Here is a 57671-nt window from a genome sequence, read left to right as displayed (position 1 = left end):
ATTAGGAACTAATATTCTTCCCTGTCTGTCAACTAAACATTCACTGGCGCCACCAAAGAAAAAACGAACAAAGGCCCGGACATCCGCACTGGTAAAGGGCATGAGACGCATTTTCTCTTCAAGTATTGTCCACTCCTGGGGGGGGTAGGCAAATAAACAACTATCCAGGCCTTTGGTTAAAACAAACTTAATACCCAGGCTGTCGCGAAAGCGGGCAGGGATAAAAAGCCTCCCCTTATCGTCTATGGTATGCTGGTATTCACCCATAAACATATTCCGCTAACCCACTTTCCACCACTCTACACCACTCTAATTTCTAGATCAATCAAAAAACTCCTGCTTTTTTAATTAAATTTTTTTAAAAAAAAAGCCGCCTGTGCCGGCGGCTATGACGATAATTAATTATTAAATCTCATCATGTGGTATGTTTTCCTTGAAAGAATAAGGTCGTATGATCCTGCCAGGTTATCCGGTGAGGTTGCCAGAGCAAAATCCTCTACCGTATGGGAACCCCAAATTCCTTCAATTCGAAGACCTTTTTCCCTAATTACATCCAGATGCCAGGCACGGCCGAGAATGGTAACCTGATGGCCGGCCTTTCTTAAAAAACCGCCGAAAACAGACCCTAACGCGCCCGCTCCGGCTATAAGAATACGCATTAGGAACCCACCTGTCTGCCGATCACTTTAGCCCGTGCGTAAGTCCTGTACACCTTACTGACTTCTACGGGTACTGTTTTGCCGATCATCGAACCGGCTCCCTCGATATCAAGCACGAAGCCGTTTACCCGGGCAATTCCGTCATTCGCGTTGGAAACATGCGCTTCCTCGACTTTTACCTCGAGCATCTGTCCGGATCTGACCGGCAGTATTTGGGCCTTGGCTTCCGCCTGATCGTGCAGCGGCCTCATGATTACCGACTCTATATGCTGGGCTTGCGAACCGCGTATGTACATATTCTTACCCGTCTTTTGCTCAAGCTCACGCAGGTTTACGCCCCCGGCGCCGATCAGGCGGGCTGCGACCAGGGGATGCGCTTCCACAAGGATTGTATCCACACCGGTCTGCCGGGCCAATTCAAAAATGTGATTTTTAAAATGTATTCCTACTGTTTCTTCAGAGAGTACCTTGCCCCGTCCTTCACAGTACGGACAAGATTTTTGCAGTATCTCGGAAAGACTTGGACGCGTCTTCTTCCTTGTCATCTCTACGAGGCCTAACTGGGTGATACCAAGGATATTTGTTTTAGTTTTATCTTTTTTAATTTCATCTTCAAGAACCTGCAATACTTTTCTCCGGTGTTCATCCTTTTGCATATCTATAAAATCAACGATAATGATCCCGCCTATGTTGCGCAGTCGCAGGTGCCGGGCAATTTCGACAGCTGCGTCGAGGTTGGTTTTTAAAACAGTGTCTTCCAGATCGACCGAACCTACAAATTTGCCCGTATTGACATCGATTACAGTTAAAGCTTCCACCTGGTCGATGACTATGTAACCCCCACATTTAAGCCAGACCTTTCTTTTAAGGGCTTTTTCAAGCTCCTGCTCGAGATCGTAATCACGAAAGATATTATCGCGAAGTTCGAGCAGCACCTTGTGTTTCAAGTGCGGTCCGGTTATATCCAGAAGATCCATGATCTTTTCATATTCCAACCGTGAATCTACCAGCAGCCGGTCAACATCCTCACTGAACAAATCTCTTAAAATTCTATGGCTTAGCTCCAAATCGCGGTGAACCAGGACAGGGGCCGGGCCGCGTGCTATCCGGGAATTTATTTTTTGCCAGAGTTGAAGCAGCATGTTCACATCGCCGCGCAGTTCAGCTTCATCAACACCTTCAGCTACAGTGCGCACGATCAAGCCCATATTTTCGGGTTTGATGCGGGAAGCTAATTCTTTTAGCCTGTCTCTTTCTTTGTCGGAATCAATCCTTCGGGAAATCCCTATATAATCGGTTGTCGGCATCAGGACCAGGTACCTGCCGGGCAGGGTAATATGTGTGGTAACTCTGGCTCCCTTGCTTCCCAGAGGAGCCTTAATAATTTGAACAACTACTTCCTGGCCTCTTTTCAAGACCGAAGAAATATTGTTGGATATAGCATCGGCCGAGTGCCCGTTAGTACGGGGAGGCAGGGCATCCTCTATATACAAGAAGGCATTTTTTTCCAATCCGATGTCAACAAAAGCAGCCTGCATTCCCGGCAGGACATTTTCTACCCGCCCTTTAAAAATGTTGCCGACCAATCTTTGATTAAAAGATCTCTCTATATACATTTCAACCAATACGCGGTCTTCCAAAACTGCCACTCTTGTTTCTTCTTCCCCGGCATTGATTACTATTTCTTTAAACATTTTTTCACCTCTTCAAATACATCCCCTCATGTTTAACGAAGGAATACCCCGGTACGTACTATGTCAATCTCCACAGGCCTTACTGCCAAGGAATTGTGCTCCAAAAAAGCATCCAGCGTCTCCCCCGGACGCACACTTCCGTTGCTGCCTGTTTTTAATTTCATCTGCAATATTAAAGTATTATCCTTGATAAAACCCCCCAAATCGTATATACCCGGACGGATGTCAATACTTTTTACACGCCCCTTTTTAGCCTTTCTTCCGACAATAATCTCGGGCTGCTTAAGAAAAGAATCAATATACCCTTCCAGGGCGCCGGCGCTTAATTGTTCTTCAAGCCCTACTTTTACTTTGTATTCCGCCCATTCCACGACAGACATCAGAGCCGGGGAATCATCGGGCGCCTGCCAGATCCCTTTCAGACAAATGCCTTCCGAAAGGACACTTCCTATGGAAGCATACAGTTCTTCAGGGGGAACTTCATTTTTAAGAAGAATATCCAGGTACTCACTTTCACCCCCTATACCAACCTGTAAAGGCGCTGCAAAACTAAAAATTAAATGGGGGTTAAAACCCATTGAAAAAGCCGCCGGAATATCAGCCCTCCTGATTACACGTTCAAATGTCCGCACAAGATCAAGATGTGATATAAAACGGGCAGGACCATCCTTGCTATACAACATCCTGTATCTCGGCAATCTTTCTACCCCCATACAATTCAGGTTCCGTAAGAAATTCTGCGCATAAACCACAACCGGGGCAATTTCCCGCCCGGCAGTCAGGAGTAACTTCTGCAGACATAGCTCTTTGATGTTCCCTGATCAGATATTTTTTGCTTACTCCTGTATGAATGTGGTCCCAGGGCAACAAATCTTCATAAGCGTATTTTTTATAGGCGTAAGATTCGGGTTCTATGCCTGTCAATTCAAACGCCTTTTGCCAGAGATGATTATTAAAACACTCAGACCATCCGTCAAAACGGCAGCCCAGGGACCAGGCCTTTTCAAGCGCTTTGCCCAGGCGCCTGTCTCCCCGGGCAACTACCGCCTCAATAAAACTTACCCTGGGGTCGTGCCAGTGAAAAACCAGCGATTTCTCTTTAAGCGATTTTTTGAGCGTTTTTTGCATATCAATTAAATAATCCTGCGCTGCCTGCGGCTCCCACTGAAAAGGGGTATGCGCTTTGGGAACAAATGAGGAAACGCTGACCGTAACCTTTGCTCTGCCGGGAGAGACTCCCATACTGAGCCCCTTTTCCAACACCCGGCGTGACAGAAGAGTTATTCCCTCTATGTCCTCCATTTTTTCTGTTGGCAGGCCGATCATAAAATAAAGTTTCAAAGCAGACCAGCCGGCGTCAAAAGCAGCGGAAACCGCAGTCAATAAATCTTCTTCAGTAACTCCTTTATTGATTGTATCTCTCAAACGCTGTGTCCCGGCCTCCGGGGCAAATGTCAATCCCGCCCGGCGCGTTCGTTGAATTTCCTTGGCGAGCTCAATGGAAAAAGCGTCAACGCGCAGGGAAGGTAAAGATATGCTTGTTTTCCTACCCTGCAGTTCGTCAAGAAGCTGACGCACAACGTCGGTAATACATGAATAATCGGATGCGCTTAAGGAAGTCAGGGAAATTTCTCCATAACCCGTGTTGGCAACTAATTTTCTGGCTTGTGAAACTAGTGTTACAGGGGATTTTTCCCGCACCGGACGGTAAATCATGCCGGCCTGGCAAAAACGGCAGCCCCTTGTGCAGCCTCTTGCAATTTCAAGCATTATCCTGTCGTGTATTATTTCCGTCGTAGGCACGATTGGTCTGTCAGGAAAAGCAACCTTGTCAAAGTTCCTGACGACTCTTTTTGTAACTGCAACGGGGATTTCCCCGAGAATCGGTTTAGTCGACTGGATTTTTCCATCTTTATAGCTTACTTCATATAGGGAAGGAACGTAAATACCAGGTATCCTGGATGCTTCAACCAGGAAGCGCTCCCGGTTTGCTTTTCCTTCCAGGTCAATCCAGAGATCCAATAACTCTGATAAAACTTCTTCCCCTTCTCCAATCACAAAGAGATCAATAAAATCGGAAAGCGGCTCCGGATTGAAGGCACAGGGCCCACCCGCAATAACCAGCGGGTGTTTATCGGTACGTTGGTCTGCATGAAGGGGAAGACCGGCAAGATCCAGCATATTTATAACATTTGTAAAAGTCATTTCGTACTGCAAGGTAAAAGCAAGAATATCAAAATCACTGACCGGCTTTTGTGATTCCAGGCTGAATAAAGGAATCCTCCGCTCACGCATTTCCTTCTCCATATCTATCCAGGGTGCAAAGACGCGCTCCATCAAGGCGTCACGTCTGCTGTTCACCACATAATAAAGTATCTGCAGGCCGAGGTAAGACATCCCCACTTCATATGTATCCGGAAAAGCAAAGGCGACTTTAACAGAAACCGACTCCCAGTTTTTCCTTACGATATTCCATTCTCCACCAACGTACCTGGCGGGTTTTTGAACTCTGTTTAAAATATAATTTGCTCCAGGAATCATCTAATCCTCCAATACCATATTTCCCAGAATGACAGGCAAAATATTCCTGGATAAAATAAAACATTTTTTCGCCAGCTGACTTAACCTTCGTGTGCGGCCAGCCTTGACAAAGAAAGCAATCCATGCTATCGTTATTTTACTTGCGGGATGGTGTAGTGGTAGCACGCATGACTCTGGATCATGCTGCCTAGGTTCGAATCCTAGTCCCGCAGCCAGAGTTTGCGAGGCCTCCGGGAACCACCCGGGGGCCGGTTTTTATATTTCCAAGTATATTTTACAAATTATCTGCAATTTAGATGTGATCCACCTATTTTATAAAATAATCTTAACACAACTTTTATAATCTTTCAACTTAACCAACTCAAGTTTCCTAAAAAGCCCTTTCAAGATAATAATCCATTATCATACTCGTTTTTATTCTCAGTAAGATAAAACTTCTGCTTGTCCGGCTGAAAAAATCGTTGTTGTATACAGATAGTAATTGCCTTAAGATTTCCTTTGTCCGGGTCGATTACTTAATAGTAAAAAAACCTTTATGTTTGAAAAGAGGTATTAATTAGTATGGAAGTCCTTCTGGCCAGGCAGCCAATTTTTGATAAAAATCAAAACGTTTTTGCATATGAACTGCTTTACAGATCAGGCGCAGGGAATTTTTATGACTGCGATGACGGGGATAAGGCAACCCTGGAGGTAATTACATCCAGTTTACTTTTAATAGGTTATGAAAAACTCACCAGGGGCAAAAGAGCTTTTATCAATTTTACAAAAAATTTGTTGGAAGGCGAGGTTGCCACATACCTTCCCAAAGAAACGACTGTGATAGAAATACTTGAAAACGTTGAGCCGGATACTACAACAATTCAGGCTTGCAGAAAGTTGAAAGATATGGGATTCGTCCTTGCCCTGGATGATTTTTTATACAATGAGAAGTATAAACCCTTAATCGACCTGGCTGAATTTATCAAGGTGGATTTTTTAACTACAGATCTCTCATCAAGAAAAAAAATCATCAACACAATTGGCAAACACAAAAAATTCTTGGCCGAAAAAGTTGAGACTTACGATGAATTTACTCAAGCCCGGGAAATGGGTTATACATACTTTCAGGGTTATTTCTTCAGCAAGCCCATGATAGTAAAGAGTAAAGATATCCCTTCCTATAAAATGAACTATTTCCAGCTCATGAGAACTGTCAATAAGCCAGAATTTGATCTTGACAGTGTTGAAAAATTGATTAGAAATGATGTTGCCCTGTCATATAAGCTCTTAACGTTTATAAATTCGGCTGTTTTTTATTTAAAATCAGAGATCCGGTCGATAAAACACGCCCTTACTCTGCTGGGCAGAAAGGGGACTGTTAAATGGATTTCTTTAATTGCCTTAAAAATGATCGGAGAGGACAAGCCTAGCGAACTAATTATTACAGCCCTTTGCCGGGCTACATTCTGCGAATTGCTTTCTGCCAAGATTGGCTTTAAAGACAGAAGCTCAGAGTTTTTCCTGCTGGGCATGTTTTCTTTGATAGATGCCTTTTTAGATCAGCCACTGGAAAACATTTTGCCGGATCTGCCCATCAGTGAAGAATCGAAAGAAGCGCTGTTAGGCCACGACAGTCCATATAGAGATCCCTACGACCTGATGATAGCCTACGAAAAAGGAGATTGGGATTGTTTTCATAACTTGGCCGTCAAATTAAATCTTGACGAAAAAGAAGTTGTGAATTTTTATATTAATTCCATGGATATGGCCAATAAGATATTCTTTTAAAATTGAGGCCAATTTAACCGGCTTTGGACAGGATCATTTTTTTTAGGCTTTCCAGTTTATTAGCAGCTTCCTCGTCACTTTTACCTACTACCGACAGATAAATTTTTATTTTAGGTTCCGTGCCGGAAGGTCTTACACAGAACCAGCTGTTATCGTCAAATTTATAATAAAGAACCCTGGAATTCGGCAGATCCAAGCATACTTCCGAGCCATTAATCAGGTCACAACATATACCACAGGAATAATCCCTTTTTTCCACGGCAGTCATACAGTCTGTCTCAGGAAGTTCATTATTAAAAGCTTCCATCAGTTTTGCTTCCAGCGCCTTGTCTCGCAGATTAAGCGAAAGCAAATCCTCTTTATAATAACCGTGCCGCTTATACAAATCTTCCAGGACTTCGTGCAGGTTCTGCCCTCTTTGCTTATAATATGCCGCCATCTCGGCAATAAGAAAAGCTGCGATATTGGCATCCTTGTCGCGCACAAAAGTTCCGGCCAGAAAACCATAGCTTTCTTCATATCCAAAAAGGAAATGGCTGGATCCGGTTTCTTCAAATTCTTTAATCTTTTCCCCTATATATTTAAATCCCGTTAGTGTTTCCATTGTACGTATACCGTAGGAAGCCGCGATCGCTTTACCCATTTCCCCGGTGACTATTGTCTTGATTACAACACCGTCAGCAGGCAAAGCCCCTTTTTCGGAAAGCCGTCCCAGGATATATTCCAGCAACAGTGCGCCAATCTTATTTCCATTGAGAAAACTGTAACTGCCGTTTCTGTTCCGGGCGGCGCAGCCAACTCTGTCGCAGTCCGGATCTGTAGCCAGAACAAGATCCGCATTCAAGTGTCCAGCCATCTCCAGGCTTATTGTAAAAGCTTCCGGGTCCTCTGGATTAGGAACCCGTATAGTAGGAAATGCCGGGTCCGCAGACATCTGTTCTTTTACTTCATACAGATCGATATAATCCATTTCTCCCAGCAGAGTGGGAATAAAACAGGAACCTGTTCCGTGAAGGGGAGTAAAAACTACTTTTATATTGCTTTCCGGTTCAGTCAGGGAAAGAGAGCGAACTTTTTCTATATAAAGTTCATCCAGCTCAGAACCGACGTATTTGAACAGGCCCTTATCAACCGCTTCCTCCATAGGAATTATATACACATCATCAAATATATCTACCTGCGAGATAGCCTTTGTAAGCTTGTCAGACATTTGAGAGACCAACTGCGCCCCGTCCGGTCCGTAAACCTTGTAACCATTGTAATTGGGCGGGTTATGGCTGGCCGTGATTACCACACCGGCGCAGCATCCAAGTTCCCTGGTTGCAAAGGAAAGTAAGGGAGTTGGATGGACTCCTTTAAAAACCAGCGCCTCAATGCCGTTGGCGGATAGAACCAGAGCAGTCTCTTCAGCAAATTCGCCAGAATAGTACCTTGTATCGTAGGCTATGGCTACCTTGATTTTTTGAGTTTCACTATACTGATCGCGCAGGTAGTCGGCAAGACCCTGTGTTGCTTTCCGTATCACATACCGGTTGATTCTGTTTAATCCCGCTCCGATCATCCCGCGCATTCCTCCGGTACCGAAGCTTAATTCGGTCCCGAACCGGTCAATTATACTATCCGGATCATCCTTAATATCTAAGAGTTCCTGATGTGTATCCGGATCGATTACCCTGGAATTCAGCCACTTTTTATAAGCTTCAGAAGGTTTATCGCCTGCGGAATTGACCTTGTTTTCCAGTAAATTGTTCTTTTTTACTTCTTCCACAATCTTTTTTACCTCCTGTGTCTTTTCTCTGGAACATATTAAAAGAACATCTTCTGTATCAACAATAATAAGATTTTCGACTCCGATAGTACCGATTAACCGCGTCTGTGAATAAATAAGCGAACTGTGCGTGTCCAGGCTGACTACTTTTCCCCTGACATAATTCCCGTGGATATCCTTAGGGAAAATTTTATACAGGGCTTCCCAGTTTCCAACATCACTCCAGCTAAAATCAGCAGGAATAACTGTTACCTGATCGGACTTTTCAAGGATTCCATAGTCTATGGAGATGCTTTCGATTGACCCGTAAATCTTTTCCAGATTGGAGTATTCCCTGTAATCCAGGTTATCCAAACTATCCGACAATCCAGGAAGAAATCTGCGATATTGTGCGATCAAGTCCTCCACTTTAAAAACAAACATACCGCTATTCCATAAGAAGCGCGGATCTTTCAAATAAATGCAGGCCTGATCAAAAACAGGTTTTTCAACAAATTTCCGGACCCTGTATGTCCATTCATCCAGCCTTTCCCCACATTTAATATATCCGTAGCCAGTTTCCGGGTAGGTCGGCCTGATTCCGAAAGTAACCATCCCGTAACGTTTGGCGGATTGCCTGGCCTGGTTAAAAAGAATGGCGAATTCTTCTTTTGAAGTGACCAAATGATCTGCGGGCAGCACCGCCATAAGAGCATCCTGCCCGTCAACCTCTTCAATATACCAGGCCGCCAGGCCGACTGCGGGCGCTGTGTTGCGGGCTGACGGCTCACTCATCAGAACTGCCTTTTCAATCCCCAGACTCTTAAGCTGATTTTCAATGCCGGCTTTTTGATCCTTATGAATGACGATAATAATACGTTCTTCGGGGATGACTTTTAAAACTCTCTCTACTGTTTCCTGTAAAAGGCTCTTTTCGTTATCCAGCAGTTTCAGGTTTTGTTTAGGATTGTTTTCCCTGCTCAACGGCCACAGGCGGGTACCGCTTCCCCCCGCAAGAATTACCGCGTACATTGTGGCGCTCACTCCTGAAGAAATTAACACAGATTAAACCGTTCAATCTAACAAATAATGGCCAATTCTAAATAAGATTGGTTTTTAACACAAATATTATACCGTTAAAAAATGGTAAAGTCAATGAATGACAGCTTTAAAGATCTCTCGAAGAAAACTTGCCTTGTCTGCTAAATTCATTTCAAAATAAGAGCAGGAAGAAACGGTTTCTTGTTGAAAAATCTATACTGTAGTCAGGTTAGTTTTTCCTTGCTTTAAGCTGTTATCAAAACAGATCTTGGAAAGGAGGATAACATAAATGAGGGTTGTCTTCGCTATAACAATGGAAAACCTGCCCTGTCAGGACGAAAAGGAAACTCAGTCGCTTATCCGCGATAAGCTTGCGGAAGGATTATCCCTGTACCCTGATCAGGTAATGATTCTTTCAGTTGAAATGGAACCAGGTGACGATGATGAGTTGGAAAAGCAGGGATACAAATAATTCCTTCGTTGATAGTCTGGATTACTGTATTGCATGAAGCCATCTGCATTACCATGCCCAAACCCGTAACCAGCATTAAAAAGTAGGAAAGCCATAAAGTACGTGACTGTGAAAAGGCAATCAGCCCGGTACCGAAAATACCGGCGGCAACAGGAATTAGTCTTAACAGACCGCGTGTATTTTCTTTTGAGGCTAAAAAACCCGCTCCAAGCAGGGCTCCAAAACCCGCAAAACCCATCAGGAATCCCAGCGTATGAGGGGCCTCCATGAAGAATTTCCCTGGCAAAGATGGGCATAAGAACTGCGTAAGGCATGCCAACCAAACTTATCAAACCGAGGATAAGTATAATCCAGCGAATCAGCGAGAAGTCAAAAGCGTAAAGGAAACCTTCTTTCAGTTCTTGCAGAATCTGAGAACCTCTCCCTCTTTCCTCCTTGGGAATCCCCCGCATGGCAAGTAAGGCGCCGATTACCATCAGGTAGCTAAAACCATTAACAAGAAAACAGGCTCCTACACCTATGGCTGAGATTATTAAACCGGCGATAGACGGACCCAGCAGCCTTGCGCTGTTGAACATGGAAGAATTTAGAGCAATTGCGTTTCCCAAATCTTCCTTATTCTCAATCATGTCAACCACAAATGACTGCCTTGTGGGCATATCCAAAGCGTTTACCAGGCCTAAAAAGATGCTTAAAGGCAATATATACATCACTGAAATTTTCCCTGTTAAAACAAGCAGGGCCAAAGCAAAAGCCTGAATCAGCGATAAAGTTTGGGTGACAATTAAGATTGACTTCCGGTGGTACCTGTCAGCCAATACACCGGCAAAAGGCGTAAAAAGGAAAGTAGGTATCTGTCCTGCGAAACACACGAGTCCCAACATCAGGGCGGACTTTGTCAAGCTGTATACCAACCAGCTCATGGCTATATTCTGCATCCATGTCCCGATTAATGAAATACCTTGGCCGAAAAAGAAAAGGCGGTAATTTCGGTACCGAAATGATCTGAGCAAAAAATTTACTGCATTCTTTCTATCATTATCCGGTAGATCCGTCTTTTCCTTCAAAGCAGCAAACCTTTGAAGGGTTTAAAAATTTTTGGAGCGGGTGACGGGGATCGAACCCGCAACCCCCAGCTTGGGAAGCTGGTGCTCTACCGTTGAGCTACACCCGCAGATAAGGTTATTATACCACCGGAGCTTTTAAAGTCAAGTACAGGGGTCTTTATGTGTCTCTACATGGAATTTTATAGTGTTATGTTTTACAGGTGTGGATTAACCAGGGATCCCCGAAATGGGGCATATATTTAACACTAAAATAAGAATCCTCTTCCGAAAGGGAGAGGATTCTTCAGGTTTCTTAAGGTTTCTTATAGTACCCCGCTTCTTATGCATAGGCCTTCACAAGGCATAAAAGGGGATCGTATGGAATGCCGTTCAAACGAACCTCCAGGTGAAGGTGGGGTCCGGTGGAACGGCCGGTGCTCCCTACACGGGCAATAATCTGGCCTTCCTTTACAGAATCACCTTCCCTGACCAGGATAGCTGAGGTATGGCCGTACAGAGAAGTTAAACCGGAACCATGGTCTATAATTACCGTTAACCCATATGTGCCGCGGGGACCGGCGAAAATTACCCGCCCGGATCTGATCGCTTCGATCGAATCTCCTTCAAAGGCGGCTATATCGATACCCTCGTGAGGACGGCCGTCACGTATTCCAAAGCCGGAACTTACCCAACCGCCGGCGACAGGCCAAGCTAACATATTTACAGGCAGACCGGCAGTATAATTCCATGCAGGCAGAACATTATTCTCAGATAAAGGAACAACTAATTCCTGTCCTGCGATTAACATGTCGTCATCATGAAGGTTATTAGCCAGGACCAGGCTGTTTAATGATACGCCGTAATCATGGGCTATGCCGGTTAACGTTTCTCCCGGCTGGATTAAATGATCCTGTGCTGTTCCGGGTATGAGCAGGACTTTTCCGGCTTCAATAAAGTCCTCGTCTCTTAAGTTATTGGCATCGGCCACTATGTTTGTCTGCAGTCCAAATCTTTTGGCAACAGATATAAGAGTATCTCCCCGCTGAACAATATAAGATGTTGACTTGTCGCTTTCCACCTCTGCTCCCCCGCCTACAGGGGTTAGTTTGAAGTAAGATACATCCTGGCGGATAAATTCATCCAGACCTGCTCTGGCCGGAGTATGGCAACAGCCAAACATACCAATGAAACATATCGTTATGGCAACAAAAACTTTTTTCAAAGTTATAAAGCTATCCTTCAATTTGATCTCCTTCTTGAAGCAAAAAAACAAATAAAATACCAGTTTCAAAGAGTTTTAAAAACTCATGAACAAGTATTACCATAATATTGCTCTTTTATACATTAGAGTTTTTAACTGGAAAGTTCGCGGCGTATATCAGGCGGCCTGTCGGGAGTCACTACAGGCCCTACTTTTCGAACCGCATTTTGAAACTGTTGCAGAATTTCCTCATTTGTCTTGATTTTCTTCATCCGATCAAGCATCATTTCCATGGCTTCCCAGGGGGCCATATTCACTGTGGCTTTGCGGAAGTACCACATCCAATCAAGCTCTTCCTTGGATAAAAGCAGTTCCTCTTTACGCGTGCCGGAACGCTGGACGTCAATCGCGGGAAATATGCGCCTCTCGGCCAGACGGCGGTCCAGAATAAGTTCCATATTGCCTGTACCTTTGAACTCTTCAAAAATCACATCGTCCATGCGGCTTCCCGTTTCAATCAGGGCTGTAGCCATGATCGTCATGCTTCCGCCTTCTTCTATTTTACGGGCCGCTCCAAAAAACCGCTTGGGTTTATGAAGCGCGGCTGGATCCATACCGCCGCTCAAAGTACGCCCGCTTGGCGGAACAACCAGGTTGTGAGCCCGTGCAAGTCGGGTTATGCTGTCTAAAAGAATAACCACGTCTTCATGGTGTTCGACCAGGCGTTTCGCCCTTTCCAGTACCATTTCGGCAACTTTGACGTGGTTTTCCGGAGGTTCATCAAAAGTGGAGCTGACTACTTCGCCTTTTACCGAACGTTCTATGTCGGTTACTTCTTCGGGCCTCTCGTCAACAAGCAGGACCATTAGTTTAATTTCCGGATGGTTCCTGCTGATGCTGTTGGCAATATCCTTCAGCAAAGTCGTTTTCCCGGCCTTCGGAGGGGCTACGATTAATCCTCTTTGCCCTTTGCCGAGGGGAGCAAGCAGGTCAATAATCCTTGCCGAGTAACCCCCCGGATGTGTTTCCAGCTTGATCCGCTCCTGGGGATATAAAGGCGTTAAGCCGTCAAAATGCAGCCTTTCCGAGGCGCTTTCCGCATTATAACTGTTTACCTGTTCAACCCTTAAAAGAGCGAAATAACGCTCGCTGTCTTTGGGGCCGCGTACCTGTCCCGCGACAAGATCTCCGGTCCTTAAGTCGAAGCGCCTGATTTGTGAAGACGAAACGTAGATATCATCCTGGCTCTGAAAATACCAAAACGGCCTTAAAAACCCAAAACCGTCCGGCAGGATCTCCAGCACACCTTGTGCGTAAATCAGCCCGGTTTTCTCAGTTTGCGCTTTGATAATCTCAAAAACCAGCTCTTTTTTCCGGAACCTTGAATAACCCGGAATCTCCAATTCTTTGGCGATTTTGTACAATTCTTGCAGAGTTTTCGACTCCAACTCAGAAAAAGTCAACAATGACCCTCCTTAAATAACCTGCTTAAGCGGGTTGCATTTTATACACTTTATTGAAATTCACATCGACTTTTTACGAAAAAGGAAAATTATATGGCCATAATCTCTTTAAATTGTAAAAAGGGGAAACCAAATAGAAAACCGGATAGGATCATAAAATTTTGCTGGAAGCATAGGAGAATACAGGTATATTTTATGACGATATCTTCCAATTTAGAATTTAGATTTTTGAAATAAATTTTTTATTTCTTAGGAACCTTGGCCCAATCATCCATAAACTTTTTAACGCCGGCATCAGTTAAAGGATGCGCAATCATTTGTTTTAATACCTGATAAGGTATTGTCGCTATGTCAGCTCCTGCTTTTGCGGCCATAATCACATGCATGGGGCGCCGGATGCTTGCCGCAATCACCTGGGCAGGAAAACCGTAGGTTTCGAAAATATCCATTATATCTGCGACAATTTCCATACCGTCATGCCCGACATCATCAAGGCGCCCGACGAAAGGACTGACGAAAGAAGCGCCGGCTAGAGCCGCCAGCAGGGCCTGGTTTGCTGAAAAGACCAGTGTCGCGTTGGTCTTGATTCCTTTTTTAGCCAATTCGGCTATTGCTTTTAAGCCTTCAGCTGTTAAAGGTATTTTCACCACAATATTGGGATGTATACCTGCTAACTCCTGCGCCTCCGCAATCATGGACAGGGCATCGGAACTTGTTGCCTCCGCGCTGATCGGCCCATCCACAATTGAGGTAATTTCCCTGACTACCTGTTCAAATACACGCCCTTCTCTGGCAATCAGCGATGGATTTGTAGTTACGCCGCTGATCACTCCCAAAGCATTGGCAGCTTTTATTTCTTCAATATTTGCAGTATCAAGGAAAAGCTTCATTTTGGAAAATATCCTCCTTCTGTTTACGAGACTATTCTACCGGCTTTACCGGCGCTTTAAAAAGGCTCATTTTTGCTTTTTTGCGTCTCGGCAACGGTCTGCCGCGCGAGCCTAATATCTTGCGGGAATCAATTTCATCAGCGTCTGAGGGAACATTGAAATAATCGTGAAGGGCGAACAATACTTTAACAGGGGTAAAGATTATTACAGCGTTACCTTCTGCCTTAAAAAACAACAATATTTATTATTGATCATGCTGATAACGATTTTTTTTCGAGAGGCTTGTATGTGCAAGGCTATCGAGAAATCCAAGACCTTCTTTGATCAGTTCAAGTTCATCCACCTGTTGGACTATGGACAGATCTTCCTCAGTTTCGGCATAGATTATACTTGTTCCATTGCATTTTTTACACTGCAGCTCCAGCCTGTCGGGAAAAATGTCTATCGATATATTATAATTCCCACACTGACAGGATACTAGTCCCTGCTCGGCTAATTCATTTATGTAAGTCAACACTTGATGCATTATCTCGCTGTTATTAAAATAATCCTCGCTTGTGAGCTCACTGAACAGCAGTTCAACTTCTTTCGGATTTTGGATCAATTGACGTATTTTATCATAAGGGCCCATATACCCCAGTTCGAGACCCGTTTCCTGGCAAGTAAAAGTGATGACCTTCTGCTGCCTTATGGACTGGCTGCTAATTATACGCAAATGCATTGCTTCACATACAACACAGCTTAACTGAAACCATAACTCCCCTCTTTTTCTGAGGGAAATAATCATTTTGGTCGCTCCACAAGTACAGGCAAGTTCGACAGAATTAGATCCGGAAAAAGTAAACCGGGAGAGTTTATGAAATTCCAGTTTGCCGCATTTGGGGCAACGCATTGCCAGCATTGTCTCTGTAGTAATGATCAAGAGTTAAAGCCCCTTTCATTTCAATTGGCAATGCAAACTAAACCGCAACTTCTGTTTCCTTGATTCCTTTTAATATATCACGCACCATTGAGCGAAGGCTTATTATATCAAAAGGTTTGTTAAGGTAATAATTTATTCCCAGATCTTTTGCCTTGGAAATATAAAATGTATCATCAAAGGCAGAGACCATCATTATTATTGTATCTAAGTTAAGTTCCCTGATTTTCGCCGCAGTTTCCAGTCCGCTCATTTCAGGCATATTGCTGTCCAACAAAATTAACCGGGGCTTTTGTGAAACAACCTTACGTATGGCCTCAGCGCCTGAAGCAGCCATATCAACTTCCAGACCTTCTTCAATAAAAACTTCCCAGAGCAACCGCCGGATGCCGGCCTGATCATCTACAATCAGCAGGTCATAACTCATCTGTCTCATTTCACCTTTGCAGCGGATTAAATTTTGTTTTAACAGTTGCAAAGCCTATTTAGCACATACATTCGACGGCAAAAATACAAATCCCTGCATCATTATAAAGTAATTTTTAAAAGGTTTCAGGAGCATATGGAAATTGAAATTACCACAACAGTTATTAGAAGAACGGGGAGTATCAGGAAGACAATGAATGGAAATACCGGAAGAAAAACCGCTGCCAAGGCGCTGCCTGAAGAAAAAGAGTATTCCTGACGAACACCGAGAACCATAAGCGCCAACCACCAGATAAAAATTAAGAAGTTCAGGATCATAACTATAACAACAACAACACTGTTTAAACCCCAGATTAGTAATAACAGCTCAACAGGCGCCAGGAAAAAAAACGGCAGGTAACTCAAACCGACAATTGCCAGCAACCCCCTTACGCTGCCCCTGCCCCCTAAAAGCTCCGCCAATAGATGAAAAACACTTGCAGATAGTAACCAGTTGCATAATTTTATAAGTAAACCAAGAAATATTATCAAAAGTATCATTGATAATGTAAGATTCACCCTGACGTCACTGCCGGCAGGAAGGCTTTTATTCAGCAAATGAAAGAAGGTTAGAAAACTCATAAATATTGTTGTTATGTTAACCAGTGAAAAAATCAGAACAGACAATCCAAGCGGCGGCGCTTCAGCCACTTTTTTAAAAGTATCCGCAGGTTCAAACAGTATCCCGTAAATAAGTTCTAAAACACCCATTTGTTGTATAGTTTCGGGCGGAACTTCCTGACAGGTAACAGCATTTTCTTCCAAGAAGAGATCCCTGCCTTTAAAAATTTTGCGGGTAAAGCATTGAGACCACGGGGAAAGGGCTGGTATTTTGCATTTGTGCTCCGCCGGCCCCGTTACCGCTTAGATTTGATGTGAACTGGTTAATTAACTTGGAAAATAAAGAAGCGCCTATTGAATCACCCAACAATTCATCCCAGATTTTATTGGGACCAAGTTCAACTGTTCTCGGTTCCGATCCCAAACCCGATAGCTTTCCTGCCAAGGCAACAGCATCCTGGAAATTGCCAAGATCATCGATCAGGCCGGCCTGCTTTGCCTGAGCGCCCGTAAAGATACGTCCGTCGGCAAGTGATTTTACTTTTTCTAATTCCATTTTCCTTCCTAAGGCAATGGAATTTACAAAATCACCATAGATTTCATCAACCATAGTCTGAAAAAGAACCTGCTCATCTTTTGTAACCGCCCGGTTGGACGAGCCTATATCTTTATGCGGCCCGCTTTTAAAAGTTTTTGAGGAAATACCTATTTTATCAAAAAGAGCGCTATAATCACTAACCTCCATAATAACTCCAATACTGCCGGTCACGGTTCCGGGATTAGCCAGTATTTTATCCGCCCTGCAGGCTATAAGATAAGCCCCCGAAGCTGCAACATCAGCCATAGATACTATTATGCTTTTACCTGCCCTGCGAAATCTGTCAACTTCCGCTCCAATTTCCTGGGATCCTGCCGCAGTGCCCCCGGGGCTGTTTATTCTCAGCACAACAGCCCTGATTTCCGGGTCATCCTCAGCCGATCTTAACAAAGACACGATATTATCCGAATTAACCTCGGAACTCCAGGCGCTGGGGGTCTCACTTCCGCATACAATAGGGCCTTCGATAGAAATAATCCCTACAACAGCCTTTCCTTTATAGACATCCTTACTATTTTCCCTGTTTCCGCCAGCGCAAAATAAACCTACGACACTGCCGATCAACAAGGAAACAACTACTGCCCCAACAACCGATACGGCAATTACCTTACGGTTCAAAATCCATCTACCCCTCTTTTAAAATAGACACTATCTATCACCTGGTTTTCTTTAAAGCCAGGGAAGCGCCTACAAAATCTCTGAATAGCGGGTGTGGCCTGTTCGGGCGGGATTTGAATTCAGGATGAAATTGGGTGGCGACAAACCATGGATGATCACGAAGTTCGATAATTTCCACAAGATACCCGTCAGGAAGTGTCCCGCTGAAAACCAAACCGGAATCGTTCAAAGCCGCCCTGTAAAAGTTGTTCAGCTCATAACGGTGACGGTGCCGCTCATTAATTATCTCTTCATCATATGCTTTGTATGCAAGCGTGCCCGGTTCAAGTTTGCATGGATAAGAACCAAGCCGCATGGTCCCTCCCATTTTATCAATCTCTTTCTGTTCGGGCAGTAGATCTATAACAGGATAGGAGGTAGCCGCATTAAACTCAGCGCTGTTTGCATCCTTCCAATTAAGTACATTTCTTGCATACTCAACCACGGCCAGCTGCATTCCAAGACAAAGCCCCAGGAAAGGGATTTTCTTTTTCCTGGCATAACCTATTGCCTCAATCTTGCCTTCGATACCTCTGTCACCGAATCCGCCGGGAACAACAATTCCGTCGACCCCTGCCAGAAAATACTCCGCTTCCCGGCGCTCAAGCTCCTCAGAATTAATCCATTTAATATCCACTGCAGCGCCATGGCTCAGTCCGGCGTGGCGGAGAGCTTCGCTGACGCTGTAGTATGCGTCGGGCAGGGAAACATACTTTCCGACAACTGCAATGACCACATTTTTCTCCAGTTTTTTCATTCTGTCTACCATATCGCGCCATTCCTGCAGTGAGGGAGGCTGGCATTTTAAACCCAGGCGCTGGACGACGATTTCACCAAGGCCCTCGTCCTCAAGTATTAATGGAACTTCATAAATAGACGATACATCGACTGCCTGGATAACGGCATCCTTGCCGATGTCACAAAAAAGGGCCAGCTTGTCTTCCAGTTCGGGGCGAAGCGGATTTTCTGTGCGGCAGATGATTACATCAGGCTGGATGCCGATACCGCGTAGTTCTTTAACGCTGTGCTGGGTGGGTTTTGTTTTTAATTCGTTGGCTACCCTTAAGAAAGGCACAAGCGTAAGGTGGATATACATCACATTATCCCTGCCCAGGTCGGTGCGCAGCTGGCGTATCGCTTCCAGAAAAGGCAGGGACTCGATATCTCCCACAGTGCCTCCTATTTCGTTGATCACTACGTCGGGATTGCTTTCAGAAACAATATTAAGTACACGTTCCTTAATTTCATTTGTTATATGAGGAATTACCTGAACAGTCGCTCCCAGATAGTCGCCCCGCCGTTCTTTGGTAATTACCGACCAGTAGACGACACCGGTGGTCACATTGCAGCTCCTGCTCAAATTACTGTCAATAAACCGTTCATAATGCCCGAGATCCAGGTCCGTTTCAGCCCCGTCTTCAGTAACAAATACTTCCCCATGCTGATAGGGGCTCATTGTGCCTGGGTCTACATTGATATAAGGGTCAAGTTTTTGGATGGCAACTTTCAGGCCTCTGCTTTTTAAAAGACAACCTAATGACGCGGCTGTAATCCCTTTGCCAAGCGAAGAAACAACACCGCCGGTAATAAAAACAAATTTAGCTATCTGAAAACCCCTCCTTTATTACATGCGTTCAGGGGCTTGTATACCTAGAAGACGCATTCCGTTTCGTAAAACTATACGTGTTGCCTTGACAAGCAATAATCTGGCGCAGGACAACCGTTCATCCGGGCTAATCACGCGATGGCTGTTGTAAAAACTGTGCAGGAGGCCGGCGACTTCATGCAGATATCTGGTCAGTCTGTGGGGCGCCAGATCCTTGCCGGCCATCGAAACTTCTTCAGGAAAATCGGCAAGCCTTCTGGCAAGGATCAGTTCAGTTTCTTCCTTTAACAAATTCAGATCATCTGATCCGGGTGAAGGCAGTTTTTTTCCTGTTTCATCCAGCTGACGCAAAATGCTGCAAATCCTGGCATGGGCATATTGAATATAATATACCGGGTTTTCGTTTGACTGAGCGCGAGCCAAGTCAAGATCAAAGTCCAAATGGCTGTCTGCGCTGCGCATGACAAAAAAGTAACGCGCCGCATCGCGGCCAACTTCCTCAATTAACTCTTCCAAAGTCACATACTGGCCGGAGCGTTTGCTCATCCGGACGATTTCGCCGCCGCGGTATAAGCGGACTAACTGCATTATTATAACATGCAGGGTGTCGGGGTTGTACCCTAAAGCCGCCACTGCGCCTTTCATTCTGGCAACATGTCCGTGATGGTCCGCTCCCCAGATATTGATTACCCGATCGAAACCGCGTTGGAATTTATTGAAGTGGTAAGCAATATCGGTGGCGAAATACGTTGGCGCCCCATTACTGCGTAGAATTACTTCATCTTTTTCCACTCCAAACTCTCTGGCTTTGAACCAAAGAGCTCCTTCATGCTCATACAGGAAACCCATCGAATTTAAGCGGTCGACAATTTCTTTGACAACGCCGTTATTATGCAGATCCTGTTCAGAAAACCACACATCATAAGATACTCCGAATGAAAGCAGGGCTCCTTTAATTACGGCAAGTTTTTCCTTCAATGTATAATCTACAAGAGCGTTTATACGTTCCGCCTGATCAATGTCCAGAAAACTGTCCCCGTAAAGGTTAATGAAACCCTTTACTGTTTCAATTATATCTTCACCGTGATAACCTTCGGGCGCAATTTCGGCCGGGCGGCCTAAAAGCTGAAAATACCTTGCCTGAAGGGAGTCACCCAGCAGCTCGATCTGGTGGCCGGTGTCATTTATATAAAACTCCCTGCTTACCTGATAACCGCAAAAGCTTAAAATAGAAGCGATGCTGTCCCCAAGGGCAGCGCCGCGTGCATTTCCCATATGCAAAAGTCCTGTAGGATTTGCACTGACAAATTCTACCTGGACCTTCAACCCTCCGCCAAAGTCCGTCCGGCCAAAATTATCTTCAAAGGTGATAATTCCCGGCAGTATCCCCAAAACCCATTTTGGATCAAGATAAAAGTTAATAAAACCAGGGCCTGCTATTTCTACTTTCTCAACAGGCAAACCCTGCAAATCGATGCAGCCCTTTAAAATCCCGGCTATTTCCCGCGGGGGTAAATGGACCTTTTTGGACAACAACATGGCCAAGTTGGCTGCAAAATCACCATGGTCCTTTTCCCTGGGAACCTCGATAATAAAATCGGGCAGTTCCGGCAACTCCTGAAAAAAACCCTGCTTGACAGCTTTTCCGACCGCGCGCTTTAATGCTACGGCTAAGTTCTCTTTAATTTGGTCTACTGCACTGCTCATTTAATGCTCCGGACCTCCTGCAATCCGTTAACCTGCAGCCTCTTTCGGGCCGGGTGAGGCTTGTTCCGTATTCGTGACAGAGCTGAAAATTTTTCTGGGCCGCATACCGCGGGATTTGACAAATTTGGTCATACGCCGGAAAGCCTGGCCTAAATCCTCCATCGAGGCTGCGTAAGAACAGCGTACAAATCCCTCTCCGCAAGGACCGAACGCATTGCCGGGAACTACGGCAACCTTTTCTTCCTGAAGCAGCTGGCCGGCAAATTCCTCAGAAGAAAGGCCTGTTCCGCTTATGTCGGGAAAGGCGTAGAAGGCTCCGCCGGGCTCAAGGCAGGGAAGTCCCATATCCCGAAGGGCATGTATTACCAGCAAACGTCTCCTGTTGTATTCCCGGACCATTTTCTTCATTGCCGGACGGCCGTTCTTAAGAGCCTCAATAGCAGCCATCTGTGCGGTAATTGGGGCGCAAAGCATTGTATACTGGTGAATTTTTGTCATATAACCGATAAAATCCGGATTTCCTGCCGCGTAACCCAGCCTCCACCCGGTCATTGCATAGGATTTTGAAAAACCGTTCAGCAGGATGGTACGTTCCTGCATACCTGGAAGAGTTGCAAAACAGGTATGCTCACCGACATAGGTAAGATTCTCATAAATATCATCAGCTATTACAACCAGGTTGTGTTTTTCAGCAACCTCCGCAATCTCGGCCAAGGTTTTTCTATCCATAACCGCGCCGGTGGGGTTATTCGGGTAGCACAGGAGCAGCACTTTGGTCCTGGGCGTTATAGCAGATTCAACCTGACCTGCGCTGATCCGGAAATTGCCTTCAATTGTTGTCGGCAGGCTTACAACTATGCCGCCGGCAAGAGTAATACACGGGACATAAGAAACATAAGAAGGTTCCGGAACGAGGACTTCATCTCCGGGTGAAATAAGAGCGCGTATTGCCAGATCCAGCGCTTCGCTGACTCCGACAGTCACCAGGATCTCATTTTTGGGATCGAATTTTAAACCGGTACGGAAAATTTCCTGTGCTATCGCCTGCCTCAACTCCAGAAGGCCGTAATTGGAAGTATACATGGTATAACCTTTTTCCAGAGAATAAATGCATGCCTCGCGAATATGCCAGGGTGTGACAAAATCAGGTTCTCCAACTCCCAGGGAAATTACGCCGGGTGTTTCGACTACCAAATCGAAAAACTTTCTTATCCCCGACCAGGGTATTGTTCTTACTACCGGGTTAATAAAATCGTCCCATGAGGTGTTCGTGTTCATGGAGAAACTAATAACCTCCTGTCTTGTTCAACATCTTCCAAAATAACACCGTCTTGTTTATATGTTTTTAGAATAAAATGCGTCATCGTACTCAGAACACCTTCTATTGTCGCCAGTTTGGTAGAAACGAAATGACTGACCTCACGCATATTTCGCCCCTCGACAAACACCGCCAGGTCATAATCACCCGACATAAGGTGAACACTCCTAACCTGAGGAAAACGGTAAATCCGTTCCGCCACAACATCAAAACCCTTATCTCTTTGAGGAGCAACGCGTACTTCGATCATCGCCATCACTTTCTCGTCCCCTGCCTTCTCCCAGTTGACAAGGGCGATGTATTTCAAGATAACCTTTTTATTTTCCAGTTCCTTGATAACCTTTTTTACTTCTGATTTTTCCTTGTTTAACATAACGGCTATATCTGCTGCAGAGAGTCTTGCGTCGGTCTCCAGTATCTCAAGCACTTCTTTCAAGAATTAAAACCTCCTTTACCTGGTTTGACCACAATAAAAAACCTCGTCCCAAAGGGACGAGAGTCCGGTTCTCGCGGTACCACCCTCATTGGCTGCAAATTATGTTGCATCCCTCTCAAATCCATTAACGGAGGCGTCCGGTATGAGCATACTGATTATGCTGTTTAGCATAACTTTCCGCCAACAGCTCAAAGGGGGCTCAGGGTACAATTCAACCGGGCTTTCACCCTCCCCGGTTCGCTAAAATGACTGATAATACCCTTCTTCCTTTTCATCGCTTTTAGATATACAAAAACAAGGTAATTTTACCATACGCTTTTGGATACAGTCAACAACCTGATCGACTAGAACATCTTGACCTGTCCAAGCATTTTCTTAATACTGTCTTTCTCTTGGGGTGTAGCTTCTACAAGAGGCAGCCGCGGCGGTCCGACCTGCCATCCAAGCATGTTTAAAGCCGCTTTAACCGGAACCGGATTCGAGGTAATAAAAAGACCGCTGAACACAGGATAAAGTTCCAGGTGTATCTGGTTGGCCAGGGTTACATTACCGGCCAAAAAGGCATTGATCATTTCTTTTAACCTGGGACCCACTATATGAGAAGCCACGCTGATTACTCCTTTTGATCCCAGTGACAGCATGGGTAATGTCAGAGAATCATCTCCACTGTAAATAGCAAAATGATCAGGAAGGTTCCGGCGCAGTTCGCTGATCTGGTCCATGCTCGAGTGTGCCTCTTTAAGAGCTATTATGTTAGGAATTTCCGCTAATCGCGCTACAGTTGCAGGCGCCAGGCCAATCACCGATCGCCCGGGAATATCATAAAGCATAACCGGCAGGTTAGTAGAGAAGGCGATAGATTTAAAATGCTGGTAAAGCCCTTCCTGCGACGGTTTATTATAATAAGGTGTCACCAGAAGCAGGCCATCAACACCCAGCTTTTCCGCTGACTGGGTCAGGCTGATACTGCCGGCTGTATCATAGCTGCCCGTAGAGGCAATGACAGTGGCCTCACCGCCGATTTCTTCAACTACGATACGGAACAGCTCTAATTTTTCTTCCTTGGTCAAAGTAGGTGATTCTCCGGTGGTTCCGCAAATAACCAAACCGTCAGAACCAGATTGGACCAGGTGACGGGCTAATTTTTTTGCCAGGTCATAATTGACCGAAAAATCTTTATCAAACGGTGTCACCATGGCTGTAATAACCCGCCCAAAATCAGTAGCCAATTTTTTTCACCTCTTTATTTTTTATTGGAAAAAGACTTCTTCAAGTAAACTTAACTGTGTAAAAACCGGCGGTGCAAAGCGCGAACCGCCCTCTCCATATCTTCCCTTTTCACAAGCACCCAAATGGTAGTATTTGAGTCATTCGACTGCAGGATTTGAATATCCTCTTTTGTCAACGCTTCTACAATACCTGACATAACACCGGGAACACCATTCATCCCGCCGCCCACCGCCGCAATTTTAGCGCAGTCCTGTGAAATTTCCGGCGCAAAACCCTCATTTTCCAGGACTTCAGTAGCTTTTCTCCCGAATTGCTCTCTGACTGTGAAAACTACCCTGTCGGGGTACACATTGATAAAATCAAGGCTGATTCCGGCCAAAGCCAGGCTTTTAAAAAGACGGCGCTGATTGGAAAGATTTTTTTCAGTTCCCTGTTCCATCTGCACTTTATATTGTATTATGCCCGGTATCTGTGTAATACCGGTAATTGCACGGTCTCTCGTTATATCTATGGTTCCCTTGTAAACTTCATGGGAAGAAGTCACAAGTGTTCCGGGGGCATTGCTTAAAGTCGACCTTACCCGCATGGGAATGCTTTTTTGCATGCTGATTTCTACAGCCCGCGGATGAATAACTTTGGCTCCCTCGTAGGCCAGTTGGCAGATCTCGTCGTAGGTCACACTTTCCAAAGGAAACGCCTCTTCCACAATCCGGGGATCCGCGGTCATAATTCCTTCAACATCCGTATAGATGTCTATACAGGCTGCGTTCAACGCAACACCAAGGGCAGCCGCCGTAGTATCGCTTCCGCCCCTTCCCAGGGTAGTAATCTGGCCTTCCTCCGTAACACCCTGAAATCCTGCGACAACAGCTATTTTACCTTCCTTTGCGTATTTTAGGATCAGTTCCGGTTTAACCTTGCTGATTCTGGCCTCGCCGTAGTTTTCATCAGTAACTATCCCTGCCTGCGCGCCGGTTAAAAACACCGCGGAATATCCCGCCCCTTGAAGCGTGGCAGTCATGATTACCCCGGAAATTATCTCACCGCAGGACATAAGTAAATCCATTTCGCGGGCGTTAGTATCATTAAAAGCATGCCTGGCAAGGTTAATTAATGTGTCAGTGGCATACGGGGCCCCTGTTCTTCCCATGGCTGAAACAACAACTACCGGGGTATACCCTTCCCCCATAGCAGACAGGATTCTATTAACCACCTCTTCACGCATTTCAGGCGCCGCAACAGAGGTGCCGCCAAATTTTTGTATCAAAAACCTCATTATCTTATCTCCTTTTAAGACAACCATATTTGATAACTAGTTCTGCTATTTGAATGGCGTTGGTAGCGGCGCCTTTTCTGATCTGATCAGAAGAAATCCACAAATTCAGTCCGTTTGGCAATGAATTATCTTCCCTAATGCGCCCGACAAAAACTTCATCACGGTTGGAACTGTACAGGGGCATAGGGTATTCCTTTTTGGAAGGATCGTCTAAAACCATAACCCCGGGGAATTTGGCTAAAATCTCCCGTGCCCGTTCGGCGGTCAGTTTTTTTACTGTTTCAACATTGACTGACTCGGAATGGCTTCTGTAAACAGGAACGCGTATTGTTGTCGCCGTTATTGCAATGCTTGAATCATGCAGGATTTTTTGCGTTTCATAAACCATTTTCCATTCTTCCTTAGTGTAGTCCAGATCCTGAAAAACATCAATGTGCGGAATCAGGTTGAAAGCAATCTGGTAAGGAAAAACAGCAGGCAGGTACTCGTCGCCCTGGATAATAGCCTTTGTCTGCTGGAAAAGCTCCTCCATAGCCTCCGCGCCGGCTCCGGATGCCGCTTGATAGGTGGAAACCACCACACGCTTAATGCCTGCCTCATCGTAAATAGGTTTTAAAGGAAGAACCATAATGATGGTAGAACAATTTGGGTTGGCAATAATGCCTTTGTGCCACTTTACATCTTCAGGATTAATCTCAGGGACAACCAGAGGAACTCCCGGATCCATGCGAAAGTTGCTGCTGTTGTCGACAACCACACAATTACGTTCCACGGCTGCCGGTCCGAATTGCAGACTGGCCGCGCCGCCTGCAAAAAGAGCCAGGTCCATTTTCGTAAATGAATCAAAAGTTGTCTCCTCTACCTGATAGCTGTTCCCGCGGAAAACCATTTCCTTTCCCGCTGATCTCGTGGTAGCGCATAACCTGAGCTGATCAACGGGAAAATTCCGTTCCTCCAGTATTTTTAAAATTTCTTGTCCTACTGCTCCAGGAGCCCCAACTACAACCACATTATACCCTTCCACAATATTCCTCCTAAAACGTAATTAATAATGGTTGAATTTGTTTTCCCTCTAATGCCATAAAAACTGTATCTGCAATCAGGTTCATCTTTGCAATCAGAGAATTCGGTTTGTTTACCGGATTGTCCTGACCAAAAGGAACCAGAAAAATGTTTTTGGTATTCATTAGCGTCCCGAGGTTCTTAGCGTTCATACCCAGGCCGTCATTCGTTGAAATAGCCAGTACCACAGGCCTGCTGTTCCTCAATGTTGCTTTAACAGCCATTAAAACCGGCCCGTCAACAATGCCGTTGGCCAGCTTTGCCAGTGTATTCCCCGTGCAGGGCGCCACAACCATTATATCCAATAAGGATTCGGGTCCGATGGGTTCTGCTTCTGCAATAGTGCTTATAGCAGCGTTCCCAGTAATTTCCTGTATAGCTTCCTTCCATTTAACCGGTGATCCATATCTCGAATATGTCTCGTTAACTGCCTGACTGATCACCGGAAAAACAGCCGCACCTTCGTTTACTAAAGTTCGCATATAAGATACTACTTCTGCCAAAGTACAATGAGAACCAGTCAGAGAAAACCCAACCCGCACACCTTGTAAGCGCATTTTATGCACCCCCGGCAAGCATTAGGTCAGGTTCGAAAAGGCCAGTTTACTGGCTATCAGCCTGGGGAGAACATCAGCAAGTATTTTCCCGGCAGTTTTAGGGGCAACTTTCCCGGGCAGCCCTGGCGCCAGCTCGGCATTTATTCCAAGTCGGCGGGCTGCTTCGAAATCTGTTCCACCGGGAAATGAAGCAAGATCAACGATGAGTGTTCCCTCTTGTACTTTTTTCAATAATTGCTCATCCAGAACCAGATAGGGAACAGTGTTGAAAATCAATTCCGCCTGACCGAGTAATCCGGGCAGTTCATTGAAATTGCAGGCAGTACAATTCATTTCAACAGCCCTTGCTCTCTGGGCGGGATTGCGGGCAACTACCGTCGTCCTGGACCCTAAGACGGTAAGCATACGGGCCAGCGTATTTCCTGTGCGTCCGAAACCCAGAACAAAACTTCTGCTACCATGAATTGTGGTAGGAAGTTTCTCCATGGCTATTTGAACAGCTCCCTCGGCGGAAGGAATAGAATTTAAGATCGCCACTTCGTCGAGGTTTAGCAGTTCAATTAATTGTAAACCATGTCTGGCAGCCATATCTTTTAATATTGGCCTGGCAGTTCCTACAAAAAGCAATACCCCCGGAGTCAAACCGGCAAGAATCTCTTCCGAAAGTATTAACGTCTTAGTTGAACAGGGAGAATAGATCTCCTGGGAGTCGTTGATCCCGGGAACCGGCAGTACAATTACCTGCACACCATCTAAGGCTTCATCCAGTTCTTCGCAAAGGCTGATATTTTCACCCTGCGCCAGAAGCCCTGCTACACTTACTGTGCAACCGGATTGGGCAAGGTCCTTTGCAAGAAAAGCCTCTCTTTGATCACCGCCTAAAACAGCTATCTTTAACCCCTTCAGGCTTGAAGTCATAAAAGGCCACCCTCTTACCTGCCTTTAATAATGCTGCATATTTAACTTCATAATATGTTTTGCCAAAAGGGGAAGTGCTTACTCAAAAATAAGATTTTCAAGGCCGTAGACAACTTCTTCGAGACGCATTACCTTGCGAATCGCAAGCAGTACACCGGGCATAAAAGACTCCCTGGAAATAGTGTCATGCCTGATTGTAAGAGTCTGGCCCAAACCTCCAAAAATAACCTCCTGGTGTGCTACCAGTCCGGGCAGGCGTACGCTGTGAAAACGAATTCCGCCTTCGTAACGGCCTCCGCGTGCCCCGGGTATCTTTTCAACTTCTATGGGCAGCCCTTGTTCAAATTCACCCCTGTTTTTAACAATTTCAGCGGCTGTTAATACGGCGGTTCCGGAAGGAGCGTCTAATTTCTGTTCGTGATGAAGCTCAATAATTTCTACATGCGGAAAGTACCTGGCTGCCTGGGCTGCAAAATTGATCATCAAAATTGCTCCAATGGCAAAGTTAGGCGCAATAATACATCCAATCTTATTGCTTGATGAGATTTGGGTTATCTCAGACAGTTCGTTGCTTTCCAAACCCGTAGTCCCGACCACAGGCCTTACGCCGCAGCGCAGAGCTGTCTTTATGTTGCCGGCTACACTGTTCGGGATAGTAAAGTCAACCATAACATCCGGTCTTGTATTTTGCAGCGCCTGCTCGAGATCACTCTGCAACTGGATCCCTATTTCTCCTATGCCGATAAGTGAACCGGCATCGCGCCCCTTATCCTGGATGTCAACCGCTCCGACTAACTGCATGTCCTCTGAATTCCAGACGCTTTTTAAAACTTCCCGGCCCATACGGCCTGCTGCGCCAGAGATTATAACCCTGATCAAGTACCGGATCTCCTTCTTTCTTGAAAAAACTTCATAAGGGATATTAAAAACTTCTCATAACTTTTTGCTCTATTTTCATATAAGTATACCCCTATGTCAAGAAAAAATAGATTCCAATACTGTATACATAAAATTTTATTTTGGATAAGATTTTGTTATAATTAGGTGTTTTATAATATTCACCTGCCGACATTTTTTTGATCTGGGGGGAAAAAGATTGCTGGTTGATCTCAATCCGGTTGTTGTTCATTTAGGTCCGCTGACTATACGATGGTATGGAGTACTGATGGCCTTGTCATTTGTAATCGGTGGCTGGTACTTATACAATAGAGCGCTGAAAAGGGGCTATGATGAAGATTTTATCCTTAACTTGATCATTATTGTCACAATTGCCAGCATTGTAGGGGCCCGTTTAGTGTTTGTTCTTGCTAACTACCCGCAATGGTTAATAAGCGACCCCATTCAGATTTTAAAGACCTACGAGGGCGGTATTGCCTGGCATGGCGGATTATTCGGGGGAATGGTGGCTGGATGGCTTTATTTAAGGCACAAAGGCATTCAATTCGGACAGCTTGCAGATTTGGCTGTTCCGGGTCTCTGTATAGGATATTTTACCATTCGGATAGCCAATATTCTTAACCAGGAAGTCCTGGGCAGAATGACAGATTTTTGGTTTGGAAATTGGCCTGCTCAGCCTGTAGGTTCGGCTATAGGCCTAGCCCTTTTACTGCGTTATCTATACGTCCAGCGCAAAAACCCGCCTGCGGGTTATCAATTCTGGTCTTTCATTTTTTATCACCAGTTGCTCAGGGGGCTTGTGGAAGAAACCATTCGCGATAATCCCCTTATCCTTGGCGGAATCATTGTCCCCGGATGGGGACTTGGATTTTTTACGCTGATTCAGCTTCTGACACCGCTGATTATGCTCATTGCCTACTTGATGATGCGCCGTACAGAGCACTCAAAATAAGCGCTCATTCCCCCTAATACGTTTATCTATTTCGCTTGAAAATATTAATTAAAAATGGCTGGATAACTGCCACGGTGATTGAAAGGGCTGCCAGTGGCTCTATTTCCATATGACCTAACTGTATTCGTTCAGGTATTTGGAACTTCATAAAATCAAGCAGCATGACCAGGGAAAGATAAATACCGCCTGCAAATCCTACTAAATTTAAAACGGCCTGGGAAAATGGTGAAGATTTTCCTTCCGTCAGTGTCTCCCAAGATCTCTCATGGAATATACTGAGTTTCATCCTCTGCCTTATCGAAAGCCAGATTACAGCCAGGATAATGATTGCAATACATACTGTACTAAAGAACATTGTCCCCACCTCCAATACAATATATGGCAGGTGGGGCAAGCTTTAGGACAAAAATATTTGTCTAATTAATTTTCTTGTCAGGTTAATATCTCGTAAGCCTTTTCCTGAAGAATCTTGCAGTCATCCCAGGGACCCACTGCAGCTATGGCAAGTGATTCCGGCATCAGGATCGCCCGGGCAACATCTCTTACTTCATCCCTGGTCACTTTACTGATTCTATCGGCAACTTCTTCGGGTGTAACGAATCTTTCAAGATAAAGTTTGGATTTGGCCAGCCTGCTCATGTGGGTTGTTACGTTTTCCAGGCTTAAGAATAGATTTCCCTTTACCTGATCTTTGGACCTCTGCAGTTCCGCCTCGGTAATACCGTTTTCGCGAATAGCTTTTATTTCCTTGAAGACCAGCTCTGAAACCGGTAAAACGTTGTTTTTGCTCAAGCCTGCATAAATACAGAAAAGGCCGGCATCGTGGTAAGAAGTATGGTAGGAATAGATAGAGTAAACCAAGCCGCGATTTTCCCTTACCTCCTGAAATAAGCGCGAGCTTATACCTCCGCCGAGAATAGTATTCAGCAGCTGTACCGCATAAATATTTTCATTATCCATGGGTAAACCCGGAACGCCAATACATAAATGAACCTGTTCTGTATCCTTCTTCCGGCAGATCATTTTGCTGTTCGAGACAGGCATATTCCCTTGCCTGGTTAATTTTGCGCCGCTTACACTCCCCAGAACAGCGCCGACTTTTTCTACAACTTCCTGATGCCTTATATTGCCGGCAACTGCCACAATCAGGTTTGCAGGTGAGTAGTAGGTCTGATAGTAGGATAAAATCCTTGACCGGTCCAGGCTTTCAATTATTGACACCTCCCCAATAATAGGCCTTCCCAGGGCATGTTCCTGCCAGATAGCTGATGTAAAAACATCGTGTACCAACTCATCCGGCGTATCTTCATACATTTTTATTTCCTCTGCAATTACGTTCCTTTCCCTGTCGATATCTTCGGTGAGAAAACGCGAACCTAATACCATATCAACCAGCACGTCAAGAGAAAGATCAAAATATTCATCCATGACCCTGGCGTAGTAACAGGTATACTCTTTGGTAGTAAAGGCGTTAAGCTGTCCGCCTACGGCGTCAAGGGCTTCCGCAATATCCCTGGCGGTCCTTTGCTGCGTTCCTTTAAACATGAGGTGCTCTATAAAATGGGAAATTCCCGCCGCATCCGGGGGTTCATCCCTGGATCCTACATCCGCCCAGATCCCAACAACAACAGAGCGCACGTTAGGCATATCCTCGGTTAACACATAAACACCGTTATCCAAAATCGCCTGCCGGTACAAGAATTTACCTCCTTAAATATGTAAAAAACAATAAAACCCCACCCGCATAATGGGGCAGGGATTTTTATCTATCACATAGTACTACTGTCTTTGAGCTTCCTTGGGCCGCCCCGTCCGTTTGGGAAGACTGCCGGAACTGCGCCTGGACTCAGCCGGTAAAGCGTCCTTGCGCGATAATTTTAAGCGCCCCTGGTTATCGTAACCAATCACCTTGACGACGACTGCTTCTCCTTCTTTGACAACATCTTCCACTTTGTTAACCCTGTGGCCGGCTAGCTGGGAAATATGAACCAGCCCTTCTTTCCCCGGCATTCCCAGAACACCGGGAATTATTTCAACAAAACAGCCAAAGTCGGTTACCCTGGTCACCTTCCCCGTATAAATGCCGCCCGCAAGGACTTCCCGGGTCAGGTTTTCGATAATCTCCAAAGCCTTCTGACCGCCAACCGGATCTACAGCGGCGATAAAAACCCTTCCATCGTCTTCGATGTCAATTTCAGCCTTGGTTTCTTCAATAATCTTTTTAATTATTTTTCCACCTGGACCAATGACATCCCTGATTTTTTCCGGATCGATCACGATATGCAGAATCCTTGGCGCATATGGAGACAATTCTTCTCTGGGAGCCGGCAAAACCGCTGTCATTTTACCAAGGATAAAAATCCTGCCCTCACGGGCCTGTTTAAGCGCCTGTTCAAGAATCTCGCCTGTGACTCCGGTTATTTTGATATCCATTTGCAGCGAAGTGACCCCGTTTTCCGTTCCCGCAACTTTAAAATCCATATCTCCCAGGTGATCCTCAAGCCCTTGAATATCTGTAAGCACCACAATCCTGTCGTCTTCCTTGATTAACCCCATAGCCACACCGGCTACCGGCGCTTTGATCGGAACTCCCGCATCCATCAGGCTCATGCAGCTGGCGCAAACGCTGCCCATAGATGAAGATCCGTTTGACTCCAAAACTTCCGAGACAATCCTGATTGCATATGGAAAATTTTCTTCTACTGGGATAACCGGCGCTAAAGACCTTTCCGCCAGCGCCCCGTGCCCTATTTCCCTGCGCCCGGGGGATCTCATGAACCTTACTTCTCCGGTGCTGTACGGTGGGAAATTGTAATGGTGCATAAACCGCTTAGACTCTTCGATACCAAGACCGTCTAAGATCTGTTCGTCGGAAATCGGACCCAGAGTTGTTACCGACAACACCTGAGTCTGCCCCCTTGTAAATAAAGCAGAGCCGTGTGCCCTGGGCAAGATTCCCGCTTCTATGGTAATTGGGCGGATCTCACCGGGAGTCCGTCCGTCAATCCGGATCCCCTGGTTGAGAATAAAGCTCCTGACTATCTTCTTCTCTACATCTTCTATGATATTTTTGATGAAAGATTCCTGTTCGCTGAACGTGGAAGCAAGGTTCTCAAACAATTCTGCCTTAACCTCACTCAGATAACTTTCCCTGTCTTTTTTACTTAGTTTTTCGTTAATGCACCGGTTAACGGCTTCACCGATCTTCCCCGTAGCCATTTCAAATACCGTGGCTTCCATTTCCGTGTTGCTTTCGGGAAGAGACAGTTCAACCTTGGGGTAGGCCAATCCGAGAGCAAGGGCTTCCTCACGGAAAGACTCTATAAAATCTACGATCTCCTTTATCTTTTCATGCCCGGTATTTATACCCGCCAGCAATTCGGCTTCCAAGACCTCTTGAGCGCCGGCTTCAACCATCATTATCGCATCACGCGTTCCTGCAATAGTAAGCTGCATCCTGCTTTTTTGCTTTTCTTCCAGGGTTGGATTAATAACGTAACGATTGTCGACAAGCCCTACGATCAGCCCGCCTATAGGATTGGGGAAAGGTATGCCGCTTATATGTAAAGCGGCCGATGTGCCGATCATAGCTGCGATTTCATGAGGATTATCCTGGTCTACCGATAGTACGGTAGCAACGATCTGTACTTCATTGTGCAGGCCTTTGGGAAAAAGCGGCCTGATCGTCCGGTCGATTAAACGTGCCGAAAGGGTTGCTTTTTCACTGGGCCTGCCTTCTCTTTTTATAAAGCCCCCGGGGATTTTGCCGACAGCGTACAGCCTTTCCTCATAATCAACTGTAAGCGGAAAGAAATCTATTCCCTCCCTGATTGTCTCAGCCATTGTGGCCGTTACCAGAACAACTGTATCTCCGCACCTTACAAGTACGGCGCCGCCGGCTTGCTTGGCAACTTTTCCCGTTTCCAGCCGTATCTTGCCGCTTCCTATATCCAACTCTTTTACCAAACATGCCTGTTCAGCCATAAAAAAAGTAAAACCTCCCGTATTAAACTTTAATCTTAAACATTTAACTGTCTCTTTTATAGTTTTCTTCAAAAAAAGCGGGATTAACCCGCTTTTTTTATACTATCTCCTCAAACCTAACCTTTCAATTACTGTTCGGTAACGGTCAAAATCGGAGTCTTTCAGGTAATTTAAAAGCGCACGGCGCTGACCGACCATTTTTAATAATCCCCTTCGGGAATGGAAATCCTTCTTGTGGATTTTTAAATGCTCGGTTAGATTGTTAATTCTCCTTGACAGTATCGCGATTTGAACTTCAGGAGAACCAGTATCGTTTTCGTGCAACCTGAAATCACCGATAACCGACTGCTTTTCTTCTGCCGTAAAGGCCATGAGTTCACCTCCTCAATTCGGCCTAATCGCTGCAAACTGGGTAAGCCGTCACTTCGTAACCTACTACCCGGTAAGCAGTTCATTAAAACCCCAAATAGCTTATTCTAACTCTTCCCAATCACCGTAATAACCAAACGGCCCTCCGGAATATCCTTGGCTACTATATCAAAAACACGCCGTGAAACCGACATAAAACCTCTGAATCGGGTCGCTGTTGGAATACGTCCTGGAATGCCGCTTGCGGCGTTAATGAGATCAGCTACTGTTATCTTATCCTGACGCAGATCTTTTAACCGCTTGCGGGCATGCTCGGTTACTATGATCAGCATTTAAAAAACCTGTCTAAAATGCTTTCATAACTGCGGAACGGTTTTCTTCTTCCTGGGCAATAAAAGCAAAAAGCGCATCCTGGAATGCTATTATTGCTGGATTTTCCACGTTCGCATGGCGATAGATCTGCTCCAATTCATTTTTTAGTTCCTGGAACTCATCGCTCAAACAAATTAGAGAAATTGAACTAATCCACTTTTTTATTTCTTCCTCAGTAGAATTAGAGTTTGGATCCCCCATATCGTTTTCCCTTTCCGGCCAGAGCGTCGGCCGCCTGAGTTCACTATGTTTCAACGATGATTATATAATCGCTTCTTATCCTTTTGGTAGTGGTTTCATTGTAACATAGCAGAACGTTAAAAGTAAACTTTTTCTATGGGAAGGAAGCAACTACTCTGAAAATTAACTATCCTCAGGAAGGTCAACTGCCTACGTGCTCATGTTCGCCTCAGGGCGTCGTTCATTTTTTAAGGAAAAACTCAGGAATTTTCACGCGCTCTTTGAATATCCTGCCTGATCTGAACAATTAACTCGTCTGAAGAAGAAAATTTCTTTTCATCACGGAGCCGTCTTGTAAAATGAACGCTGACAATTTTCCCGTAAAGGTCTCCGGTAAAATCCAGAAGGTGAACCTCTACTCCCGGTCTTGAGCTGTAATCATAAAAGGTCGGGCGGTTGCCTATGTTGGCAACCCCCAGATAAGTATCCTGTTCAACATCTACTTTCACAACATAAACACCATTGGCTGGAAGAAGAAAATCCATACTGTATTCAAGGTTAATTGTAGATATGCCAAGAGCGGCGCCTCGCCTGTCGCCAACAACGACCACCCCTTCAAAAAAGGGCGGGTAACCCAGGAATCTTGCCGCTTCCGCAACTTCTCCTTCTTTTAAAAGATTCCTGATTAATGTGCTGCTGACTGCCTGATTGTCTACGATTACAGGCGGTAAAACATGGAGCCTGTAATCACACCTGCCGCTGTATTCTTCTAAAAGAGCAGCCGTTCCGCGTCCTTTATAACCAAAAGTATAATTATATCCTATAAATACATCCCGAACATTTAAACCCTCATAAAGTACCTTCTCAATAAAAACCTCCGGCTCCATCCGTGAAAATTCCAGTGTGAAGGGTATCCTGAAGAGAAGATCAACACCCATCTTCGAAATCAATTTTTCTTTTACCTCCTGAGTGAGGAGCAGCGGCGGAGCATTTTTGGAATTTAACACCATTTCCGGGTGAGGATGAAAAGTAAAGACAGCCGATTTTTCTTCCAGCCGCAGGGCAGTATTCACCAGGGCGCCGAGCAGTTTCTGATGACCGAGATGAACTCCGTCAAAATTGCCTAAACCCACGGCAATACTTGCTTGTTTTCCCTTAAAGCCCTGCCACGATTGATAAATCTCCATAACCCTATTCCTCCGATTAAAGGTTCAGCCAGTTGTTCGCTAAAGTATCTAAAAGATTTCGTAACTATCCTGAGTATTAACTTACGCGCTCATGTATTTAAAACAACAATCGGCTTCAAGCAGTAGCCTTCCGTATTAGTTTCCTCCCGAACGTTTGCAATGGCTAACAGGTTCTCACCATTGCACAGCCTTACAGGTTCGTTAAATGAGAGTTTCTGTTGGGGCAGGTCAGTCAATCCTGAAGCATACAGGCAGTTCCCGGCTCTTACTGCCGGCAGCGAACTCGTTTTAACCTGAATTTCAGCAAGGTGACTGAGAGCTTCTTTTGCGCTAATTAGGTTCTCTTCCAACAGATTCTCATCTTTGAGAACCTGTATTTCTTCCAACGTTATTGCTTTATCCAAATTGAACATACCGGCTCTAGTACGTAATAAGAACCTGACATGAGCCCCGCAGTTGAGCTTTTCCCCTATATCCATACACAGCGAACGAATGTAAGTTCCCGCCGAGCAAACCACATCCAATACGGCAAGCGGTGTTTCGGTTTTCCAGTCAACCAGCCTTTTAAGTTGGAGGCTGTATAATTTAACCATTCTTGGACGGCGTTCTACAATACGGCCGGCACGCGCAAGTTCATAAAGCCTTTTACCCTGAAAATGCATAGCCGACGTCATCGGGGGAATTTGTTTGGTTTCACCTGTAAAGTTCTCTAATTCACTTTCCAAACTTGCAGCGGATAAATTGGAACCATCACATTTATTTATAACCTCGCCGGAGATATCACCCGAAGTTGTCGATATCCCAAAAGCAACCTCAACTCTGTATTCCTTGTCGTTTTCGAGAAAACGGATCACCCTCGTCGCGTGCCCCAGACATACAGGCAGGACACCGGCCGCTAAAGGGTCAAGGGTTCCGGTATGGCCAACCTTGCGCACACCAGTTAAGCGCCTGATCAGACTAACCACATCATGAGAGGTCATCCCGGGCGGTTTCAGCACATTGAGAATACCGTTCATCCTGTGCTTGCATACCCCTTTTCGTTTCTTCAATCAGCTTCAACGCTTCAGAAACAATCTTTGCCTGAAGGCTTTTAAGATCCCCATTGATTACGCAGCCAGCGGCGCGGACGTGGCCTCCGCCACCGAAAAGAGATGCCAGCCTGTTAACATCAACAATTTCTTTCGAGCGAAAACCTACTTTATAAAGATTGGGTGAAATCTCACGGAAAAACATCGCCACTTCTACACCGCGTATTGAACGGATATAACCGATTAAGCCATCTGTGTTTTCATCTCTGGCATTGAGGCGATCCAGCATATCCCGCTCTACGCTTACCCAGGCTACACGCCCGCAGGGACTTAATTCTAATGTTTTCAAAGCATTTTCAAGAACGATCAGATTAATTAACGGTTTTTGTTCGTTGATCATCAGGTTGATCCAAACGGACGAGGCGCCCTGCTCTATTAGCAACGCTGCCCGCCGGTGCGTTTCAGGTGTGGTGTTTTCATATTGAAAAGAGCCTGTATCAGTAACAATTCCGGTATATAAACATGTGGCGATCTCGGAGGTAACCTCGATCCCCAAAAAACCGATCAGATCCTGGATTATCTCCGCGGTCGCCGCATGAAAAGAACTAATATAGTTATAATGGCCAAATTCATAGGAGCCGACATGATGGTCAATATTTATCACAGTCAACGGCCTCTCCAACAGAGCCCGAAGAGGTCCCAAACGTTCCGGAACAGAGCAATCTAAAACAACCATAAAATCATACTGCCCTTTAAATACCTCCTGGCCGATTACAAACTCGTTTACACCCGGTAAAAAGCCGAAAATTTCCGGGACTGGATCAGGAAGAGTAATAGTAACATCCTTGCCCATCCGGCTAAGCGCAAGTCCTAACGCCTTTACCGAACCGATACAGTCGCCGTCAGGCATCACATGCCCGGCAATCACCAGTTTATTTGCATTATGAAGCATTCCTGCAATAAGGCGCAGGTCAGTCATTTACTGTGTATTCCTTTCCTTCGTTGATCTCCCTTAACAACTCCATTACGCGTATACTTTGCACAACCGAAGTGTCCAATTTAAACGATATATCCGGTGTATGCCTCATTCTGATCCTTTTTCCAAGCTCGCTTCTTAAATATCCGTGCGCTTTGGAAAGGGCTTCCATTGTTGCATTTTGCTCATCCGCGGATCCATAGATACTGACATGAATTTTAGCACTGCTCAGGTCGGATGAAACTACCACCCTGGTAATGGTGATAAAACCCATCCGCGGGTCTTTAACTTCGTTATGAAGCATTGCCGAAAATTCCTTTTTTATAGTTTCCGCAAGACGCTCAGGCCTGTAGGACATTTTTTTACCCCCAAATCTTGGAGCCAGACTAAAATGCTATAGTTCTCTTTTTATTATTTCGGTAGCAACTGCCTCTATAATATCGCCTTCTTTAACTTCATTAAATTTTTCCAAGGCCAGCCCACATTCATAACCCTGCATAACTTCACGCACATCGTCCTTGAAACGCTTAAGTGAATCAAGTTTTCCTTCAAAGATGACCTTGTCTTCACGGATAATCTTCACTTTGGCATCCCGGGTAATCTTTCCTTCAGTTACATAACAGCCTGCAATAGTACCGATTCTGGAAGCGCTAAATGTTTTCCTCACTTCGGCGCGGCCAATAACCACTTCCTTGTATTCAGGTTCCAATAAGCCGCTCATTGCAGCCTTGACATCATTTATAGCATCATAAATAACCCGGTACATACGCACATCAACCTTTTCAAGCTCGGCGGCGCGCCGGGCGTTAACAGACGGGCGTACGTTAAATCCAACAATTATTGCATTGGAAGCAGAAGCAAGCAATATATCGGCCTCGCTAATCATCCCCACACCGCTGTGGATCGTGTTAACTCTGACCTCCTGGGTGGACAACCCTTCCAGAGACTGCCTCAGGGCTTCCGCTGAACCCTGAACGTCTGCCTTGATAATTATATTGAGATCTTTGATCTGACCTTTTTCAATCTGTTTAAAAAGATCGTCCAGTGAAACTCTGGGTATCGAAGTTTTAATATTTTCTTCCCGCTTGCGTAATATACGTTTAGCCGCGATCTGACGGGCCATTTTTTCCTCTGCCACAGCATAAAGCGTATCTCCCGCTAACGGAACGTCGGAAAAACCCAGCACCTCGGCAGGCGTTGAAGGCCCTGCATTCTTTAACCTGCGGCCCAGGTAATCCATCATCGCCCGCACCCTGCCGGATGCCGTACCGGCAATGATATTATCTCCTATATGGAGTGTGCCTTCCTGAATCAGAACAGTAGCTACAGGCCCGCGCCCCTTATCCAGTTTAGCCTCAACTATCGTACCTCGCGCCGGCCGGTTTGAGTTGGTTCTCAAATCATTTACTTCAGCGACCAGAAGAATCATTTCAAGCAGTTCGTCCAGACCCTGACCGGTTTTTGCGCTTACCGGAACACAAATGGTCTGACCGCCCCATTCTTCTGCAATTAAGCTATGCTCTGTCAGCTGCTGCTTGACTTTATCAATGTTAGCGTCCGGTTTGTCTATTTTATTTATAGCTACAATAATAGGAACTCCCGCTGCCTTGGCATGGTTTATAGCTTCAACGGTCTGTGGCATAATACCGTCTTCCGCGGCGACTACCAAAACAGCTATATCTGTTATCCGGGCGCCTCTAGCCCGCATTGCCGTAAAAGCTTCGTGGCCCGGCGTATCGATAAAAGTTATCTTTTTATTATTCCTTTCCACCTGATAGGCCCCGATATGCTGGGTAATTCCTCCCACTTCACTGGCTATAACATTAGTTTCGCGGATCGCGTCCAGTAATGATGTTTTTCCGTGGTCAACATGCCCCATTACAGTTACAACGCAGGGTCTTGACTGAAGGTTTGCGGTATCCTCTTCACTTTCCTGCTCAAGCATTGCCTCCTGGTCAAGTTCTATCTTTACCTGAACTTCGAAGCCAAGTTCTCCCGCGATTATGATGGCTGTTTCGTTATCTATTTCTTGATTAATTGTGGCCATAACCCCCAAAGCCATCAGTTTTTTTATGACTTCGGCGGGGCTCTTTCTCATTTTTGAAGCCAGTTCCTGTATAGTAACAGTTTCGCCAATGACAACCGGTTTCTTTTCAACCGGATGAGGCGGCAATGATCTCTGGGGTTGACCCTGTACACGCCTTCCCCCGGCAACAGGACGCAGTTTTTGTTCAGCCGTCCTTTGATCACGCCATCCCTTACCCTTGCCAAAGGACCGCCCATCTCCCGCCGGCCGTGCCTTTTCGCCTTTTTGCTTATCCGGCCTTGCTACTACTCTCTCCTGTGCTTTAACCTCATCAGGAACCTTGGGGACTTTGAGCTGTTCCGGTTTTAATTTCGGAGCAGGCAGTCCTTTTGCATCCCGGACGGGACGTCCGGCGCCAGCGGCGGGACCGGGACTTCTTAAGTTCCTTGCCCCACTTTGGGTTTCTCCTCTTGCCGGAGGAAACTGTGGCTTTCCTGGACGCGGTGAATATCCCTGAGAAGGTTTTTCAGCAGCCCGATTACGTAACGGCTCCTGAACCGGCCTGGAAACGGCTCCTGCTGCCGGCGTTTTGGCCTCCACTGCCGGCGGCGCCGGTTGTACTGCCGGCGGCGCCGGCGGAACTGCGGGCTGAGCTGTTTTCGCGTGCTGAATATCGCCCTTTAAAAACGGGCGTTCCTGAAAACGCCGGTCCGGAGGTCTTGAGGGAACCCGGTCTACCAATCCAGGACCGGAAGAATACTTGGAATCCCGCCATTTCCTGTCCGTCCCCGAATCAGTTTTCGCAGTATCCGGGGTTGATGGCTTTGGTTCAATTTGAGCCTTTGCCGCTCTTTCTTTTTCGAACTCCACACGCAGGCGCTCCTCATCTTTCTCATCAACTGTACTTGCGTGTGATTTCACAGTTATTCCGAGAAGCGACAACCTTCTAATCATTTCCTTGCTTTCTATCTTAAATTCTTTGGCTAACTCGTGCACCCGTTTTTTTGCCATGAATCCACCTCCCCAGTCTATAAGGCGACTAACTTTGCAAAACCCCGGCCTTTAAAGCTTCCAGGATTTCTTTGGGAACAGGCTGTCCGAATGTTCTCTCCAGGCGTTTTGCTTTAATTGCTTTCTGGATGCATTCTAATCCGGGACAAACGTAAGCGCCCCGTCCAGCTTTTTTGCCTGTAGAGTCTATTTCAATAATTCCCTCGGGAGTGCGGACAAGACGAACCAGTTCTTTCTTGGGCCGTTTTTCCTGACAGCCAAGGCACACCCGAAAAGGTATTTTTTTAACTTTTGTCATCAACAGGCAAACTCCTTATTCCGCGTAATCCTGTGTATAACCGGCGTACTCGCGCTGGTAGATTTCCTCCATTTGGGATTCACTTTTAATGTCAATCTTCCAGCCAGTGAGCTTTGCAGCCAACCGGGCATTTTGCCCTTCTTTACCAATAGCCAAAGAGAGCTGAAAGTCTGGAACGATAACCCGCGCTACTTTTTCCTCCTCCCAGATCTCTACCGCAACAACCTTAGCAGGGCTTAACGAAGCGGCAACATATTTGGAAGAATCCGGGTCCCATTTGATCACATCGATTTTTTCCCCGTTCAACTCGTTCACAATCGCCTGAACCCGCATTCCTTTAGGACCCACACATGCGCCAACCGGATCAATATTTTCATCTCTTGAAAATACAGCTATTTTTGAACGGTAACCCGCCTCCCGGGCAACCGATTTCAATTCTACAATTCCTTCAAAAAGTTCCGGAACCTCCAGTTCAAAAAGCCTTTTCAACAGCCCCGGGTGTGTTCTGGAAACAAAAACCTGAGGTCCCTTGGTGGTTTTCTTGACTTCTAAAATATATGCTTTAATCCGGTCACCCTGACGGTGTGTTTCCCCGGGGACCCTTTCATTTGCCGCAAGTATTGCTTCTGCTTTTCCAAGCTCTATATATACGTTTTTTTGTTCTACTCTCTGGACGACACCAGTAATGATATCGCCTTCACGGTTAATGTATTCCTTGTAGACGAGATTCCGCTCAGCTTCGCGTATCCTTTGCATAACTACCTGTTTTGCTGTCTGCGCTGCAATTCGTCCAAAATTCCGTGGTGTTACCTCACTCTCAATTACTTCTCCCAAATCGTAACGGGGATCCAATGATTGAGCTTCTTCAATTGATATTTCCAACTTGGGGTCAAGGACTTCCTTTACTGCAACATGTTGGGCAAAGACCTGGTAATCGCCTGTTTCCCTGTTTATCTGCACCCGAGCGTTTTGTGCGGAACCAAAGTTTCTTTTATAAGCGGAAAGCAGGGCTGCCTCGATTGTCTCCAGTAGAATATCAACCGGCACTCCTTTTTCTTTCTCCAAGGCGTAAAGCGCTTCAAGAAACTCACTGTTCACCCTTAGGTACCCCCTTACCTCCAAAAACTTCCGCGACTAAATGGGCCGAAGCTATATTTTGCAAGCTAATCAAAATGTTGTTGTTCTTTTTCTGATCTTTCAGAACAAGAGTTGATTCAGAAAGATCAACCAGATGTCCGATGTGTTCTTTTTTACCTTCCTGAGACTTGAAAGTAATAATTTTTACCATGCTCCCCCGAAAACGCATAAAATCTTCAATTGTTTTTAAAGGTCTCTCAATACCAGGTGAAGAGACCTCTAAAATATAGGTATGCTGTATTGGATCGCGGCTGTCCAAAGCACTGTCCAGTTCTCGTGATAACGCCTGACAATCATCCAATGTTACTCCGCCTTTTTTGTCTATAAACACTCTAAGGTACCAACTACCCCCCTCTTTCTTGTATTCCACATCTACCAGTTCCAAACCGAGTTGGCCGGCTAAAGGCGCCGCCAGATCGCTTACAAACGCGGTGACCTTTTTTTGAAGCATAGGGGGAAAACCCTCCCAATAAATATAATGGCCATTAAACCAAATCCAGTTATAAGACGAAAGAGTGGGCAATTCCCCACTCTTCGATAACTTCTTTCCAATCTGTTGCTAAGTATAGCACAAAAAAACAGTCTTAGCAAGCATTAAATCTTATCTTAACGGAGGCTGATCACCCGTTTTTTGATTTATCCGGAATACCCCCGGTAAAGTAGCCAGCTTGTTTAGTACTGTAATCAGATCTATTCTGTATGGAGTTTTTATGGTAATCTCAACTATACATCTGTTTTCCATTTTACTGAAATTGATATGCTTTATCTGAACACCTGATTCCTCAAGTGTAGGGCTGATTTTATCGATATCCTCCGAGCTGCTGTCCACTTCAACGACAATAACATTGTCACGGCGCCCGCCGCGCATTAAATCTTCAATAGTACCCAGAACGATTAAAGCAAATAATACTAAAAAGGTCCCTGTTGCAGCCACAAGGTAAAAACCCCCTCCAACAGCCAGGCCGACACATGCTACAACCCAGAGGCTTGCGGCAGTCGTCAGGCCCCTGACAACAGATCCCTCGCGTAAGATTGCGCCGGCGCCTAAAAAACCAATCCCACTGATTACCTGGGCGGCAATCCGTCCCGCATCTCCATTATAAAGAAAAAACATCTGCTCGGAAATCAGCATGCATACGGCAGCGCCGATGCAAACAAGAACATGCGTCCGGAAACCGGCGGAATATTTGAGCGCCTTCATATAAATTCGTTCGCGCTCTAAACCTATAGCCCCACCCAGGATAAAAGCAAGCGTAAGCCGGATAACTATTTCCTTTTCGCTGATCATTGTCCTTGCACCTGATATTTACTCTTTCCCGCTAGATTCTAGCCGCTTCCAAGTTTACGGAACCTATATAATCCTCAATTATCCTTACAACAGACTGAGCTGCCAGGGGTTTGCCCAGATGCGAAGCGGAAATAGACATTTTCTTTAAACGGCGGGGTTCATTTAAGTATTCCCCTACTTTATTGGACAGATCCCTGATATTGCCGGCCTGTACGGCTGCTCCCGCCTTGCATAGAAACTCAGCATTGCGGACTTCCTGGCCTGGAATCGGATCAACAATAAAGATCGGCAATCCTTTGGCCAGGGCCTCCGCGCAGGTTAGGCCCCCTGCCTTGCCGATCATTAAATCGGCAACTGACATTAGCTCATGAACATTATCAACAAATCCCAGTACTGTTACCGGATTTCTGAAGCCAGGGATCATACGTTCCAGTTTAGCCCGCAATGTTTCGTTGTAGCCTGTAACTACAATAACCTGGCAGGGAATACCGCCGTCTCCCAAAGCTTTGACTATATCGGAAATCGGCCCCATACCCAGGCCGCCTCCCATAACCAGTATTGTCTTCAAATTCTGCTGCAAAGAAAGTTTGGACTTAACCTCAGACTTGTCAACAGAATTTAAAAAACAACTGTCAATAGGTATTCCACAGGCGTGGACATTATCCATATTGTATTTATAATCTTTAAACGTCTTTTTAATCTCCTCGGCGGCAATTGAATACAAATCAACCTTGGGGAAAACCCAGAAAGGGTGCACGGTAAAATCAGTAAGAACACCAGCCAGCAGACCCGTATATTCACTCCGCTCCTTTAACCTGTTTACAACACCGATCGGAAATGGATGCGTGCAAATTATAACTTGCGGAGAATAAACACTCAGCAACTGGTTAAGTCTCGGGGCGGTTACAACATTTAAAACCCTGTTAAATTCTTCTCTGGCGGTTCCTTGAAGAATACTCTCTTTTTCAGCCAGGCGGTAAAGATAGCCATAAAAAGCGGGAGTAATTTTCAAAATTTCCATGTAGGTATTGCTGACCATTTTATCCCAAATAGGATTTGTAGAACGAAATGTATCAAGAATATTAACTTCTGTATAAGGATTCCTTTTTAAAATTGCCTCTTTGATGGCCGTCGATGCCCGTATATGGCCTTCTCCGATTGAGACTGACAAAATGAGAACCCGTTTCAACATGATTTTCTCCATCCTACTAGATTTGGCTGCAATATTCTTTTACATAGCCAACTACTTGTTCTAAAGGAACGGTAACAACCAGGCCGCTTTTACGTTGAAACACTTCTATATTGCCGCTTTCAACCGCTTGTTTACCAATAATCAGACGCAAAGGATATCCAATTAGATCGGCGTCTTTAAATTTAACACCGGCCCTTTCCGGACGGTCGTCCAGGACCGCTTCCATACCTGCGCTTAAAAGCAATTCGTAAACCCTTTCCGCCAGTTCAAACTGCCCGCTTTCCCTGGTGTTTACGGGAACAACCAGCGCCTGGTAAGGCGCAATGCTGACAGGCCAGATTATTCCATTCTGATCATGGTTTTGCTCGACAGACGCAGCCATGGTACGCGTTACGCCGATACCGTAAGTCCCCATACAAATGGGAATACTATTGCCCTTCTCGTCAAGATAATTGGCTCCAAGGGCTTTACTGTACTTATAGCCCAGTTTGAAAACCTGCCCGACTTCAATCCCTCTTGCTTCTTCCAAAGCAGAACCGCAGATTGGGCAGGGATCGCCTGACTGTACCTGGCGCAGGTCGGCAATCTGATCCGGATTAAAATCGCGCTCCGGATTTACGTTTATAAAATGCGCATCGTCTTTGTTCGCCCCTGAAACAGCGTTGGCCATCCCCACAACTTCTAAATCAGCGACCAGCCTTAAACCTTTTAAGCCCACCGGCCCGGCAAAACCGACTTTCGCTCCGCTTAACCTTTCCACTGCCTCCGCGTCAGCCAGATCACACCTGAGAACACCGAGCGCCTTTTGTATCTTTACCTGATTGATAATTCGGTCGCCTCTTACAAGAGCCGCCACGTACCCGGCCTCTGTTTCATAAAGCAGGGTTTTAATTAGTTTTTGAGGCTCAACACCCAAAAATAAAGTAACTTCCTCGACAGTCCGCTTCCCCGGTGTAGCCACTTCCGCCAGCAGGCCGGGTTCTTCGAAATCAACTCTTTTCTTCACAGGTGATGCCGCTCTTTCTACATTGGCGGCATAGCCACAGTCATTCTGGCTGCAGAAAACCAGCAATGCTTCCCCTGTTTCAGCCAGGACCATAAACTCGTGCGTATCGCTGCCCCCAATTGCGCCTGAATCAGCTTCTACCGGACGAAAATAAAGACCGCAGCGTTCAAATATTCTCGTGTATGCGTTAAACATTTTCTGATAGCTGACCTCCATGCCGGCTTCGTCGCGATCAAAAGAATAAAGGTCTTTCATAATAAACTCACGGCCGCGGATTAATCCAAACCGGGGTCTGCGTTCATCCCGGTACTTATTCTGGATCTGGTAAAGCAGGAGGGGAAGCTGCCTGTATGATTTAACCTCGTTGCGAACTAAGTCCGTGATTATTTCTTCATGGGTGGGTCCAAGGCAAAAAACTCTTCCGTGCCGGTCTTTCAGACGGAATAATTCCGGGCCGTAAACATCCCAACGCCCCGATTCCTGCCAGATCTCAGAAGGCTGAATGATCGGCATGATAATCTCCTGGGCTCCCTCCCTGTTCATCTCTTCCCTGACTATCGCCTCAATTTTCTTAATTACTTTCAAACCCAGCGGCAGCAATGTATATACACCTGCTGCTGACTTGCGTATAAAACCCGCCCTTAATAACAGCTGATGGCTGATTATTTCGGCTTCAGCCGGCGCCTCGCGCAATGTGGGAAGCAGCAGTTGTGAAACTCTCATTTTTAAATCACCCCGGTCAAGATAATTGTATGTCCTGTTTTTATGAAATTAGATTGTGAACAACAACACCCTTTAAACCCTCGGGCCCGGTTAAACTCGGCGCTATGCGTCTCAAACAGTAGCCTCGCTTATCCTCGGGTTCACTCGTTCTTTGAATGAATCGCTGTTTGCGCCGCCAACTGTTCCGCTTCCCGAACAAGCTCACTGACAAGTTCTTTTTCCTGAACGGACTTGATGATCTTCCCCTGTCGAAAAATCAAACCGGTTCCTTTCCCTCCGGCCACACCTAGATCAGCGTTCTTAGCTTCCAGAGGACCGTTTACAACACATCCCATCACCGCTATTTTTAACGGCGCGGTGATCCCTTCCAGCTTTTCTTCAACTTCAACGGCTATTTTGATAATGTCAATTTGAGTCCTCGCACAGGTCGGGCACGAGATGAGCTCAATACCCCTTGAACGCAACCCGAGAGATTTTAAAATATCATAGCCGACCCTTACTTCCTCAAGCGGGCTCCCCGTCAAAGACACTCTGATTGTGTCGCCTATTCCCTTCGACAGGAGAATTCCTATCCCAACGGCGGATTTTACGGCGCCGGAACGCAACGTACCCGCCTCTGTAACTCCCAAGTGAAGCGGGTAGTCCGTTTTTTCAGAAAGCATCTGATAAGCTTCCAACATCATCGGCACATCGGAAGACTTAACAGACACCTTTAGATCAAAAAATCCTACTTCCTCGAGCAGGCGGATTTCCCGTAAAGCGCTTTCCACAAGCGCTGAGGCTGTAGGCTTACCATGTTTATCCAACAGATCCTTGGCCAGTGAACCGGCATTTACTCCGATTCGTATCGGTACTTTTTTTTCTCTGGCCGCCGCGGCAATTTTAACGACTTTCTCCCTGCTGCCGATATTTCCCGGATTGATGCGCAGGCCGTCAACACTTCTTTCCAGAGCGGCAAGGGCAAGGCGATAATCGAAGTGAATGTCTGCAACCAATGGAATATTTATCTGATTTTTGATCAGGAGCAAAGCATCCGCCGCTTCCAGATCAGGTACAGCAACACGGACAATTTCACAACCTGCGAGAGTTAACTTATTAATCTGTTCTACAGTAGCCGCCACATTCCTGGTATCAGTGTTGGTCATAGACTGGACGGATATTGGAGCTCCGCCCCCGACATGAACTGTTCCAATCCGGACAGGCCGGGTTTTTTTGCGTTCCATAATAAAACCCTTTCTTAAACCTGATCGCTTAAAATCACTTTTGAATTAACTGCAGCACATCGTTATAAGTGACAAATACGAAAAACAGCAGCAAAATTCCAAATCCAATCAGGTGAACGAGATTTTCCTTTACTGGATCAACCGGCCGGCCCCGGAGCCATTCTATGACTAAAAACATTATCCTGCTTCCATCTAAAGCGGGAATGGGGAAAAGGTTAAAAAGGCCCAAATTTATACTTAAAAACGCAGCCAACTGCAGCAGATTAGAAACTCCTAATCCGACCGCATTTTTAATTTCATAAATTATTCTGACCGGCCCGCCAAGATCAGCGGGTAATTTGCCTATGATCATCTGGCCGATTAAATCTATTATTAATACGACAAACCGCCCCGTATATTCCGTCCCTTTGGCAAGAGCGCTAAAAGGGTCCAGGCGTTGATTTTGGTAAGCCGGGTAGATGCCCATCTTGCCCTGGCCTTTCTCATCATGGCTGGTCAGGACAAGTATCTTCTGCCGCTTCCCGGAGCGCTCCACGGTTACTGTAACAACCTGATCAGGATGGGAGTTAATAATTGCAGACATCTTCTCCCACTCCCACCTGTTGACCTGTTCCCCGTCAATCGCAATAATTCTGTCACCGTCCTTTAAGCCGGCCAATTCCGCAGGCCCGCCGGGGACGAGTTTTCCCACAACAGTGCTGGGTATTGGGAACCCTGAATAAACAAAAACAGCGGCAAATAAAAGGACAGCAAGCACAAAATTCATCAGCGGGCCGGCCGAAATAACCGCAATCCGCTGAAGCACGGTTTTCTTATTAAAGGACTTTTCATCGTCAATAACAGGAACGTTATCGTCTTGCTCCATACCGGCCATGCGCACAAAACCGCCTATCGGAAACACTCTCAGATTATATGTGGTTTCGCCTTTTATAAAACTGGCCAGTTTAAAACCAAACCCGACACTGAATTCCTGAACCCTTATCCCTACTCTTTTTGCAACAATAAAATGACCGAATTCATGAAAGATAATCATCAACCCGAAGATAACAACGGCAGCCAAAAATGTTTGCATTGCTAACAACCGGCAATCTCCCTCGCTTGTTGCCGCGCCCAGTTATCGGCGGCATAGATATCGTTAATTTCAGTATACTCCCTAACCTGATGCTTATCCATAACCTCGTCAATAATTTCCGGAATACGGGTAAATCCTATTTTTTCGGCTAAAAAACACTCTACTGCGATCTCATTCGCGGCATTCAAAACCACCGGCATTGTGCCTCCCTCCCGGCAGGCCTCGATAGCCAATGAAAGGCAGCGAAAGCGTTTCAGATCCGGGCTTTCGAAAGCTAAGTCTCCCACATTATCCCAGTTTATTCTTGGCAGTTCATTAAACCAGCGTGCAGGATAAGTAAGCGCATATTGAATGGGTATGCGCATATCCGGAGCTCCCAACTGGGCTAGAGTTGAACCGTCAATAAATTCAACCATGGAATGGATGATGCTTTGAGGATGAATTAACACTTTTATACGGTCATAGTTTAAATCAAACAACCATCTGGCTTCAATTATTTCCAAACCCTTGTTCATTAAAGTCGCCGAATCAATAGTTACCTTGCGCCCCATCTTCCAATTCGGATGATTAAGCGCCATCTCTACGGTCACACCCGATAAATCAGCCGGGCCCAAGCGAAATGGACCACCCGAAGCAGTAAGAAGTATCCGGGCGATCTCATCCCTGGGAACTCCGTCCAAACACTGCCAGATTGCCGAGTGCTCACTGTCCAGCGGCAAAATATTTACATTCGCCCGGGCAGCCATCTCTATGACCAATCCGCCTGCAGTTACAAGAGTTTCTTTATTTGCCAGAGCTATGTCCTTACCCGCTTTAATTGCCGCCAGCGTTGGAATAAGGCCGGCAATACCGGGAACAGCTATAATTACAATATCCGCCTGTGTATCCGCCGCCGCGCTGATTAAGCCCTGTTCTCCCCAGCATAATTCCGGGAGAACGTCCTGCTTAAGGTTCCGGGAGATTTCCCGGATTTCCTTTTCCTGAGACATAGATACTATTTCGGGATCGAACTCCCGGATTTGATCCAGCATGACTTTCCAATTGCTTCCTGCGGCCAACCCGACAACCCGAAATTCAGATGGAAACTGGTGAATCACTGACAGAGCCTGCCGGCCGATGGACCCGGTACTCCCGATAATAGAAATTTTTTTCATAGTTTTTGACGACTCCACCTTATTTAGCCCTGCTTGTGAAATATACTTTAACAGCCGCCTGGATTATGATTAACAGGATCGGGCCTAAAATCAGACCGGCCGCGCCGAACGCTTTCAAGCCGGCATATATGGCCAGCAGGACGGCAAGAGGATGAAGCCCCAGACTTTGAGCAACTACCCTTGCTTCCAGCATCTGGCGCACTCCCCAGACAAGAGCGTAAACAAACAGTAGTTTTATCGCAAATGAAGTATGGCCGCTGATAAAGGACCAGATCGCCCAGGGTAGAAAAATGGTAGCAGGACCTAATACAGGTATTAAATCAAAAAAACCAATTAACAAGCCCATCGTCAATGCATAGTCCGCGCCGATTAATTGCAGCCCGACAATACTTTGAATAGTCGTCAGGGAAATTAAGACAAACTGAGCCCTCAGATAACCAAGAAAAGCGTTGATTACTTCCCGGCTCATCGTTATTGCCTGTGTTCCCCAGGGAGCAGGCACATACTTCATCCAGAACTGGACAATAGCCTTTCTATCACGGCTGATGAAAAAAGTAGCTATTAGGGCAACCACTGTAATCATCACTGCGCTGGGCAGTGATGTCACGATATGCAGCAGTGAATTTGCAAGCGAACTGGCCAGATCGGACAGCCAGCCGGTAACATCGCCTACTCTTTCTTGAAAACGGCCGGTAACCGCCGGCGGAAGCTGAAAATAAAATATTTTACCCCGCTCAATCAAATTGCTTATATAATCCTGTACAGGATTAACATATTTCGGAAGTGAAACTGATAAGTCGCTTAATTCCTTGACAAGCCTGAAAATAAGAACTGTCAGCAGGGAACCAGACCCGCCGATCAGCACAATCATTGCCACACCAATAGCCAGCGGCCTGATTAATCTTGCCTTTTCGTTCAGAAACCTGACGAATGGCTCTATTATGACGGCCAGGATTACAGCAAGGATAAAAGGCGTCAACAGGACAAAGACAAACTTGATAATCACCATTATTTCCGGAACAATAAACTTCCAGACCAGGTACAATAATAAAAGTGTTGCTGTCGCTGCCGCCAACTTTAGATATCGGGGCACCCGCTCCACCTCTATCCCAAGATCAACTTATGTACATAATAGTATACTAATGGAGACGTAAATAAAATGCTATCCACTCGATCCAATATACCTCCATGACCCGGGAAAAAAGTTCCCGCGTCTTTAACCCCAACCTGCCTCTTGATGCCTGATTCCACCAAATCGCCTACCTGCGCTACAATACCCAAAAACAGCCCCAAAAAGACAAGCTGAAGCAATGGTAAAAACGGATAAATATATTTAAAAACAAAGACCACCATCATACTGCCCAGGATGCCGCCTATTGAGCCCTCAATAGTTTTTCCTGGACTTAGAGCAAGAAATAACGGGTGCTTTCCAAAATTTTTACCGATCAGAAAGGCCATTGTATCGTTAACCCAGGTGCCGAACAGCATAAGGACTATCCAAATCCAGCCGTCGGGAAGAGTACGCAGAAGATAAACATAAACCAAAAGGCCGATATAAAGAGTGGAAAGCAGGCCTGCGGACACTTCCTGGAGCGAACAGCCGGGATAAGAAAACATAAACCAGCATAAAAATATAAAAACAACCGACACAAGCGCGCCGGCTAGCCCTGTATCGCCATAAAGATAGACACTCCCCAAAAGGAGTACAACCCCTGCCGCCATTAGAAAATAAGGAATATTCAAATCAAGGCGGCTTAACATCCGCTTTGATTCCAGAATTGCCAAAAGCATTGTTAGTGCGCAAAGGGCGATCAGAAACAGCCCGCCCTGCCAAACCAACAGTATTACTAAAGGAACAGCTATTAATGAACTAATAACCCTGGTCATAGACCTTTCCAACAATTCTAAGATAATCCGCCGAAACGCCGTTCCCGCCGCTGGTAATCTATAAGGGCTTGTAAAAGATGGACCCGGCGAAAGTCTGGCCAAAGTACAGGAGTAAACCAAAATTCGGTGTATGCAATCTGCCAGAGCAAAAAATTACTTATCCTGTAGTCTTCGGAAGGCCTGATCAGTAAATCCGGATCAGGCTGTCCTGCCGTAAAAAGATTTGAGGAAACTAAAGCTTCATTAATATCCCCGGGATTAAGCTCGCCTTGACCTATTTTTTGGGTGATTATACGTAAAGCCTCTACTATTTCATTCCGACCGCCATAATTTAAAGCAATATTTAATGTCAAACCCTGGTTATTATTGCTCCGTTCCCAGGCCAAACGAACACATTTTTCAGCTGCTTCAGGAAGATCTTCAATATGTCCGATTGTCATAACACGTATATCATTTTCACAGAGTTCGTCTATTTCCTTTTGAAGGTACTCCACCAATAATTCCATTAATGTGTTAACCTCTCCCTGGGGCCTCTTCCAGTTCTCGGTGGAGAAAGCATAAACGGTAAGAATGCGAACCTTTAGCTCAGCACAAAGTTTAACTATATCGCGCAGTGACTCAACACCTGCCCTGTGACCCATGCTTCTGGGCAAACCGCGCTTTTGCGCCCATCGGCCATTCCCGTCCATAATAATTGCTATGTGTTCGGGCAAGCGGCTCCTGTCCAGAATAGACAGGTAATGCTTTTCATCAGGGGCGGTTCTTCTTTTAAAAAAAATATTTAGAATAGTGATCGCCATGTTTTTCAGCATCAAATACGTGCCTCCCGCCCATGGCCGGTTCTTAAACGAAGGCAAATTCAACCCCCTCTGTAAAAAAGAGGGGGTTTTAAAACTTCTTTTCCTCTTACTCCTCCACAATAGCCTCTGTAGGGCATGATTCCACGCAGGTACCACATTCTGTACACTTCTCTTGATCAATCACATATATTTCACCCTCAGTTATTGCCTCGTTTGGACAAGATTCCAGGCAGGTTCCACAACCCAGGCATTCATCTGTAATTCGATAAGCCACCTGTCTTCACCCCCTTTCTCCAATTCTGGTAAGCTACAGTAAGGATTATTCTATTCTCATCGATTAACTTACTGCGAACAACCCTCAAACACCCGTCCGGGTTTCCTGAAGGCGGCTTTGTTAACAATACTTCAACCTTTAAACCTTCCTCTTCACAGACAGCCCTGGCCTGATCAACTTCCAAAGCCAAAACGTCAGGCTGCTTCATACCTGCATAATCTCCTGCTCTTTGAGCTTGACCAGGGCATCAATTTCCTTGATGTATTTGTCTGTCTGCTTTTGCACCTCGTCCTGAAAGCGGCGCAGATCATCCTCTGAAATATCTCCGTCTTTTTGCTCTTCTTTTAAAAGGTCATTTGTCTCCCGGCGGATATTGCGGACTGCCACTTTGCCTTCCTCAGCTTTCTTTTTGAGCAGTTTTACCAGTTCTAACCTTCTTTGCTGAGTTAGCTGAGGAATGGCCAACCTGATTATGGTTCCGTCGCTGCTTGGATTTATTCCAAGGTCAGATTTCATGATTGCCTTTTCAATATCAGGCAGGGCTGCTTTATCCCAGGGCTGAATGATTAAGAGCCTGGCTTCCGGGGCGGTAATACTGGCAAGCTGATTAATAGGCATCATACTGCCGTAATAGGATACAATGATTTTATCCAGCAGCGCAGGTGTTGCTCTTCCAGCCCGCAGTGAGGCAAATTCCTTTTTAATCACCTCAACGCTTTTTTTCATATTGGATTCGGATTCCTCAATGAATGGATTACCCAATGGAAACACCTCCAACATAGGTGCCTATGTTCTCACCTAAAACAGCTCTTTTTATATTTCCAACTTCATTCAAATTGAAAACTACTACCGGGATATTATTGTCCATACACAGTGAAGTTGCTGTGGCGTCCATTACAGCAAGGCCCTTGTTCAGCACATCAATGTAGGTCAATTGCTCGAACCTCTTGGCCAGCGGGTTTTTTAAAGGATCATCGTCGTAAACTCCGCTTACTCTTTTGGCCATTAAGATAACCTCTGCTTCAATTTCCGCTGCACGCAGGGCGGCAGTGGTATCTGTAGAAAAGTAAGGGTTTCCCGTGCCACCCGCAAAAATAACCACCCGGCCTTTCTCCAGATGCCGGATAGCCCTGCGGCGTATATACGGTTCAGCCACTTCACGCATTTCTATTGCTGACTGGACTCGGCTGACCACTTCCAGTTTTTCAAGAGCATCCTGTAAAGCAAGGGAGTTGATTACGGTAGCGAGCATTCCCATATAATCAGCCGCTGCCCTGTCCATACCTTTTGCGCTTCCGGCGACACCCCTCCAGATATTACCGCCTCCGACGACGACCGCCACCTGTATACCCATCTGAGTTACTTCCTGAATTTGGCCGGCAATCGACTTGACCACATAAGGGTCTATTCCAAAGCCCAGGGAACCTGCCAGGGCTTCTCCGCTTAGCTTCAGAATAACACGCTTATATTTGGGAATACCCGAATCAGTCATTTAAAGGGCTATCCCCCTTTTCTTAATTGATTTCCGCCTAGCCCTCACCAAGTTCAAAACGGGCAAATCTTCTTACGACAATATTTTCACCAAGGCGCATAACTTTTTCGTTCAGCACTTGCTGTACAGTAAGATCGGGATTTTTGATAAAAGCCTGTTCGAGAAGGCAGTTCTCCTTAAAAAACTTTTCTATCCGCCCATCCACAATTTTCTGGATAATCTTTTCAGGTTTTCCCTCATCTTTAACCTGAGCCGCCAAAATATCCCTCTCTTTTTGGACTTTCTCTTCCGGCACGTCCTCCCTTCGGACAAATTCCGGCTTGGCTGCAGCTATCTGCATCGAAAGTTCATGGACAAGGGATCGGAAATCATCAGTTTTCGCTACAAAATCAGTCTCACAGTTCACTTCAATCAAAACACCTATCCGGCCGGCCAGGTGGATGTATGAATCAACCAACCCTTCGCTGGCTACCCGTCCTGCCTTTTTTGAAGCAGCGGCCAGTCCTTTTTCGCGAAGGTAATCGATTGCTTTCTCCATATCGCATCCAACTTCATTTAATGCCCTCTTACAATCCATCATTCCCGAACCTGTGCGCTCGCGCAATTCTTTAACCATTGCTGCAGTTACTTCAGCCATAGTCCCCCTAAATCCTCCCTAAACAGCAAAGTATTGTCATGTTTTTCCTTATTAACTAAGTATTTTAACCATTGCCTTCTGCAAAAAACCCCTTATAGAAAAATGCAGGAGATCCCTCCCGCTTTATAAAACACATTAATATCGGTTAAAGCGCTTCTTCCAGTTGCTCTCCCTGTTTGCCTTCCAAATAGGCGTCTGCCATTTTGCTGGTCAACAACCGGACTGCACGTATAGCGTCATCGTTTCCCGGAATAACATAGTCGACTTCTTCCGGATCACAGTTTGTATCCACAACCGCTACGATAGGTATTTCCAATTTACGTGCTTCTGCCATTGCAATTCTCTCTTTGCGGGGATCAATCACGAAAATTGCATCAGGCGGCTTTTTCATACCTTTAATACCACCGACAGACTTCTGCAGCTTCTCTTTTTCCCGCATCAGGCCTGCAACTTCTTTCTTGGGCAACACTTCAAATGTATTATCATTCTCCATCTGCTCCAATTCCCGCAAACGGTCTATGCGGGCGCGGATTGTCTGAAAGTTAGTCAGCATACCGCCCAACCAGCGCTGATTTACATAAAACATGCCGCACCTGTCGGCCTCTTCTTTAACTGCATCCTGCGCCTGTTTTTTGGTTCCCACAAAAAGAAGAGTTCCCCCGTCTGCGGCAACTTGTTTAACATAATTATAGGCTTCTTCTATTTTTTTTACCGTCTTCTGTAAATCTATAATATAGATGCCGTTCCGATCCGTAAAAATATATGGAGCCATTTTGGGATTCCATCGCCTTGTCTGATGCCCGAAGTGCACCCCTGCCTCCAAGAGCTGCTTCATTGAAATTATAGCCAATAGTCCACCTCCCCCCTATGGTTTTTTAACCTCCGCCACTATCATCTTCACCGGCAAACCCCCTGCAACGGGGCAACCCTGCCGGAAATCCATATGGCGTGTGTATTTAACACCGGAAGTATTCTAACATAAACTTACAGGTAACGCAAGGAAATGGAGCAAAAGAACGCCTTCTTAATTAATTAAAAATGCGTAATCAGCGGCTTACTTTTGTTAGACTATCCCGAAAATAACTACTCTGAAAATTAGTCTTTCATATAGTGAGTCCGATAGGCACGGCATTATCAACGCTCTCTCCGGTGCTCAACGCCGACAGCAGCACGGCTTGCTTCGGACCGGACTAGCGGCGCTGCAAAGGCGGCATATAAATAACTCACATCATTGTCCTTTTAACCTTGGCATTAAGACTGCTTTTCTATCAGCTTTGGAAAGCCGCTGGTTTCGCACCGCTGTCCGGTTACCCTCGCTTCGCTTAGCTGCTGTTACCGGCTCTTCGCAAGTCGTTCGCTGTTGACAACACCGTGCCCTTGGACGGTTTGACTGAATACATACTGTTTCATCCTGCTGCTGGCGCTGCTTTGCAGTATGGGGATCTACTCTGAAAATAATTTGCTTTAGGGAGTTCAACCGCCTAAATGTGTCTGATAAATCCGTCACTTTCAAAAATATTTTCGAAAAAAGAAGGATTTAAGAGGATTCTTCAGAATATTTCTATTTAATAATAGGTTAAACTTAATATAATAAAGAGTGGTGATTATATTTGTCAACTGAATTTAAGGATAAAAAAGAATTTGATACACCAGGAGGGCCGGTATCCATTGAAGGCCCAGTAGAAAGAGAATTTATCGCCTCCTTGACAATTGATGAAAATTTAAACAATTTTCGAAACCCGATACGTCAAAAGGAGGCATTAATGATTGTAGCCGACTTGCCGGAGGGGCTGGTCTATATTGCCAGGCAGGGCCAGTTAATCATCGGATACCTTAATTTCCATTACCCGAGCCGTTATTCAAGATGGAGCAGACACCCCCGCGTTCTCGAACTTGGCGCTATTGAAGTAAGCAAGCAATGGCAGCGCAAAGGTATTGCCACGGCTCTTCTTCAAGAAGCATTTAAAAATGACATTATGGAAGATTATGTTGTAATAATAAATGAGTTTCATCAGCATTGGGATTTAAAAGGAACCAAGCTGAACTTCTGGAATTACAGAAAAATGCTCACTAAAATGTATATCCGCATGGGGTTTAAGCGGAAACACACCGATGATCCGGAAATTCTTGAACACGCTGCTAATATGTTGCTGGTCCGCATCGGGAAAAATCTGAATGACGCTTACATTAAAGCTATAGATGAACTCGCCTACCAGCAGTCCCTTGTAGACTAAAACCTCTTCTAAGTTCGTCGCATTCAAGATTTATTTTTTATGATGCTGCTATCAAGGTAAAAAAGTTCATTAATTTTACTCTCCTTCATTTAATCCCCTCTTCAACAAACCGCATAAAGATCTCTTAGACGGAAAACATATGTGAAAAAAAGGAGATCTTTTATGTCGGGGTTTTTAGTGAAAATTATTGTTTACCCCTTGATAGTTTATATTTCAGGCCTTGTTTTCAGGCAAGTAAGTTTTACAGCGCTTTATCAACCCGTAATAATAGGACTTATTCTTGCGGCGGTTGCACATACGATGGAAATTTATATTTTAAGACCCGGGACATTGTGGATTAGCACAGCAATTGACTTTGTAACAGCCACACTGATTATCTATTATTTCACTGCGAAAAACACATTAAATAAAAAAAAAAAAAATTAACAGACAGGAGAAAAA

At 45.5% G+C, this 57671-nt stretch carries 58 protein-coding genes and 2 tRNA genes (1 of these 60 running past the window's edge); 5 read left to right on the top strand and 55 right to left on the bottom strand.

All coding sequences use genetic code 11. From position 1 onward, the window contains the following. The 5 genes from DEH07_11235 to DEH07_11215 form a co-directional block, all read right to left on the bottom strand. Positions 1-273: the 5' portion of a cell division/cell wall cluster transcriptional repressor MraZ gene (locus DEH07_11235; GenBank protein HBY05061.1), read on the bottom strand. It extends 165 nt beyond the left edge of the window; only the first 273 of its 438 coding nucleotides appear in the window; the start codon lies at positions 271-273; its stop codon lies off the left edge, out of view. A gap of 125 nt (positions 274-398) precedes the next feature. Continuing rightward, entirely contained in the window at positions 399-659 is a 261-nt protein-coding gene (locus DEH07_11230; GenBank protein HBY05060.1) for a hypothetical protein, read from the bottom strand. Continuing rightward, positions 659-2353, bottom strand: a complete 1695-nt coding sequence (locus DEH07_11225) for a ribonuclease G (GenBank protein HBY05059.1) — start codon at positions 2351-2353, stop codon at positions 659-661. The genes DEH07_11230 and DEH07_11225 overlap by 1 nt, the downstream gene beginning before the upstream one ends. Before the next feature lie 32 nt (positions 2354-2385). Continuing rightward, the gene (locus DEH07_11220; GenBank protein HBY05058.1) at positions 2386-3066 is read right to left on the bottom strand and encodes a hypothetical protein; all 681 of its coding nucleotides are present in this window, start codon (positions 3064-3066) and stop codon (positions 2386-2388) included. Continuing rightward, positions 3026-4891: a TIGR03960 family B12-binding radical SAM protein gene (locus DEH07_11215; protein ID HBY05057.1), complete on the bottom strand. Its 1866-nt coding sequence runs from the start codon at positions 4889-4891 to the stop codon at positions 3026-3028. Before DEH07_11215 ends, DEH07_11220 begins: the two co-directional genes overlap by 41 nt. A gap of 144 nt (positions 4892-5035) precedes the next feature. Between DEH07_11215 and DEH07_11210 the strand changes: the two genes are divergently transcribed. Together DEH07_11210 and DEH07_11205 are read left to right on the top strand one after the other, a co-directional pair. Beyond that, a tRNA-Gln gene (locus DEH07_11210) sits at positions 5036-5109 on the top strand. Positions 5110-5455: 346 nt separating this feature from the next. Then, entirely contained in the window at positions 5456-6661 is a 1206-nt protein-coding gene (locus DEH07_11205; protein ID HBY05056.1) for a diguanylate phosphodiesterase, read from the top strand. 13 nt (positions 6662-6674) lie between these two features. Here the strand turns inward: DEH07_11205 and DEH07_11200 are convergent, their stop codons facing one another. The 21 genes from DEH07_11200 to DEH07_11100 all read right to left on the bottom strand — a co-directional run bounded on the left by DEH07_11200 (position 6675) and on the right by DEH07_11100 (position 28710). Beyond that, a complete protein-coding gene (locus DEH07_11200) occupies positions 6675-9440 on the bottom strand; it encodes a hypothetical protein (GenBank protein HBY05055.1) in 2766 nt (921 codons plus the stop codon). A 408-nt stretch (positions 9441-9848) separates the two neighbouring features. Beyond that, on the bottom strand, positions 9849-10988 hold the full coding sequence (locus tag DEH07_11195; protein ID HBY05054.1) for a hypothetical protein: 1140 nt from the start codon (positions 10986-10988) through the stop codon (positions 9849-9851). A gap of 32 nt (positions 10989-11020) precedes the next feature. Then, a tRNA-Gly gene (locus tag DEH07_11190) sits at positions 11021-11095 on the bottom strand. A 212-nt stretch (positions 11096-11307) separates the two neighbouring features. Then, positions 11308-12210 (bottom strand): peptidase M23, encoded by a 903-nt coding sequence (locus DEH07_11185; GenBank protein ID HBY05053.1) that lies wholly within the window; start codon positions 12208-12210, stop codon positions 11308-11310. 110 nt (positions 12211-12320) lie between these two features. Continuing rightward, complete coding sequence (locus DEH07_11180) at positions 12321-13631, bottom strand: transcription termination factor Rho (GenBank protein ID HBY05052.1); 1311 nt, start codon at positions 13629-13631, stop codon at positions 12321-12323. A gap of 242 nt (positions 13632-13873) precedes the next feature. Continuing rightward, positions 13874-14521: a fructose-6-phosphate aldolase gene (fsa, locus tag DEH07_11175; protein ID HBY05051.1), complete on the bottom strand. Its 648-nt coding sequence runs from the start codon at positions 14519-14521 to the stop codon at positions 13874-13876. A 31-nt stretch (positions 14522-14552) separates the two neighbouring features. Then, positions 14553-14759 carry a hypothetical protein gene (locus tag DEH07_11170; protein ID HBY05050.1) on the bottom strand — a complete coding sequence of 69 codons (207 nt, stop codon included), beginning with the start codon at positions 14757-14759 and terminating at the stop codon, positions 14553-14555. A 6-nt stretch (positions 14760-14765) separates the two neighbouring features. Then, a complete protein-coding gene (locus DEH07_11165) occupies positions 14766-15443 on the bottom strand; it encodes a hypothetical protein (protein HBY05049.1) in 678 nt (225 codons plus the stop codon). Positions 15444-15480: 37 nt separating this feature from the next. Next, complete coding sequence (locus DEH07_11160; protein ID HBY05048.1) at positions 15481-15867, bottom strand: two-component system response regulator; 387 nt, start codon at positions 15865-15867, stop codon at positions 15481-15483. A 125-nt stretch (positions 15868-15992) separates the two neighbouring features. Further along, a complete protein-coding gene (locus DEH07_11155; protein HBY05047.1) occupies positions 15993-16670 on the bottom strand; it encodes a hypothetical protein in 678 nt (225 codons plus the stop codon). A gap of 16 nt (positions 16671-16686) precedes the next feature. Beyond that, positions 16687-17685, bottom strand: a complete 999-nt coding sequence (gene sppA, locus DEH07_11150; protein HBY05046.1) for a signal peptide peptidase SppA — start codon at positions 17683-17685, stop codon at positions 16687-16689. A 34-nt stretch (positions 17686-17719) separates the two neighbouring features. Further along, a complete protein-coding gene (locus DEH07_11145) occupies positions 17720-19327 on the bottom strand; it encodes a CTP synthase (protein HBY05045.1) in 1608 nt (535 codons plus the stop codon). Between the two features lie 18 nt (positions 19328-19345). After that, positions 19346-21034, bottom strand: coding sequence for an arginine--tRNA ligase (locus DEH07_11140; GenBank protein ID HBY05044.1), 1689 nt, complete (start codon positions 21032-21034; stop codon positions 19346-19348). Positions 21035-21061: 27 nt separating this feature from the next. Then, on the bottom strand, positions 21062-22312 hold the full coding sequence (locus DEH07_11135; protein ID HBY05043.1) for a pyridoxal phosphate-dependent aminotransferase: 1251 nt from the start codon (positions 22310-22312) through the stop codon (positions 21062-21064). Continuing rightward, entirely contained in the window at positions 22309-22788 is a 480-nt protein-coding gene (locus tag DEH07_11130; protein ID HBY05042.1) for an AsnC family transcriptional regulator, read from the bottom strand. The genes DEH07_11135 and DEH07_11130 overlap by 4 nt, the downstream gene beginning before the upstream one ends. Before the next feature lie 344 nt (positions 22789-23132). Then, complete coding sequence (locus tag DEH07_11125) at positions 23133-24017, bottom strand: 4-hydroxy-tetrahydrodipicolinate synthase (GenBank protein ID HBY05041.1); 885 nt, start codon at positions 24015-24017, stop codon at positions 23133-23135. A 50-nt stretch (positions 24018-24067) separates the two neighbouring features. Next, the gene (locus DEH07_11120) at positions 24068-25294 is read right to left on the bottom strand and encodes an aspartate kinase (protein ID HBY05040.1); all 1227 of its coding nucleotides are present in this window, start codon (positions 25292-25294) and stop codon (positions 24068-24070) included. A gap of 4 nt (positions 25295-25298) precedes the next feature. After that, positions 25299-26318: an aspartate-semialdehyde dehydrogenase gene (locus DEH07_11115; protein ID HBY05039.1), complete on the bottom strand. Its 1020-nt coding sequence runs from the start codon at positions 26316-26318 to the stop codon at positions 25299-25301. 10 nt (positions 26319-26328) lie between these two features. Next, entirely contained in the window at positions 26329-26913 is a 585-nt protein-coding gene (locus DEH07_11110) for a dipicolinate synthase subunit B (protein ID HBY05038.1), read from the bottom strand. A 21-nt stretch (positions 26914-26934) separates the two neighbouring features. Next, positions 26935-27831, bottom strand: a complete 897-nt coding sequence (locus tag DEH07_11105) for a dipicolinate synthase subunit DpsA (GenBank protein ID HBY05037.1) — start codon at positions 27829-27831, stop codon at positions 26935-26937. A gap of 78 nt (positions 27832-27909) precedes the next feature. Next, the gene (locus DEH07_11100; GenBank protein HBY05036.1) at positions 27910-28710 is read right to left on the bottom strand and encodes a 4-hydroxy-tetrahydrodipicolinate reductase; all 801 of its coding nucleotides are present in this window, start codon (positions 28708-28710) and stop codon (positions 27910-27912) included. Between the two features lie 217 nt (positions 28711-28927). Between DEH07_11100 and DEH07_11095 the strand changes: the two genes are divergently transcribed. After that, positions 28928-29680 (top strand): prolipoprotein diacylglyceryl transferase, encoded by a 753-nt coding sequence (locus DEH07_11095; GenBank protein HBY05035.1) that lies wholly within the window; start codon positions 28928-28930, stop codon positions 29678-29680. Positions 29681-29702: 22 nt separating this feature from the next. On the opposite strand, the gene DEH07_11090 is transcribed toward DEH07_11095, so the two are convergent. The 29 genes from DEH07_11090 to rpsB form a co-directional block, all read right to left on the bottom strand. Beyond that, positions 29703-30035 (bottom strand): hypothetical protein, encoded by a 333-nt coding sequence (locus tag DEH07_11090; GenBank protein ID HBY05034.1) that lies wholly within the window; start codon positions 30033-30035, stop codon positions 29703-29705. A 77-nt stretch (positions 30036-30112) separates the two neighbouring features. Continuing rightward, positions 30113-31378, bottom strand: coding sequence for a peptidase M16 (locus tag DEH07_11085; protein HBY05033.1), 1266 nt, complete (start codon positions 31376-31378; stop codon positions 30113-30115). Between the two features lie 81 nt (positions 31379-31459). Beyond that, on the bottom strand, positions 31460-33664 hold the full coding sequence (locus tag DEH07_11080) for a polyribonucleotide nucleotidyltransferase (GenBank protein ID HBY05032.1): 2205 nt from the start codon (positions 33662-33664) through the stop codon (positions 31460-31462). A gap of 102 nt (positions 33665-33766) precedes the next feature. Next, positions 33767-34036 carry a 30S ribosomal protein S15 gene (locus DEH07_11075; protein HBY05031.1) on the bottom strand — a complete coding sequence of 90 codons (270 nt, stop codon included), beginning with the start codon at positions 34034-34036 and terminating at the stop codon, positions 33767-33769. A gap of 104 nt (positions 34037-34140) precedes the next feature. Beyond that, complete coding sequence (locus DEH07_11070) at positions 34141-34365, bottom strand: hypothetical protein (protein HBY05030.1); 225 nt, start codon at positions 34363-34365, stop codon at positions 34141-34143. A gap of 13 nt (positions 34366-34378) precedes the next feature. Further along, positions 34379-34606, bottom strand: coding sequence for a hypothetical protein (locus DEH07_11065; protein HBY05029.1), 228 nt, complete (start codon positions 34604-34606; stop codon positions 34379-34381). Between the two features lie 239 nt (positions 34607-34845). Then, a complete protein-coding gene (locus DEH07_11060; protein ID HBY05028.1) occupies positions 34846-35772 on the bottom strand; it encodes a riboflavin biosynthesis protein RibF in 927 nt (308 codons plus the stop codon). 89 nt (positions 35773-35861) lie between these two features. Next, positions 35862-36788, bottom strand: a complete 927-nt coding sequence (gene truB / locus DEH07_11055; protein HBY05027.1) for a tRNA pseudouridine(55) synthase TruB — start codon at positions 36786-36788, stop codon at positions 35862-35864. After that, on the bottom strand, positions 36739-37779 hold the full coding sequence (locus DEH07_11050; GenBank protein HBY05026.1) for a bifunctional oligoribonuclease/PAP phosphatase NrnA: 1041 nt from the start codon (positions 37777-37779) through the stop codon (positions 36739-36741). The genes truB and DEH07_11050 overlap by 50 nt, the downstream gene beginning before the upstream one ends. After that, entirely contained in the window at positions 37772-38134 is a 363-nt protein-coding gene (locus tag DEH07_11045) for a 30S ribosome-binding factor RbfA (protein ID HBY05025.1), read from the bottom strand. The genes DEH07_11050 and DEH07_11045 overlap by 8 nt, the downstream gene beginning before the upstream one ends. Positions 38135-38170: 36 nt before the next feature. Continuing rightward, complete coding sequence (locus tag DEH07_11040) at positions 38171-40813, bottom strand: translation initiation factor IF-2 (GenBank protein ID HBY05024.1); 2643 nt, start codon at positions 40811-40813, stop codon at positions 38171-38173. Positions 40814-40841: 28 nt separating this feature from the next. Continuing rightward, positions 40842-41111: a DUF448 domain-containing protein gene (locus DEH07_11035; GenBank protein ID HBY05023.1), complete on the bottom strand. Its 270-nt coding sequence runs from the start codon at positions 41109-41111 to the stop codon at positions 40842-40844. A 15-nt stretch (positions 41112-41126) separates the two neighbouring features. Further along, the gene (nusA, locus tag DEH07_11030) at positions 41127-42209 is read right to left on the bottom strand and encodes a transcription termination/antitermination protein NusA (GenBank protein HBY05022.1); all 1083 of its coding nucleotides are present in this window, start codon (positions 42207-42209) and stop codon (positions 41127-41129) included. Beyond that, complete coding sequence (locus DEH07_11025) at positions 42199-42699, bottom strand: ribosome maturation factor RimP (protein HBY05021.1); 501 nt, start codon at positions 42697-42699, stop codon at positions 42199-42201. The genes nusA and DEH07_11025 overlap by 11 nt, the downstream gene beginning before the upstream one ends. 150 nt (positions 42700-42849) lie before the next feature. Continuing rightward, positions 42850-43536 (bottom strand): MgtC/SapB transporter, encoded by a 687-nt coding sequence (locus DEH07_11020; GenBank protein HBY05020.1) that lies wholly within the window; start codon positions 43534-43536, stop codon positions 42850-42852. Positions 43537-43567: 31 nt separating this feature from the next. Then, the gene (locus DEH07_11015) at positions 43568-44731 is read right to left on the bottom strand and encodes a galactosyldiacylglycerol synthase (GenBank protein HBY05019.1); all 1164 of its coding nucleotides are present in this window, start codon (positions 44729-44731) and stop codon (positions 43568-43570) included. Between the two features lie 13 nt (positions 44732-44744). Further along, positions 44745-46457: a proline--tRNA ligase gene (locus tag DEH07_11010; GenBank protein HBY05018.1), complete on the bottom strand. Its 1713-nt coding sequence runs from the start codon at positions 46455-46457 to the stop codon at positions 44745-44747. A 140-nt stretch (positions 46458-46597) separates the two neighbouring features. Beyond that, a complete protein-coding gene (locus tag DEH07_11005) occupies positions 46598-47680 on the bottom strand; it encodes a 4-hydroxy-3-methylbut-2-en-1-yl diphosphate synthase (protein HBY05017.1) in 1083 nt (360 codons plus the stop codon). A gap of 34 nt (positions 47681-47714) precedes the next feature. Further along, positions 47715-48752 (bottom strand): RIP metalloprotease RseP, encoded by a 1038-nt coding sequence (gene rseP / locus DEH07_11000; protein HBY05016.1) that lies wholly within the window; start codon positions 48750-48752, stop codon positions 47715-47717. A gap of 2 nt (positions 48753-48754) precedes the next feature. Beyond that, positions 48755-49906, bottom strand: coding sequence for a 1-deoxy-D-xylulose-5-phosphate reductoisomerase (locus tag DEH07_10995; GenBank protein ID HBY05015.1), 1152 nt, complete (start codon positions 49904-49906; stop codon positions 48755-48757). A gap of 19 nt (positions 49907-49925) precedes the next feature. Beyond that, the gene (gene ytvI, locus DEH07_10990) at positions 49926-50999 is read right to left on the bottom strand and encodes a sporulation integral membrane protein YtvI (GenBank protein ID HBY05014.1); all 1074 of its coding nucleotides are present in this window, start codon (positions 50997-50999) and stop codon (positions 49926-49928) included. Between the two features lie 11 nt (positions 51000-51010). After that, the gene (locus tag DEH07_10985; protein ID HBY05013.1) at positions 51011-51781 is read right to left on the bottom strand and encodes a phosphatidate cytidylyltransferase; all 771 of its coding nucleotides are present in this window, start codon (positions 51779-51781) and stop codon (positions 51011-51013) included. A gap of 29 nt (positions 51782-51810) precedes the next feature. Then, positions 51811-52593 (bottom strand): isoprenyl transferase, encoded by a 783-nt coding sequence (locus tag DEH07_10980; protein ID HBY05012.1) that lies wholly within the window; start codon positions 52591-52593, stop codon positions 51811-51813. Between the two features lie 106 nt (positions 52594-52699). Next, positions 52700-52867, bottom strand: a complete 168-nt coding sequence (locus DEH07_10975; protein HBY05011.1) for a 4Fe-4S ferredoxin — start codon at positions 52865-52867, stop codon at positions 52700-52702. Next, positions 52845-53075 carry a hypothetical protein gene (locus tag DEH07_10970; GenBank protein HBY05010.1) on the bottom strand — a complete coding sequence of 77 codons (231 nt, stop codon included), beginning with the start codon at positions 53073-53075 and terminating at the stop codon, positions 52845-52847. Before DEH07_10970 ends, DEH07_10975 begins: the two co-directional genes overlap by 23 nt. Continuing rightward, positions 53072-53647, bottom strand: coding sequence for a ribosome recycling factor (locus tag DEH07_10965; protein HBY05009.1), 576 nt, complete (start codon positions 53645-53647; stop codon positions 53072-53074). The genes DEH07_10970 and DEH07_10965 overlap by 4 nt, the downstream gene beginning before the upstream one ends. After that, entirely contained in the window at positions 53622-54359 is a 738-nt protein-coding gene (locus DEH07_10960; protein HBY05008.1) for a UMP kinase, read from the bottom strand. Before DEH07_10960 ends, DEH07_10965 begins: the two co-directional genes overlap by 26 nt. A gap of 37 nt (positions 54360-54396) precedes the next feature. After that, positions 54397-54996, bottom strand: coding sequence for an elongation factor Ts (tsf, locus tag DEH07_10955; protein ID HBY05007.1), 600 nt, complete (start codon positions 54994-54996; stop codon positions 54397-54399). A 145-nt stretch (positions 54997-55141) separates the two neighbouring features. Then, complete coding sequence (gene rpsB / locus DEH07_10950; GenBank protein ID HBY05006.1) at positions 55142-55846, bottom strand: 30S ribosomal protein S2; 705 nt, start codon at positions 55844-55846, stop codon at positions 55142-55144. A 760-nt stretch (positions 55847-56606) separates the two neighbouring features. Here rpsB and DEH07_10945 point away from each other — a divergent pair. Further along, positions 56607-57230, top strand: a complete 624-nt coding sequence (locus DEH07_10945) for an N-acetyltransferase (protein HBY05005.1) — start codon at positions 56607-56609, stop codon at positions 57228-57230. Between the two features lie 162 nt (positions 57231-57392). Further along, the gene (locus tag DEH07_10940; protein HBY05004.1) at positions 57393-57656 is read left to right on the top strand and encodes a hypothetical protein; all 264 of its coding nucleotides are present in this window, start codon (positions 57393-57395) and stop codon (positions 57654-57656) included. Positions 57657-57671: the final 15 nt, after the last annotated feature.

This window comes from Desulfotomaculum sp., from assembly GCA_003513005.1.
In the GTDB taxonomy this organism is placed as follows: Bacteria; Bacillota; Desulfotomaculia; order Desulfotomaculales; family Nap2-2B; genus 46-80.
The sequence above is the reverse complement of the archived record's forward strand: the minus strand, read 5'-3'. Positions and strand labels throughout refer to the sequence as shown.

Coding starts and splice junctions, on each gene's coding strand:
- DEH07_11140 (HBY05044.1), bottom strand. CDS start 21,034: ATGAGCAGTGCAGTAGACCAAATTAAAGAGAACTTAGCCGTAGCATTA.
- DEH07_11045 (HBY05025.1), bottom strand. CDS start 38,134: ATGTCCTACAGGCCTGAGCGTCTTGCGGAAACTATAAAAAAGGAATTT.
- DEH07_11110 (HBY05038.1), bottom strand. CDS start 26,913: ATGCGCTTACAAGGTGTGCGGGTTGGGTTTTCTCTGACTGGTTCTCAT.
- DEH07_11080 (HBY05032.1), bottom strand. CDS start 33,664: ATGGCTGAACAGGCATGTTTGGTAAAAGAGTTGGATATAGGAAGCGGC.
- DEH07_11160 (HBY05048.1), bottom strand. CDS start 15,867: ATGAGTTATGACCTGCTGATTGTAGATGATCAGGCCGGCATCCGGCGG.
- DEH07_11220 (HBY05058.1), bottom strand. CDS start 3,066: ATGGGGGTAGAAAGATTGCCGAGATACAGGATGTTGTATAGCAAGGAT.
- DEH07_11205 (HBY05056.1), top strand. CDS start 5,456: ATGGAAGTCCTTCTGGCCAGGCAGCCAATTTTTGATAAAAATCAAAAC.
- rseP (HBY05016.1), bottom strand. CDS start 48,752: ATGCAAACATTTTTGGCTGCCGTTGTTATCTTCGGGTTGATGATTATC.
- truB (HBY05027.1), bottom strand. CDS start 36,788: ATGAACGGTATTCTCAATGTGCTGAAACCGCCCGGGATGACCTCTCAT.
- DEH07_11060 (HBY05028.1), bottom strand. CDS start 35,772: ATGGAGATTTATCAATCGTGGCAGGGCTTTAAGGGAAAACAAGCAAGT.
- DEH07_11010 (HBY05018.1), bottom strand. CDS start 46,457: ATGAGAGTTTCACAACTGCTGCTTCCCACATTGCGCGAGGCGCCGGCT.
- DEH07_10965 (HBY05009.1), bottom strand. CDS start 53,647: ATGTTGGAGGTGTTTCCATTGGGTAATCCATTCATTGAGGAATCCGAA.
- DEH07_11005 (HBY05017.1), bottom strand. CDS start 47,680: ATGGAACGCAAAAAAACCCGGCCTGTCCGGATTGGAACAGTTCATGTC.
- DEH07_10940 (HBY05004.1), top strand. CDS start 57,393: ATGTCGGGGTTTTTAGTGAAAATTATTGTTTACCCCTTGATAGTTTAT.
- DEH07_10960 (HBY05008.1), bottom strand. CDS start 54,359: ATGACTGATTCGGGTATTCCCAAATATAAGCGTGTTATTCTGAAGCTA.
- DEH07_11075 (HBY05031.1), bottom strand. CDS start 34,036: ATGGCCTTTACGGCAGAAGAAAAGCAGTCGGTTATCGGTGATTTCAGG.
- DEH07_11050 (HBY05026.1), bottom strand. CDS start 37,779: ATGACTGACCTGCGCCTTATTGCAGGAATGCTTCATAATGCAAATAAA.
- DEH07_11025 (HBY05021.1), bottom strand. CDS start 42,699: ATGCTTCAAAAAAAGGTCACCGCGTTTGTAAGCGATCTGGCGGCGCCT.
- tsf (HBY05007.1), bottom strand. CDS start 54,996: ATGGCTGAAGTAACTGCAGCAATGGTTAAAGAATTGCGCGAGCGCACA.
- DEH07_10980 (HBY05012.1), bottom strand. CDS start 52,593: ATGGCGATCACTATTCTAAATATTTTTTTTAAAAGAAGAACCGCCCCT.
- DEH07_11105 (HBY05037.1), bottom strand. CDS start 27,831: ATGACTTCAAGCCTGAAGGGGTTAAAGATAGCTGTTTTAGGCGGTGAT.
- DEH07_10970 (HBY05010.1), bottom strand. CDS start 53,075: ATGAAGCAGCCTGACGTTTTGGCTTTGGAAGTTGATCAGGCCAGGGCT.
- DEH07_11230 (HBY05060.1), bottom strand. CDS start 659: ATGCGTATTCTTATAGCCGGAGCGGGCGCGTTAGGGTCTGTTTTCGGC.
- DEH07_11135 (HBY05043.1), bottom strand. CDS start 22,312: ATGAACACGAACACCTCATGGGACGATTTTATTAACCCGGTAGTAAGA.
- DEH07_11225 (HBY05059.1), bottom strand. CDS start 2,353: ATGTTTAAAGAAATAGTAATCAATGCCGGGGAAGAAGAAACAAGAGTG.
- DEH07_11070 (HBY05030.1), bottom strand. CDS start 34,365: ATGCTGATCATAGTAACCGAGCATGCCCGCAAGCGGTTAAAAGATCTG.
- DEH07_11090 (HBY05034.1), bottom strand. CDS start 30,035: ATGTTCTTTAGTACAGTATGTATTGCAATCATTATCCTGGCTGTAATC.
- DEH07_11020 (HBY05020.1), bottom strand. CDS start 43,536: ATGATCAGCGAAAAGGAAATAGTTATCCGGCTTACGCTTGCTTTTATC.
- DEH07_11065 (HBY05029.1), bottom strand. CDS start 34,606: ATGGGGGATCCAAACTCTAATTCTACTGAGGAAGAAATAAAAAAGTGG.
- DEH07_11040 (HBY05024.1), bottom strand. CDS start 40,813: ATGGCAAAAAAACGGGTGCACGAGTTAGCCAAAGAATTTAAGATAGAA.
- fsa (HBY05051.1), bottom strand. CDS start 14,521: ATGAAGCTTTTCCTTGATACTGCAAATATTGAAGAAATAAAAGCTGCC.
- DEH07_11120 (HBY05040.1), bottom strand. CDS start 25,294: ATGAGGTTTTTGATACAAAAATTTGGCGGCACCTCTGTTGCGGCGCCT.
- DEH07_11200 (HBY05055.1), bottom strand. CDS start 9,440: ATGTACGCGGTAATTCTTGCGGGGGGAAGCGGTACCCGCCTGTGGCCG.
- DEH07_11035 (HBY05023.1), bottom strand. CDS start 41,111: ATGACAAAAGTTAAAAAAATACCTTTTCGGGTGTGCCTTGGCTGTCAG.
- DEH07_10995 (HBY05015.1), bottom strand. CDS start 49,906: ATGAAAAAAATTTCTATTATCGGGAGTACCGGGTCCATCGGCCGGCAG.